Raw genomic sequence first — 55,542 nt, forward strand, 5'->3', positions numbered from 1 at the left:
ACCGCTTCTTCCCGGCCGCAGCATTTCTTATACTTCTTCCCGCTCCCACACGGACACGGGTCATTTCGTCCGACCATGTCATCCCCTCGATTCATCAGCTTTTCTTCCATCGTAGCGGGGTTTGGCGAGGGTGGCAAGAGGGCGTGTTGCTTTCCCCAGAGAATTGGGCATTCCTTTTCCAGCAGTTCCTAGATTGTCCTGTATCGCGAGCAATTATGAATACTTAACTTCTCAGATAAACATACGAAAGCCGAATTCGTTAACCCTTGAGGTGAATGAATTCGGCTTTTTCATCATGCAATTGTAGTTAATAAATTGAATTGGGTTTGGCACAGGGAGACGACACTTATTTTTTTGATACAATTGTAGTTGATAAACTGGATTGAATTTGACAAAGGTAGGCAATGCCATATAATTTTTATTTTTCTTTTGGTAGCGCTTTAGATAATATATTTTATTAAAGAGTAGAAAAATTGATTTCTTCAATAAATTTCGGTACGCCTGTATACTCCCGAAAATCTTCTACCGTGAAATATTCTTTAATTAAAGATTTATTTTCACTAGTTAATCGATCCCATTCATTTCTCCAAACTTGAAAGGCCTCCCAAGAATAGCCTATATATTTTTCTTCGCTCATTTTCGAAAATGAATAGTGCACTAGTTTAAGATAGTCTTCTTTAAAATCCTTTCTAGACATTGAAATACTAGCTCCAAATTCTACTAACCAATGAGCTAAACTAGTGTACTGATTCCAAGCGTTGTCTTCTTTAGTAAAACCTTTTTTTCGCTCCAATGTTTCTAAAAGAAATCTCTGCACTTCTTCATCATTAAAACTCAACCCAGTTAAAGTTATTCTTGATAAAATTATATTTAAAGAACTATTTAACTTAAGAAATTCATCCTTGTATTTACTCTGACCATAAATAATATCATTTATCTTTGCCGCACTCTTAACAATTTTATTAGCATCTATATATTTTATATTTAATTCATTGAAAAAGTAATTCAAATCTACATTATCAATAACTGTGATACCAAAAGTGCTAAAATAATAAATCTTTAATTTGTCGTCTACTTTTTCACGAGATACATAATATATATCGCTACTTCTTAAGTTAGTATGTTTAGAATACTTTGATTCGTTTAAAATTCTATTTAAATTAAAATCATTCAATGAATAACCAATTATTACCGTAGTAGTTTCTTGCAATAGTGTATAAAACTTCCTTGATATATAAGTTTCTTTATGTTGGAATTTAAAATAATCATCTTGTGTAACTACTAAAGATTCAGGAAATAATATTGAGCCGTGAATATGATACAAATTTCTAGTTTCAAGTAACTTTGAAATTGGCGCACCCTCTACATACACTCTACTTTTGTTAGGTAATATAAACTTATTTAGTAGTTGATCATAATTAGTTGTTACTATATTAATGTTTGGGGTATTCTCTAGAAAAAATTGTTGCACAGTTTCTAAATTTTCTTGATTAATTGTATTTTCATTTACACTACTTTCTATTATATTACATATTTCTTCTCTAAAATTTAATCCTCTTTTTTTATATTCTTCTTGAATAATTTGCGCTGTAACAGTCAAGTCAAAATGACTTTCCAAAGTTTTTTCATCTTTCGTTGTGTAGAAAAGAGTGTTAAATAAACTTTCATCATCTTTTATATCTACAGTTTTCTTCAATAATTCAATCCAACTTGGAGCATTTCCATCGGTTAGATATTTACTAAATCCAGAACCTATAAAAAAAGTTAGAGAGCCACTAACCATTGAAGTAGCAATATCTAAGAAGTGTCTATCTTCTTCTAATTTTTTATTCATCTCATTCTCTACTCCCGTTTTTTATATTTATATAATATTTGCGTTATTGAAAATCACAACGAAATAATAGCCCCAATATTTATGCACCGTTTGTAGTATAAATTATTTTTTTATAGTCAGAATTGTTTTTTTGAGATGTAGTCTCTATTTCATCACAACTGACTATCAAGCTAAAATGATTTTATGAGTCAGTTCGTCTAAAAAACTCTCTTGGGGCGTGTTTGTTCTTTCAAAAAGATTTTCTTTCATTTTTGACAAAATAAAAATAAAATCTTTGTCCTGCATTGGAAGTATTAAGTTCTTATTATCCCTGTAATAGTCTGCACATCTCTGAAAGAGTACCTCTTCGTTATTACAAGTACGAAATACCATGAAACCTACTTTTCCTCGATTTGGAGAAAATCTTCCATTCAATTGATCTAGTTCAGGATTCGCCACATCTTTAGTATAATTTTTACATTCAACAAAAATATAAGCTGAGGGAATATCCTTTACCGTCTGTAAATTAAAGAAAAACCCTCCTTCTGCTGCATTATTGTAAGCTAGGTCTATTCTCTTTCTTCCTTGGTTTATTTCTTGCTCTTTTACAGGATTTGTAAGACTCGGATAAAACAAAAAATTCATACAAGCAATAATATGATCATGAAATCTATTTGCATCCGATGTTCCAGTTCTAATTTTAGAAAAACCTTGAATAAGTTCATTTATTATACCCAAGTAGAATTCATCACTGTGATTCTCAAGTATTTCTTCATTTGATAATGAGGCTAATTTAATTTTTGCTGAAGCTTTGAATGCATCAAAGTAATCCGGGTGTCTTCTGGTAAATGTTCTTAAAAAACTTTTACTATAAGCATTATACTTATCAGCAACTTCTTCTTTAACAACAGTAGTTTTTATTTCTCCACTTTTCAAAGTTCTTCTTTTTACTAAACTAGTGTTTAATCGTAATTCTTCACTCACCAAAAAATGTAAAACAAAATGACGTGCATAATGGTCAGAGTCGTAATAAAAGCCCCTTTTTCTACATACAATAGACTTGGGTACTAGAAGTATTGGTTTTTCATCTATAACCAACATTTCTTCATAACTCGCTTTCCATTCCAGATTTTCTGAATCCCAATACTCTCTTGTAGCAATCTCTTTTTCTAATTTTATGCCATATAAGTCACACTGGCTTTTAGTATATTCGATAAGGTGTTTCCGGATTACATTTGTACATAGATCTGATATTTTGTCATGAGAGATATTTTCAACAAAAATTTTTATTTCATTTACACTAGAAATCAAACCATCCTCTAATGCATTGCTATCTAGAATATACTGAAATAACTTTGTAGCATCATCGTCCCCAATACTCTTCCCTTGCACACCTTCCTTTGATAATCCTAAACACGTTTCATAAGGCTCTGTAAATTTAAAATTCTTTTGTACTTCATCGATTTCTCCATTTCTGAATTGCGCTAAAATATATTGAAAGAAACTTTCAAGCGTAGAATTTGCTTGTTGCGACCACCTGTCCTCTCTAATAGATAGAAAATACGGATCTAAAAAAAGTGGCATATCATTATTAAAATCAATATCTACAAAATCTAATTCATTTTGTTTTCTGTTTAAATTGAAATATTCGCTTATTTTCATCTATTCCACCCCTAAATCATTAAAATTACAAAAAACCCTTTAATGCCAAAGCAAATTTTGCTATATTCTTCTCTTATAACTCTAAAAGCCGTTCCCTCAATCCCTCATCACTCGCATAAATATAAAGCCCCTTTATCCCCCTCTTCATCAACACATTTATAGAATTCAATATAATCTGTTCTTTCGCTCTTTCAACATTCTCAATGCCATCTTTACCTCTGAAAGCTTCGGTGTCGCTATATCTTTCAGTAAGGATCTTCAAGCAATCATTTTGGTCATCGTATGTAACGGATGGTCCCAATATCACTCCTACATAATTCAGATCGAAGCCCTGAATCGTATAAATGGATCCCGCTTCTTTGATTGTCTCCGGCTTTTCGGCCCAGGTGTTTTTGGTGTCGGTTGAGTTCCAGGGGATTTCCAGACTGTCTTCTCTGATGTAGTACTGCTCGCCGTCTTTTTTATGTTCATAGTCGAATGTCGAAACCACTCTGGAGAGGCCGTGTTCTTTATTCTTTTCCACTATGGCGTCATGCATTTCCTTGGCAGAGTCGAATATTTTAAAGTCATACAGCTCATCTTTTGGTAACTCCAGAATCCGCTTCTCTACAAAATTATCGATCCAGTCGATCACATCATCTCCAGCATTCATGCGGAACTGTTCTCTTAAAACGTAGGGCTCTTCTCTTTGATAGCCTGACACTATTTTCTTGAGCCGCTCCTTGTCCCAACAGCTTTTCAGTTTTAAGACCTGTTTTTCATCGTAGACGACGATGACGACTTTGCTGTGCTTGATGATTTCTTCCAGTTGATTGTTTTCATTGAATCCATTAAAAGCATCCGCTCTGCTCAGCAATAAATGCGCTTCATCGACCAGGACAACATCTGCTTTTTTAGCAGCATTCTTCTGCTTGTTAATGAAGCTTGTAGGCTTGTCAAAGTTATTCTTTTTAAGAAACTTCACATTGGCAGCGATGTTTTTATAGGTTTTCAGCATCTCTGAATGATTGACTAGCAGATAATTCTTCGTATTATGAAGGTTAGAGTTTTTATCAGCTGCCAGCTCTTGGATGCTGTTGAACACGGAACTCAGGACTACGCTCTTCCCTACACCGGCTTCGCCCTGGACCATGAAGACAAATGTCTCATCGTCATCGATATGCTCTTCGCATACTTCCAGAATCTTCGTTTTGAGCTCAAGTTGTGTCATCGTCAGCTCTTTAAAAGGAGAAAGCTTAAAGAGGTCCCTGTTTTCAATAACGTGGGCAGGGTTATCTACCATCTTTCTTTTCAGGAGTTCTTTCCATATATCATTGAATATCTCTTTGTCGTAAAATTCCTTGTTGTGATAGTTGTGCGTAACGCTTTGCGCAGTCTGGCTCTTGTTCTGCAGCTTGTAGCGATCATCGCCCAGGAAATAATTTATGAGTTTGGTTTCGATATTATAAGTAGCGGACCGGTGGAATTCTTCATGGATGATGAGCGTCATCTTCTCTAACTTCTTCCGCTCTATATTATTCAAATGAGATTTCATGCGGTTTTTAAACGCCACAGTCTCTCCTATATATACCGTCGTATTGTTGTTCAGAAAATAAACGACCGGATAGTCGAAGTAAGTATCGTTCTTGATACTTTCCAATGAGTTTTTAGAAAAATCCCAGGTTTTTAATTGGATCATCCCCATATGAATTCAGCCTCTCTGGAGCGAAAAATTTAAATTTGAAATTTAATATATGTAAAAGCGCTATCAATATTCAATAAAAAATAAATTAAAAAGCACACACAAGTGTCAATGTCTTAATATTAGCATTATTTAACTTTGAATTGGCTACTTTTGGAAAGTTTAGCGTCACATAATTATCAGGCTATTCTCTTGGAGGAAAGCTCTTAAGTACTTACAACTACCGGTCATTTATTTAAAAACAAAAACAAGCTCACATGGGCGTGCGCTTGTTTACGTATACTCTTATCCTACACTTCATTAATGTGCTATTTATAAAGCAGAGCCAATTTCATCCCCAACAAACCACTCATAAGCCATCCTCGAAATCTCCGCAATCGGCTCATCCCCCTTATAATCCAAAGAACCGCCTATCGAATACACCGTAATGACAAACGCGCCTTTGTCATCCGGCAGTTGAACAATCCCCGTATCGTTGAATAAGGTCCCTAGACTTCCCGTCTTATTCGCTACTGTTGTGTTTCTCGGCAATGAACCGCCAATGCGCTGCTGGTAGTGCTGTTTCAACAGGATTTCATAAATGGCTGAAGAACATTCTTTGGAAACAAACTCACCCATCGCAATTTTCTCCATCAGCAGCGTCATGTCCTTCGCTGTGCTGGTATTGCTTTCGGGGCTTTCCTGGAAAACAATGCTTTCCCAATCATATTTCCCTTCTTCCAAATCGCGGATGATCTCGTCTGCCATTTCTTCTGTATGCGGCAGTCCCGTTTTGCCGGCGCTCCAGCTCAGCAAATCCCAAATGGAATGCTTGATATGTATATTGTTCAGCCCGGTGCTCTTCATTTTCTCTTCGACTGCTTCTGCTCCGCCGACCAGATCCAATAGTTTATCCGTCGCCTGATTGTCGCTGACGATGATCATCATCGTTGCGAGGTCTTTGATGGTCGGCTGGATGCCGCTGTCCATCGCCTTGAATACGCCGGACCCCGGCACATGATCTTCGTCCAGCATCTCAATCCGCTCGTTCAAATCGATTTCGCCCTTCTCCGCTAGGTCATACAATATTACGATAATCGGCACTTTCACGACGCTGGCCATTTGGAACAGACGGTCTCCTTCTATATTTACTTCTTCCTGCGTTTTCAGGTGTTTGATCGAGATGCCGAATTTCGCATCGATTCCGCTTATGTATTGTTCGATCCTTTGCTGCAGCTGCATAGTAGCCTCTCCCTTTGTGTAGTTGTTCCGCTGAATATGCTTCACTCCATCATATTACCAAATATTTTTTAATTTCGGACAACTTATCGCCTTTATTCGCGTCTAATGGGTACATAGTAAGTAATAGGATGATTTCGGATTACATATAGAAAGGGGTGTAGTTATGAAACATTTACTGGGCACAGGAAGTCTGGCGTTGGCGCTGCTGTTGGGTGGCTGTGGCGGACAGGAGCCGGAAGTGCAGATTCCTCCGGGGTCCGATACGAATGTGACGGCAGAAGATCCGGAAGATGTGGAGCAGGCGGAACAGCCGGAAGAACCGGTTAGTGAAGAAATGGATCCGCTGGCATTTTTCATGGAAGATGGCACGGTTGCGCATTTCAAAGGAGACGGCAATGAGTTTGCTGAGCTTACGGTACGGACGGAGCATTTGGACGAGGATCATATCGCGCTTTACGAAGATAATGGCGGTACGGTCATCTTGAAGGTGTATCGCCTGTCGGATGACCGCGTGGATCTGGTCAAAGAAGAGCCTGAGTTTTACGACGAGTACAACCCAACTCCGGAAGAGCTGGAAGCATTGGAGACCATCTCCACTTACCTGGAGTTCCCGCTCGAAGAAGGCAATACGTTGGATGACCGGACGGTAGTCCAAACCGGCGCAACAGTGGAAACGCCTTATGAAACGTTTGAAGACGCCATCGTCCTTGAAAGCGAAAGCTCTGAGAATGCGATCAACCGATGGTATTTCGTTGAAGGCTACGGCGAAGTGAAACGGGAGTACATTGCGCAGGAAGATGGAGAGGAATTTAAGGTGACTTCTTCTTTGGAATCGATTGAGTGAGCGAGACCCGCGCGTGTTGCGCGGGTTTTCTTTTTAAAGACGCAATATTCGACTTCATGAGCAGCACGCAGCCGCTTTATCCAAATCCCTTTCCCTGATCCAGATTTGTCCATCTCTGATGTCATATTTTATATTCGCTTCATCCATGCGCTGAATCTGATCTTCTGATGTATCAGACCAGTCAATATAATAGGTTGCTGAAGGATTACAACCTGATAACAGCGTCAGTGAAACAAAGCCGGTGACCAATAGTCTCTTCATTTAAAAACCTCCCTTTAATAAATTCCATTTGAATCTGCTATGTACGACTGATTGTCTTCTGAATTGTTTCATTCGTTTTGTGGTACACGGAATCCTTTATTATCTCTATCCCTTCTATATATCAACATTTATTTATTGATAAACAATAAATACCGTGCTATATTCAACTTAAATAAAAACCAGAACGGAGTGGCTACGATGACAATTAGACGTGCTTCGACGATCTTTTTGAAAGCCGTGCTGTTGTTTGTGGCCGGTGTGGCGCTTGCCTTGTGCGTATTCGGCTTGCCGGGGATGGCTGCAATGGATGCCAAACTGCATCCGGAGACAGCGTACCTGCAGTATCCGTTTCTGATTGCGGCCTATATTTTCTTCACGCCATTTTTCATCGCGCTGTACCAAATGTTCAAATTGCTGACGCTGATCGACCGGGGCCAGGCGTTTTCGGATGCAGCCGTGAAAGCATTGAAGGCGATCCGGCATTGTGCGTTTGCGATCATCGCGTTTATCGCACTCGGTGAACTGGCGACAATCGTGCTGATACGAGGTGAGGACATCACACATATCATCACGATCGGCGGCATCATCACAATCGGCTCAGCGGCGGTGGCGCTCTTTGCCAGCCTGCTGCAGAAGCTCGTGCGTGATGCCATCCGGATGAAAGCGGAGAATGAATTGATTGTTTAATGGATATGGTTTGGAGACTCCTTCTGTTGAGGGAGTTTTTTTATTCGTGGGGTGACGATAAATTTAAAGGCTTCCAATTACGGAAGCCTTTTTAATTCCTTTAATTGTTAATAAAACTCTATAAGCTATATGGCCTGATTACGCAAAATTCGCCCCGAACCAAAGAAAGAAAGCGATGACGGAACTGTTCAAAACGGTTAAGATCAAGGCGAAAACAGCGATGCCTTTCTTCTCGTATTTATTGGAAAAAGTTATTACCGCAAGAATGATGGAAGCGATTAAAGTTATAAACATAAAGATGATAATGAAATCACCGATCTGTTCCGAAGTATTAGCAGCGATTGGGTCTAAAAGAACCATGGAAAGAGACGTCAGTAAACTGAAAACCAAAAAGGCAAAACTTCTCCACGAATATTTTTTATGCAATTGATCTCCTCCTGTATAGTATTGAAAGAATTGAATATTTTTGTAAATTTATATATTTTCAGTTTATCATGATTTTACATATAGAGGAATTACGTTCTACTTGTCGAACTAATTCAGTGACAGAAAATTGTTCGAAAATGGGAGGGGAAATAGTGAAGCCGAAGATGAATAGGAAAGATTTGATGGGTGACGACGACATCTGGAACGCGGTTAATATGATGCTCAGTGAACAGGATTACCAAACAGAAGACGCTAAAGTGTATGAGGCTTTTATAGTACATCAATATTATTCGGAGCTGGAAAGCGGCGGGCACGAAGCGCTGCTCAATTGGGCGCAGGACTGGATCAAAGATGTAGGCATAGAGAAATACAGGAATGACTTGGTAAGCAGTCTCCAAAAGATCGGCGCGCATGAGTATGCGGCAATCGAACGGAGTCACTTGGAGGAATTATGGAAGCTGCACCTGGCGCTGGAAGATGATGAGTCGGTTGAGGAAGATTATTATAAAAAGATCGAACTCATGGATGGCGCGTATTACGGGTTGGACGGAAAGCTGCAGGGTTTGTTGGAGAAGTACTTTGTTGAGATACATACGGAATTAATTGATGTGGTGGAGGGATAAATTTTGTCGCAAGGAGGCTAAAGATATGGATTTGTTATTACCCATCCTATATATAGCAGGAGTCAGTTACGGAATCATCACTTTCATTACGGAAATGAAAAAGAGGCCCGATGCGAAGAAGCATTACCTAGGGCTTTCAGCCGCAATTGCGGTTTGCTGCGGGGCTGCGTTTTTGATGATGATGTTATGAGAAAGAAACCGTTTTGAATTGACGGAACAATATTTATACCCCAGTCCAAATTGGACCGGGGTATTTTGGTACGCGGTTTAATGCTTGTGGGGACGATTCGTTCCTATTGCTAAAATTTCTTAGTTGTTGGATTTTGTCTCCCAGATAGCTGAGTTTATCTCACAGATAGCTTGTTTTGTTTAACGGATAGCCGCTTTTATCTAACACATAGCCCAGTTTATCTCACATTTGCCCTCGCAAACGCCATTCCTCACTTTCTACTAACCCCTTACAAAAAGGACAAGGGCTGATTGCTCGCAGTCCGCCGGAGCGGACTGCTGGGGGCGGGGCTGCAGCCCCCGCCCGTTAAAATCCGACCAGGTTTTATCTCTCGCCCTTTTGTTTAACGGATAGCTGAGTTTATCTCACAGATAGCATGTTTTATTTAACGGATAGCCGCTTTTATCTAACAGATAGCCCAGTTTATCTCACATTCCCTCCTCGTTAACGCCAGTCCCCACTTTCTACTAACCCCCTCCAAAAAGGATAAGAGCTTGATTGCTCGCAGTCCGCCGGAGCGGACTGCTGGGGCGGGGCTGCAGCCCCCGCCCGTTAAAATCCGACCAGGTTTTATCCCTCGCCCTTTTGTTTAACAGATAGCTGAGTTTATCTCACAGATAGCATGTTTTATTTAACGGATAGCCGCTTTTATCTAACAGATAGCCCAGTTTATTTCACATTCCCTCCTCGCAAACGCCAGTCCCCACTTTCTACTAACCCCTTACAAAAAGGACAAGGGCTGATTGCTCGCAGTCCGCCGGAGCGGACTGCTGGGGCGGAGTTTAAATCTCGTTTCTTTAATTTATTTCACCTGTTCTTCTTATCAAATAGCCCCATTCATCTCACATTNTTCACATTCCCTCCTCGCAAACGCCAGTCCCCACTTTCTACTAACCCCTTACAAAAGGGACAAGGGCTGATTGCTCGCAGTCCGCCGGAGCGGACTGCTGGGGCGGAGTTTAAATCTCGTTTCTTTAATTTATTTCACCTGTTCTTCTTATCAAATAGCCCCATTCATCTCACATTCCCCGCCTCCCAAGCTCTCGGTTTGGCATTCCCCCACCCTCTTTTGCTACACTGATGAATGGAATGAAACTGTTTTAGATAGAAGGAGCGATTCATATGCAGAACTTAACAGGAAAAAACGCGCTGATCACAGGCGCCGGAAAAGGTATCGGACGCGCAACAGCGATCGCATTTGCTGCGGAAGGCATCAATGTTGGACTGGTTGGGCGCACGCCTGAGAATTTGGAGAAAGTGGCTGCGGAACTCGAGCAGTACGGCGTGAAAACGGTATTTGCCGCAGCGGACGTTGCGGACATGGACGCAGTCAATGCAGCAGTTGAACACATTACGGCCGAATTCGGGCCGATCGATATTCTGATCAACAACGCCGGCATCGGCAAATTCGGCAAGTTCCTGGAACTGTCGCCTGAACAATGGAAAGGCATCATCGACACGAACCTGATGGGCGTTTACTACGTAACACGCGCAGTCCTGCCGCAGATGATCGAACGCGAATCCGGCGACATCATCAACATCTCATCGACTGCCGGTCAAAAAGGCGCGCCGGTGACAAGTGCTTACAGCGCTTCAAAATTCGGTGTGCTGGGTCTGACGGAATCGTTGATGCTGGAAGTGAGAAAGCACAACATCCGCGTCAGCGCATTGACGCCGAGCACGGTTGCGACGGACCTGGCGTTTTCCGAGAACCTGACAGACGGCAATCCGGACAAAGTCATGCAGCCGGAAGATCTGGCTGAAATCATGGTGGCCCAGTTGAAATTGCACCCGCGTGTGTTATTGAAATCAGCTGGCCTATGGTCAACAAACCCTTAATCCCAATCAAACAGGAAATGCCTCCCCAACTCAATTGTCGGGGAGGCATTTTTGATTTGATTTGCATAAATTTTACATAAACGTCCCGAACCACAGACCTAGCGTCGTGCCGATATAGTTGCCGATGACGTAGCCGATGGTGCCGACGACGAGAATCGGACCGATGAGATCCTTCCAGCCTTTGGCGATGGCCATGGCGGCAGCTGTCGTCGGGCCGCCGACGTTGGCGTTGACGACGAGCAGGATTTCCTCCAGGTCGTATTTGAGAAGCTTGCCGGCCGTCAGCGACACCAGCAGGTTGACGGTGACGATGATGGCGACGAAGACCAGGAGCAGCGGCGCGTTCTGGATGATCAGCGGAATCGACGCCGGAATCCCGATGACGACGAAGAACAGGTAGATCAGGAATGTGCCGAGCTCCTGGCTGCCGTTGATGCTGTCGAAAAAGCGCGGGAAAAAGGCCAGCGCCAGGAACGTCAGCGTCGTCAGGATCAGATAGAGGTCACCGAACAAGCCGTTCAGCAAATTCCAGCCGAAATTCACATCGTCTCCGGACGGAATGACGCCTGCGAAGAATTCGGAGATTTTCGTTGCCAGGACGAACAGCAGGAATGCCGTCCCGAGCGATAAGGCGATGTCTTTCAATGAGATGTCCTGTCGTTTCCAGAAGCTTTCGGCATTCGTTTTGCTGCCGTCTGTCGCCATATCCTTCTCCACTTGCAGCACATGCGGATGCGGATAGCGTTTTCTGAAAAACCCGAATGTCGGGATTGCCATGAGTGTGACGATGACAAGCGCCATCATCAGGTTATCGGCTACGACCGTCGCGGATACGAGATCTTCCGGTGCATCGAATTTCGCCGTCATTGCGGCAAAGTTGACGCCGCCCCCGACGTACGAAGCACTCATCATCCCGCCGATGCGGTCGAGAAATGGAATGGTGTCTTTCAATAAGAAGAAACTGATGATCGTTCCGGCAATCGTCCCGATGGAACTGATCAGGAAGATGAGCAGCATGCGGCCGCTTTCCTGCCAGATTTTCTTGAAATTCACATGGAATAGCAGCAGCGGGATCGCCAGCGGAATGATGAACGCCCAGATGGCGTCGTAAACGGGCGATGCCGTCGGAATGATGCCTGTGTTGGACAGGATGATCGCGGAAACGAGTGCGATGATTGCGCCGGACAATTTTCCGGCCCAGCTGTATTTCTGCTCCAGTACGATACTCATAGCGGCGACTATGACAATGATGCCCCAAAGTGTGACGAGGTCATCCGGTTTGATCAGTGAATTTTCCATATCAACTTCCCCCTTGTCTAAGCAGCGATTATTTTCGTTTGATGACCCGCATCGCATTGCTGTAACTGATGGCTTCGATTTCATCGTCCGTAAAACCGCGTTTCGCCATCCGCTCCAGCAGCGCCGGAATCATGGTGACATCTTCAAGCCCTCTGGTCGTGCCGACCGAGCCGTCCCCGAAATCATAAGGTGCGAGATAATCCAAAAAATCAAAGCCGAACCCCAGGGAGTCGATGCCGATACGATCTGCGATGTAGATGGCGTGGTCGATGAACCGGTCCACAGTCGGATTTTTCGGATCAATGAATTCCCAGTAGGCGTTCAGTCCGACGATGCCTCTTTTCGAAGCGATCGCCTCTAATTGCTCATCCGTCAGATTCCGCTCATGATCGCAGATGGCGCGGGCATTGCTGTGGGAGGCGATGAGGGGTTCTTCGCTATGGTAATAAAGGTCCCAAAACGATTTCTCATCAAGATGTGACACATCGACCAACCAGTTCAGCCGCTCCGCTTCACGCACAGCTTCTTTCCCCCATTTCGTCAGCCCCGGCGTCCGCGGCGGAACCGGTGCTCCCGTGCCGCTCGCAAAAGCGTTCGTCTCATTCCATACGAGAATCATATGGTCGATGCCTTTTTCCTCCATTTCATCGAACCGCTCCATCAACTGCATCTTGTCCGTTTCCAGAAAAGTGATGCCTTCCAGCCCTATGATGATATTGATCTTATCGGCCAGACGGGCTTCGATGAAGTCTGTGTCGGCCTTGCATAGATTGACATGCTTCGACTGCGCAAAATCATCCATGACGTATTTGTAGATTTCCCGCACGCGCTCAAGCGGCTGCTCCCTGAACTGGGGCTCCACCCAAAGCACGCATATCATCGTATCGATTCCCCCCGCTTTCAGCCGGGGATAATGCAGCCGGTCGAATACATGCATTTCGCCGTGCTTCTTCCGCCAGGCAATATCCGTAAACAGGTCGGAATGTAGGTCCACTACTTTCATGATGCTCCCCCTCCTCTTATGTACCAGACTTCTATTCTTTATAAATGGAAATTATATCAGCACGATTATAGCATTAAAGGAGAGAGAAGGCAGGGTTCGAGTCTGAATATTTCGTGATATGAATAAATAGAAAGAGCCGCAGGAACGCCCCCGCAGCTCTTTCAATAATTTTATGATCCCATCTCCAGCAATTCGATCAACCGGATCACCTCTTCGTCTTCACCGACTTCGATGGTGACCACTTCCGTGTCGGTGATCAGCCCTCTGTAGAAATCTTTGCCTGCCGGATTCTCACCGTCCCAGCGGAGCGGGACATTATACACGTTGATCGTGCCGTCGCCGTTGCCGCTGTAAGTGACCGAACCATCAACAAGGCGTGAGCCGGCCAATTGGATGACCTCTTCCGGATACTCGGCGCTCGTTTCATCGTCCGGATTCAGCGGCGTGCCCAGCGGAATCTTCTTCACATACAAGCCGTCGATTTCCTGGTTCGCCCCTAATTGCAGCCAGACGCGGGCATATTCGATTTCTTCACTTGAATAGGCGTCGAGTGCGGAGCCGGCAGTTTCGGTTGAATCTGTGGAATCAGCGCTTCCATCCGTTTCTTCCTCTTCTTCAATGTCTATGGTCGCTCCGTCTTGTTCCTCTGTTTCAGTTTCTTCGGCAGGAGTGGTTTCTGCCGGTAATGTTTCAGAATCCGAGTCATCCCCGCAGCCCGCGAGCAATGCGACAGCCGCACTGAAATAAAATATCTTCATTATTTTTTTCATCATCTTTCCTCCTTTTTCCGTAAGTCTGGCTGTTCAATCAAACAGTATGTCTTCTTCCAATTTTATCCTATTAACAGCGGATTTCAAGGTGAAAATACGGTGGTACTTTCCATCTTACGGTTTTCCCTTTGCATCTCATGCTTTGCGGTTTCTATCCAATGATTTGACGAGGCTGTCTCCCGTTTAGTTTCACTTATCTTAAGGTTTTGCTTTTTTAGCTAATGCTTCTATATAAAGAGCGATGTTAAGATCGGAAACATCGGTTAGTCGCAGTCCGCCGGCAGCGGACTGCCGGGGCGGGACGCGCTGCCCCGCCCGCTCTGGGGCAATAAGGGGTTTTCGTCTTCTGATTTCAGTTATCTCACGGTTAGCCCGTTTTATTTAACGGATAGGCTCAATTGTTTAACAGATAACCAGATTTATTTAACAGATAGCCTCCTTTACCTCACCGATAGCCGATTTTATTTAACAAAGCCCTCACCGTACCAGGATTGCCCCCTCCAGATTCGGGTATAGAACAACAAAGCCAGGCAAGTGAATTTATTCCCGGAGGAGGAAATCGGATGCATTATCAGCTGAATCTGCATATGGCAAGCGCGAAGAAGGATTATTATTGGCTGTTCAACAGCCAGGAAAATACAATGACCGTTTTCAATGAAGTGGTGGCGATGTTCCGGCAGTATGAACCGCGCGATGCGGAGGCGTTTGCGAAGGAACAGCGGCAGGAGATGGACGAGACGGGCAAGAGCGATTCGGTCCAGATCGAAGTCGTGAAAGTCGATAAGAAAGCGATCATCCGCTCGGCAGCGTATAACGAGATGTTTTATGAGGCCCGGCATTTCGAGGATATTTATGATAAATTGACCGAACGTCTAGGCAGGCCGGAGGAAGAGACCTTGGATATTGTTTGATGATGTGAAGCATTCCCTTTTATAGAAAAGCTAAATACCCCCAGACGGCTGTCTGGGGGTATTTTTCATCCTTCCGATTGTCTCAACACTGCATCCAATTCCTGCGTCAATTGTTCTTTCCGCTCAGGAGACCAGCTGAAGAATTCAGCCATATAATCGATGATTTCCTTTTTCCATTGATAGACCCAATTGATATCGAATAGGATCGCCCCTGTTCTTCTCATGAAATAATCGACCGGTGTGAGGACCATTTCATGCGTCAGCGAGTAATGGAGAATCAGTTTGATCGACTTCGGAAGATCGCCACCAGGCAATAGCTCGTTTTCAAGCTGGAGCATCTTTTCCGCATTGGTGCCGAAAGTGGAGACGATGTCCTGTGCGTCTTTCGGTGAAATGCCGAGTTTCTCGATATCCCGTGACCTTTTGGCAATATAGGTTTTGTATTCTTCCGGCTGATTGAACTCCCCGCCGGACAGGCGCAGGTTTTTCGTAATTGATTGCTTGAACGTTTTGCCTTCTTTGCTGAATTCCCTGCTCAGCATATCCGTGACGGTTTCGGCCATCTTCCGGTATCCTGTCAGCTTACCGCCGGCAATGGTGATCAAACCGGTTTCGGAAGTCCAGATTTCATCTTTCCGGGAAATTTCAGATGGCCCTTTCCCTTCCTGGCGGATGAGCGGGCGTACGCCTGCCCAGGAGGATTCGATATCCGTCTTCGTGACATTCACTCCCGGGAACATGAATTTGATGCTTTTCAGGATATAGTCCTTATCCTCTTCTGTTGCGACGGGATGCACAAGATCTTCCCCGAATACGGTATCGGTGGTTCCGACGTAGACTTTTCCGCTTCTCGGGATGGCGAATACCATACGGCCATCCGGTGTATCGAAGTAAACCGGCTGGACCAGCGGAAAATCGGCGCCATCGATGACGATATGGACGCCTTTCGTATGCTGCAGGCTCTTATTGCGGATTTCACGGTCCATGCCGATCACTTTCTCAACCCAGGGACCGGCTGCGTTCACAATTTTTTTGCCGCGTGCCGAATAATCATCCCCTGTTATCTGGTCAGCCAAGCGGACTCCCGACACTTTACCCTGCGGGCCGTAATGGAAGCCGGCCACTTTCACGTAAGTCAGCAGGTCCGCACCTTTTTCAAATGCTTTCTTGGCGACTTCGATCGTCAGCCTTGCGTCATCCGTCCGGTATTCGACGTAATAGCCTCCGCCGAGCAGCCCTTCTTTATTCAACAGCGGCTCTTTCGCAAGCGTCTCTTTTGCCGACAGCATCGTCCGGCGTTCGCTGCGGCGGACACCTGCCAGGTAATCGTAGACTTTCAAGCCGAGTGACGTGGAGTATTTGCCGAATGTCCCGTTCTTATAAATCGGCAGCAGCATCCATTCCGGTGTCGTGACATGAGGTGCATTCACATAGACCACTTCCCGCTCCTTGCCGACTTCCGCCACCATGCGCACTTCGAATTGCTTCAGATAGCGAAGCCCCCCGTGCACCAGTTTCGTCGATCGGCTGGAAGTACCGGCAGCAAAATCCTGCATCTCCACAAGCAGCGTCTTCATGCCCCTGGTCACCGCATCGAGTGCGACGCCCGTCCCCGTGATGCCACCGCCGATGACGATGACGTCATACTCGTTTTGCCCCAGTCCCTCTATTGTTTTCGCGCGTTCTGCATATGAAAATTTTCTCATTGTCGTTCTCCTTTCACGAAAAAAGGCCATTACAATAAACCTGCCTAAGCAAGTATTGTAATGGCCCTGTCTCCTGATCTCTGACCTTATAAAATTTTATTACTTGGAATTTTTCGTCTATGGTAAACTTAACTAGCATTGGTATTTATCGAAAGGGTTGATCGTGTGAATTTAGTGGATATGGTAGAATCTCAAATTATTGCAGCAGTAAAAAATGAAGACGATCTGGAACTCGCAATAGCAAGCAACGTCAATATCGTTTTTCTGCTGACGGGAAATCTGATGACCGCAAGCGGCTACATCGACAAGCTGAAAGGGACCGGCAAACACGTTTTCATCCATATGGATTTTATAGACGGTTTGTCCAATTCCCGCAATGCGATCAATTATGTCGCTGAGAATTGGAAACCGACCGGCATCATCACCACCAAAAGCCAGATTGTGAAAATGGCCAATGAAGCCGGATTGAAAACCATCCAGCGGATTTTCCTGCTGGATCGTGCAGCCGTCACCAAGGGGATTGAAATGGTGAAATCGTGCAGGCCCGATGCCGTTGAAATCATGCCGGCCGTCATCCCGAAAATCATCGACCAGCTGGCAAGCGCCATTCCCTATCCGATCATTGCCGGCGGTTTGATCGACAGCATTTCGGAAGTCCATGACGCGCTGGAGGCCGGTGCTTTGGCCGTTTCGACAGGTGACCACGAAATGTGGAATTTCAACCTATAGAGTGGCGATCGAACTGACACTGTCGAGCACGTGTTTCGGCAATTCCAGACTCATTTCAAGCATCTGCGCGGTCGTGATCCCGGTCATGACCAGCACTGATTGAATCCCGGCATCATTCGCCATCTTGATGTCCGTCTCCAGGCGGTCTCCCACCATGAAGCAATCCGCTGCCGCCATGTCCAGCACTTCAGTCAGGACATATTCGGCCATCAGCTGCGACGGTTTTCCTGTAATCATCGTTACAGGTTCCCCGGTCGCTCCTTCAATCGCTCCGATCAATGCGCCACAATCCGGGATTTCTCCGCCCTCGACCGGACAGGTCCGGTCAGGATTGGTGGCGATGATCTTCGCTCCGTTTTTCCACGCCTGAAACGCATGATTCAATTTGTCATAGGTGAATTGGCGGTCCCATCCAAGAACGACGTAATCCGCTTCGGACGGCACCTCCGCCAATGGGATCTCTTCTTCAGCCAGCTCATCGAAGAGCGGCTGCTCTCCGATCACATAAGCTGTATCTCCCTTTTTCATATTCGCCTTCAAATAATGGGCGGTGATGTAATTCGAATTGATCACTTCACCCAATTCCACATCGATCCCCAGGCTGTTTAACTTCACTACATAATCCGTACGTTTCGCAATTGATTTATTGGTCAGGAAAACGACTTTATCTCCCCGCGCCTTCAATTCTTTTATCGCATCTGCGACACCGTCGATGATGTTCTCGCCGACGTAAATGGTGCCGTCCAAGTCAAAGATGAAACCTTTCATAAACCTTCACTCCAATTAATTACGATGAATTAAAATAGTATTTTATATCGCTTCGGCGCTATGGACAAAGGTCCGAGCAAGCCACCAGAAAAAACCATTGTGCTCCTGCATCGCTGCGCTGCTTCGTCGCAAAGACTTAGCCTCGCTGGCGTCGGCTAATGTCTTCGAAGCTGATTTGCGGAATATCGATTTCTGTATAATTTCTATAATTTACAACTGCTGCTTGCGCGTAAACAAACCGGCTACATATTGCAGCACGAGTACAATGACGATCATGACGATTGACATCGCTGCTGCTGTGTAGAATTCACCGCGCAGGATATTCTGGAAAATCGCGAGACTCATCGGTGCCCATTCAGGCGGCGCCAACAGGATCGAAACGCTGGCTTCCTTGATGACGGTGATGAATACAAGAACCGAACCGGCAGCGATACCCGGCAATAATAGGGGTCCGATGATGGTGATTGCAGCAGTAAGCGGTGTGGCGCCCAAGTTAACCGCCGCTTCTTCAATATCCTGTTTGATGGCGCGCATCGAGCCCATCGTCGACCGGACCATATACGGCAGCCGTCGGATGGTGTAGGCGATGATCAATAGGACTGCAGTTCCCGTTAATTGAAGCGGAGCCGCGTTGAATGTCTGGATCAATGCGATACCGAACGCGATGCCCGGCACGACCAATGGAATCGACGTCATGAAATCCAGTGAAGAAGAATTCTGACGGACGACGAAATACGAAACGAACGTCGCAATGATGACACTCAGTACAAGCGCACCGGTTGCCAGCACAAGACTATTCGTGATGTTCCCGAGCGATCCGTTGAAAATCGTCTTGTAATGATCCAGCGTATAGCCGTTCGGCAAGAGCGATCTGCCCCATGTTGTAGCAACAGATTGAAGCGCTACTGACAGCATCGCGAATAATGGAACCAGTACGATGATGAACGAGTAGATGGAAAGAACTGTGTTCAAGCCTTTGTGCTCGACCAATTTCTGCTGTTTCGGTTTACCGGAAACAGAACCGTAATTCTTTCCTTTCGTGAACAGGTGCTGCAGCCAGAAAAAGAATCCGGCCACGATCACCATGACCACAGTCAGGATGGCAGCGCCGCCCCAGTTGAAGAATCCGGCGATTTCACGATAAGCTTCGACAACCAGCAGGTTAAGGTTTTGCGGTGCCAGGATGATCGGCGTACCGAAATCCGAGAAGCTGACAGTGAAAATCAGGAGGGCACTTGAAATGACCCCCGGAATCGCAAGCGGGAAGGTAACGAAAATGAAGGTGAACCAGCTTTTCGCTCCCAGGTTCTGCGAAGCTTCCTCCAGGCTGACGTCACTGATTTTAAAGGCAGCCACCAGTGGCCACAGCGCATACGGGAAGAAGAAGAACACTTGAACCATGACGATTCCGACCATGGAATAAGGATCGATCAGCATACCTTCGCCGCCGAGGAAATTATAGATTTGTGTAACCCATCCTGCACGTCCGAACATGATGATGAACGCATAGGCAGAGATGAATGTCGGTACGATCAGCGGTACTGTACAAAGCGCCGAAATCGTTTTCTTGAATGGCATTTTCGTACGGGCAATACCGTAAGCCAGTGGAATACAGATCAAAATAACAAGGATCGTCACCGTGAATGCCAGGAAAAGACTGTTTTTCAGGGCATCGGCATAGCCGGAATTACTGAAGATCTGCTTGTAATTATCAAGTGATGCATTCTGGAACTTTTCGACGGTCGAACTGAAAATAGCCGGATCGACGAGCGAGCCGAGCAAGTTGATCGGTTCACCTGTAAAGCTGACCAGAAAAACGGAGATTAGCGGCAAAATCATAAAAAGGGCAAAAAAAGCAATAATCAGCCATTTAATCAGCGTTAATCCGCTGAATGCGTTTTTCATCTTCTTCATATCAACAGCACCCTTTCATGGGCGACGGTCAATTTCACTTCTTTGCCGGCTTCATAGATGCTTTCGCCTGAAGAGTATGTCGTATCAATCACCAATTGATATACACCGACCTGGACGTCGTATCGAACGATCGAGCCCAAATATGTAGACATTAAAACGGTTCCTTGAATGACATTCGTATCAGCAGTGTCAATGATGCTGTCTGAAGCGACCACTTGGACATGCTCCGGACGAATGATGACGTCCACTTCTTTTTTCGTTGATTTCTTAGTGGATTTAAGGCTGAATCCTTCACCTTCAACGTGGTACAGCCCATTTTCTTCGCCCACAACTGTCCCTTTCAGGATATTGGATGTGCCGACAAAATTGGCGATAAATGGAGTGGCGGGATTACTGTAGAGATCAGTAGGGGTTCCAATCTGAATGATATTTCCGGCATCCATGACTGCTACCCGGTCTGCCATACTCATCGCTTCTTCCTGATCGTGCGTTACGAAAATCGTAGTGATGCCAAGTTCCTGCTGGATTCTCCGGATGGTATTGCGCATGGAATGGCGAAGCTTTTGATCCAGGTTCGACAACGGCTCATCCATCAATAGCACAGCCGGTTCCATCACCAGGGCACGCGCCAGGGCAACACGCTGCTGCTGTCCGCCGGATAATTCACTCGTCAATCGGTGTGCATGCTGATCAAGTTCAACATACTTCAAAATTTCCATCACTTTTGTTTCGATATCTTTCGGTGTCTTACCAAGTCGTTTGTTCAAAAGGCGCGCATAAATCGAAGCCTGTTTGAAAGGGTTGCTTTTATTCAATTGCTTGATGTTCAGGCTGTAAGCCACGTTTTCAAATACGTTCATATGAGGAAACAATGCATAACTTTGGAACACCATTCCCGTATTCCGTTTATTGGCGGGAACATCTTCCACTTCCTGGTCTCCGATGAAAATCTTGCCCGAAGTCGGCTTTTCAAAACCTGCGATACAGCGCATCATGGTCGTTTTTCCACAACCAGATGGACCCAGAAGGGCGAAAAATTCGCCCTCCTTGATATCCAGGTCAATATTTTTCAAAGCAGTAAAATCTCCAAAACTCTTGATCAGATTATTTACTTTTACTGAACCCATATCTATCCATCCTTTTTCTATATAACTTGAATTACTGATTCTTACCAATCGATCTTGTGCAAAATTGCTCCGCTCTCCTGACGATGTGAGCTGCGCTGTCTGGGGCTGAACGCCCGAGTGGATCCGAGACTTCTTTCTTTTCAAAGGAGTCTCGGCTGCTCTAAAATCAACTCCAGCGAAGGAGCGTGCCTATCTGCATTGATAATTTACTTATTGGAATCTCTCTTTCCATTCATTGCGCACGCGGTCATAGTTTTCGTTTACCCAGTCGATGTCCAGGTCCACAGCGTTCGCTTTTACTTCATCCAATGAAAGATCTGATTTCGACTCAACATCCGGGTTGATCGGAATGTGGTAGGAATCAGCCATGATCTGCTGTGCTTCTTCACCTAACAGGTAATCGATGAACGCTTTCCCGCCTTCAGGGTTCGGGCCGCCTTCAATAAGGGATGCCGGGTTTACAAGAACCGGTGTTTTGTCCGGTAAGATGAAATCTACACTTTCGCCGGCTGCTTTCTGTTCGAATGCCATGAAATCAAAACCGATTCCGATATGGGCTTCACCCATCGAAACGCCTTTTGTCGGTGCTGAACCTGAGTCAGGCATTGAGTTTGCCTGAGCTACCAATTTCTCGAAATAAGCCCAGCCTTCTTCTTCACCGCGCTGCATCAACTGATCCATAACCATCAGAGTTGCCGTACCTGAAGCTGCCGGGTTAGGAAATTGGATTTTGCCTTCCCATTTCGGGTCCAATAGATCATCCCAAGTTTTCGGAGCTTCTTCTTCTGTCACCATTTCTGTGTTATATGAGAACCCAAGTACGAAAACTTCAACGCCGACATATTTACCGTCACCGTGTTTCATCTTGATGCCATCTTCCACTTCTTCCCAATCTTCAGCTGCTTCCGGAATATAAGAAGCCAGGATTCCGCGGTCAACTGCCGCTTCGAAAGGAAGGATCCCTCCGCCGCCGTACCACACATCCGCTTTCGGATTGTCTTTTTCAGCAAGCATCTGGTTGACCAATACGTTCGTTCCTGCGTATTGTACGTCAACGTTGCCGCCGTTCAATTCCATGTATTTGCTGGCAAGTTCTTTCGTGAACTCAGGCGTTTCCGGTGAATACACCGTGATGCGTTCGCCATCCTCGCTCGCGCCGCCTGAATCTCCTCCAGCACATCCTGCCAAAATCCCTGCAGCGAGCATCATACTTGCTGCCAATCCGGTCATCTTCTTCATAACTGTTAATCCCCCTTTGAATAATTAGTTGGTGGCAAAAAAACAGAGATGAATGCCGAAGCAAACCCCTCACGTAAGTAGGGATCTGCATTCAGGCTTTCATCTCATGGTCTCTGCCTAATATTCAACTAATTTCCAGTATACAATATAGTCTGATTATTGCAACCGCTTTCTTAAAATTAGTTGAAAATAAATAATTGGCTTTATCTGTTTTTCATTACATCATTCAAAATGTCGGGAAAATTCGTGAACATCCCTGTTACGCCCCAGTCCAGCAACCTTTCCATATCTTCACGGTTGTTCACTGTATATGGATGCATCAACAGGCCATGCCCGCGCACTTTTTCTACATACGCCTGATCGATTCGCGTATAGCTTGCGCCGATGCCGATCGCGTATTCTTTGATGGCTTCAACTTCCGCATCCGTGATTACGGCCGGAGAAGAATAGGAAATCAGCTGAACCAGCGGGATACGCGGATCCAATGCATGCATTTTCAATAAGCTATCCGGACTGAACGACTGGATCAGCACTTTGCTTGAAGGCGCGTTGGGTCCGGTCATTTTGTATTTCTCGAGAACTCTTACCAATTCCTCTTCCATTCCCGGATAGACATTCGGCGCTTTTGTCTCGATATAATACCGGGCCCCTCTGCCGAATTCTTCAAAAACTTCTTCCAGCGTCGGCACTGTCAATCCGGCATATTCCGCTTTCGCTCTGTCGGGATAGGCTTCGTTGAACCATGTCCCAGCATCCAGCTGTTTAATCTCAGCCAGCGTCATATCTTTCACGAATCCTGTGCCATCTGTCGTTCTGTCGACTTTCTCATCGTGCATGGCGATCAGAACACCGTCTTTCGTCATTTGCAGATCAATCTCTATATAATCGCCTTTCATCGCTTCTCCCAGTTCATAAGCCGGCACCGTATGTTCCGGAGCATGTCCGGATGCCCCGCGATGCGCCACGTTTAAAATCTTATTCGGATTCAAAGAAGGTCCCTCCACTTTTGCAGATGCCAATGTCGGATTGAATGAAAACACCATGCTTAACACCAATAAAACTGCCGAAATGTACGAAATCTTTTTCAAAAATTCCATCTCCTCGTTTTTATTTGTGGACTGCTTTTCCATTACCTGTGTTGCTGACTCACTTCCCCCTTTCAATTATCAGAATAAATAAACAATATCATTAGTCAATTGGATTTGTAAATTTTAAACATAATTATGTAAGAAAAATCCTTTTGAGTGAATGGGAAACGCCTGGACAGTTTTGTCCAGGCGTTTCCAGTTGCTGCGAATATTTCATCTCCGGTTCCCCAGTCCTCTTCCCAGCAGATCGGCGGATACAGGCTCCCGTCCGAGTTCCCTCGACCATACCGACAACTGGCCGATGTGATGGATTTCGTGTCCAATGACATGGCGCATCACTTCCCCCCAGCTGTCGGTGAATTCGGTGCCGTCTGAGCCGGTGGAAACGAGCAGCCGATGTTCCAGGCCATCATTCCAGTTCGCAACAAATGCCTCCACTTCAGGGCGGAACCGGGCATCCAATTCGCGCACTTTTTCAAGGCTGCTGTATTCAGCGAAATCCTCCTTGAAATCTTCTTCCCCCCTCAACACGCGGAGCCAGCTCCATTCCGTGTCGATGATATGGAACAATGTCTCCAGGATGCTGCCGACGCCGCCTGTCCGCTTTTTCAGCAACTCTTCCCCGCTAACCTCTTCACACCACCTATACCATTCTTCCCGGACTTGCCAATTATAATGAAACAGCATTTTCATGAGTGCCCTCCAGTAAAATTTGATGTTAGTCTTTATTCTTTCCGGAAAGGGTGAAATCCTTTATTTCATCAAAAGAGGAATCTCGGGCAGATACAGCGAAATAGGTTGAATCTGAATTTTTTCCAGGAGGTTGCCATGCAGGAAGAAAAGAACAACGGCATTACGGTACATATGGTTTTGGGAATGGGCGGCCTGCTGTTGGTCATGGCCGGCGTCTTCAAGCTGCTCCTCCTCGTGATGGATCCGATCAGCTATGCCCTGTCCGGTGTGGGCCTCGCTTTTGTGATCCAATATATTTATACGCTGGAGAAGAAGAATGGTGTCAGCAGTGCGTTCCAGTGGATTCGCTCAGCTGTGATGATCGGACTTTTCCTGCTTTTCCTCACTATGTATTTTGTAGCGAATTGAATTAGGGATGGCAGCCGGGACAGGAACTTTGTCCCGGCTGTTTTTTGGTCCGTGCCGGTTATGCCCAACTCGGGACCGGATATGCCCAAGTTCCGTAGTTTTATGCCCAACTATTGCCCGGATATGCCCAACTTCACCCGATTTATGCCCAACTCCAAAAAAACCGCAAAAAAAGAGGCAGCCGCAGCCGCCTCTCATCCTTATTTATGCTTCGCCAGCACACCTGCAACTTTCCCCGCGACATAATCGCTGCCATTTGATTCGTCTTCAATTCCTTCGATCATCATCGCGATGATGACGCCCGGATCCTCCGAATCGTAGCCTACGAAATAGCCGTCTTCGCTGCCGCGCTCACCAGTGCGCATCTTGTATTCGGCGGTGCCCGTCTTGCCCGCGACCGCCACTTCACCGATATTGGCGGATTTCGCGTAACCGTCCGTCACTACGCTGCGCATCGCCGCACGGAGCAGCTCTGCATCCTCGTCGCTCACAAGACCTTCTTTCCAAATTGCCGGCTCGTCTTCATCCAGCAGCAATGGCTCATACATCGTGCCGCCGTTCACGAACGGCTGGTACATCGAAGCCAGATGGAGGATATTGATGAGCATCTGCCCCTGGCCATAAGCGGTGTCCGCTGTTTGGCCGTCAGAACCGAGTGAGCCCTCATTGCTGACTTGTGACGGCTGCAGATTCAGCAGGAACGGAATTTCATCCGTAAAACCGAAATCCCCAAAGCCGGCAACCAACTCTTCGCGTCCGATTTCAAGCCCCTTTTGCGCAAAATATATATTGTCGGAGTAGACGATCGCTTTATGCAAGTCGATCGGATTTTCGACATCGTCATGAAGCCGCGTGATGTGGAAACCGCCCCAGGAGCCGTTCAGCTGCCACTGCTTGCCTTCGATCGTGACGCCTTCTTCCGGATCGATCGCACCGCCTGCCAATCCGATCGCCGCGGTCACCGGTTTTATTGCGGAGCCGGGCGGATAGGAAGCCGCAAAACGAATGAACAGCGGATTGCCCGCAGCATTCGTCAATTCGTTGTAGCGGGAGCCCGTGATGCCTTTCACGAATTCGTTCGGGTTATAGGAGGGCGAGCTGACGAGTGCCAGCGTTTCGCCAGTTTCCGGATCGACCGCTGCACTTGCGCCGGGTTCCCCGCCCATCGATTCATAGAGCGATTTCTGCAGTTCGGCGTCGATCGTCAATTTGATGACCTGGCTTTCACCCGCGTTATTTTCAAAAAGTGTCACCGGCTCAGCGCTTCCCGCTTTGTGGGCAATGACCCGCATGCCCGGTTTGCCGCGCAGCTGATTTTCCAGCGCGCGTTCCAGCCCCTGGCGGCCAATCATATCATTCGGCCCATAGCCTTCGTCTTCCAATTCCCCCAATTGCTCCGCCGTGATCGGTCCGATATAGCCGACCAGATGCGCCAGCGCTTCACCATATGGATATTCACGGAAATCCGACGGCTCCTGTTTCGTGCCCGGCACTGAAAATACGCGGTCAAGCGTCAGCTGATCGCTTCTCGGCACTTGCTTGATCGGCACAAAATAATGCGGCTGCACCCAGCTTTTATTCATGGCCGCGTTAATCTCTTCCACATCGATTCCGAGAGCCCGCGCCAATTTTTGTTTCTGCTCGGCCGTATTGAAATTCTGCGGCACGACGCCCACCATCATCGCCTCGCTGTTCATGGCGACCGGTCTGTCATGGCGGTCGACGAGCTCCCCGCGCTTCGGTTCGGTCATCCGGACTTCGACCTCATCCCCCAGTTCAAGTTTCGGCAAAATCAAACCGGGGTTCCACTCCACAAACCAGTCTTCCATTTCCGCATGCGTTTCATATACCAGCGTCAATGTCTGCTCAAACTCGATCGGCCCAGCCAACGTTTCCATCCCGACCTGGACATTAAAATCCGCCGGCATGTCTTTCGGATATTCCCCGCCATTTTCCGGCGGCGTATACGACACATTGACATCACTGACGCCGAGCTGCTCGAATATGTTTTCCTGCCAAGTCACAAAATTGAGCGAACCATAAATGTCTTTCGCCCCCTGACTCAGGAACGACCCGAACATCTTCGAAAACTCCTGACCGCTCCACAATTCAACATACTGCTGCGCACGCAGCTCAGCTTCCGAAGCCACTTCCGCTTTCGCTTCGTCCGGCACGCTCTCTTCTTCCGGATCTTCCTGACAGCCTGCAAGGAGAATGATCAAAACAATAAATGCAAGAACCCCGAGAAGCCTCTTGTCCATCCGTTTCCCTCCATTCTATTCAGCTGGGGCGTCCAATAATTCCATATACAGTTAAATTCTCTGCAAATTCTGATAATCCTCTATTTTGGCATGTGAAAGTGGGTGATTGGGGTTGCTTATTTCACGGATAACGGTGGTTGTTTAACGGATAATCGGTATTGTTTAACGGATAAGCTGGTTTATCTCACGGATAGCCTGGTTTATCTCACGGATAGCCCCGTTTATCTCACGAATAAGCGCTTTTATTTAATTCCCCCTATTTGGAAAGCCTTCTCCCGCTTGGAGGTCCCGGTTTGATTGCAGTCCGCCGCTGCGGACTGCCAGGGCGGGCTGGGCCCGCCCGTCTTTCGGCCGATATCGGAGTTAAGCTCACTGGATGGCGGTACCTCGCAGACGGCTGAGGTTGTTTAACGGATAGCGTGATTTGTTTAACGGATACGATGGTTTGTCTCACGGATAACCCGGTTTATCTCACTGATCCGCCCGTTTATCTCCCACCTTCCCGCAACTTCACGTTTCACCTCTCCAGCCCACAGGGTATTCCACTTAAATATGCATTTATTTGTTTAGGAGTGAAAATTTGATGCCCTATGCCAAAATCGACGATTCGCTGACGCTTTATTATCAAAAGAAAGGCACTGGGCTGCCGATTGTGTTCATCCATCCGTTCGTGATGGCGCACAGCGTCTTCATGCACCAGGAAGCGCTTGCCGGCCGCTACCAGACGATCTTTTTCGACATGGCGGGCCACGGCAACAGCACTTCCGGCGACTTGCCGCTGACCATCGACCTGCTCGCCGATCATCTGAAAAAGCTGCTCGACCGGATCGGCGTCGATAAAGTGGTCGTCTGCAGCTATTCGCACGGCGGCCTCGTCGCCCAGGAATTCGCGCTGAAATACCCGGAACGGACCATCGCCATCATCCTCTCTGGCGGCTATTCGGAATTAAATAATTTTTCGCCGAAATTCTTCATCAAGACGGTCATGTACCTGTCGAAATTCCGGATGCTGCCGGTTGCGGCAAAACTGCAGGCCAAGTTGAATAAATACTATGAGGCAGACGAAGATAAAATCTACCGGCTCGCACGCAAGACCGATCCGCAGCGTGCCTATGAATTCTGCCGCACCGGCTTGGATTATAGATCGACCTATTCGCTGCACCGCTTGAAAATGCCGATCCTTCTCGTCTATGGGTCGCTTGAAAAGCCGATGCACCATTACCGGTTCCCGTTTCTGAGAGCGGCGCCGCAGACAAGAGTCGTATTCATCGAAGGCGGTGACCATCAGGTGCCGACGCGTTCGTTCGGACAATTCAACACTGCGGTCGACCGCTTTTTGCAGCCGATTGCCGCCCACTATCCTGCTGACACAATGGAGTGAAGACAATGAAATTGAAAATGATTCTACTGCTCATCGGTCCGACCATTATGATGTTCATCGGTCTGCAGCTGTTTGAGAGTGTTGCTGTGACTTTTCTTTTGTTTTACGGCTGGCTGCTCGGGGTTCCGCTGCTGGGGAAAGCTTTTCCGAAAGAACGGATGAACGTGTCGAAGGAAGGGATCCTTCTCGGGGTGGCCAGTGGCCTAGTCTTTTTCATCTTCATATTCGGCGGCATGCTCTTCTTTCATGAGTATTTGCTGGATGTCGAAGAGCTGCGGGCGCTGCTCGTTGCCTGGGGATTTATCGGACCGGCTGAGATCTGGCTCATCCTCGTGCTGCTTTTATTGAACCCGGTGCTGGAAGAAGTGTACTGGCGGGGCTATATGTTTGAGAAGGTCCGCAACACCGGCAATGCGGCCAAAGCCATTGCGGTGACGGGCGTGTTCTATACACTGTATCATGTGCTGACGATCATGCAGCTTTTCGAAGTGACGTATACACTTGTCGCCGTCATTCCCGTTTTGATCGCCGGCTTGTTCTGGGGCTATGTCCGTGAACGCACAGGTTCGATCACGGCGACGATCATCGGGCATGCTCTTGGAGATATTGGCATTGTCTGCGTTTATTGGTTTATGGTGCGTTGATAAACAAAAAGACATTCCAGCCGCAGATTCTGTATAAACAGATTTTCTCACGGAATGGAATGTCCTATTGGCCTTGACTCGTTAATTTCCGAAAAAATTAAAGTTCTGGAAAAGTGAAACGGTCAAGATTAAGGTTAATAATGTCCCTGAAGAAGTTAATGTAATGATTTTTCGGTTGCTCTGATTTTTCTCAGGTTTGGATAACTCTTTTACAGCCATATACCAGACAATGATTGAAAGCAAACCAATAATTCCAATAGTCATAGATACCTCTCCTTGTAAGTTCAGTATTTTTGTACGTCAAAACCGTCTTGAAAAAAGCTTCTTGTCTGTAATACGGATGAATAGGGAAAAAGTTACAATTTTTATTATCCATTTTTATTTCCATCTACAATTATGCCCCCGGCTTGGAGCGCCAGGGGCATTCTTTTTATATAGAGTTGATGAATTTTATGCCTTTATTCCATTTCCTCAATGTGGACATCCCGGCACACCAGCGTCATTTCCGTCATCGGCCGGTCGAACAGTACGTGCAATTCGAAATCGCTGCCGTTCAGGTAGATTTCGTTATAGAGCCAGACCGCGTCCGTCAGGTTCTCAGGAATCGTCGCTTCCTTGACCCCGGTGAATGTTACGCGGATGTCTTTGAAATAATGGAAGCCGCCGCTGCAGTCGATGAGAAATATCAGTTCATCTTCTGCGCCGCGATCGATGCTTTTGATGACACAGTCATGAAGGCTTTTCTCTGTCAGCTGCACAACACCGGCCGGCAGGGAATCTTTGATGGATTCGTAATGTCTGCTGTAATCATCCAGCAGCGCATCAACGCGTGCTTCATAATCCGCTTCCCATTTGGCCGTCATCTCACGCAGTTCAGGCGTCGGGTATGTGGAGTTTATCGTACCGTCATAGATATAGGGATGAAATGATTCAGGCAGGAATTTCAATAGGTCTTCTTTCTTTTCCGCCAAGTCCCGGCGTTGTATTTCGCCCGCGTCAATTCCTTCTTCACGGCGCCATGCCAGATTCTTTTCCCATTCTTCTTCTGTCTCAGGGAAAGCCAGAAAACCTGACACTTGCATCTCGTCATACCATTCTTTCGTAAAGTATTTCATCCTCTTCCCCCTAAACTCTTCTTAAAAGAGATTATACCCTCTCTTGTTTAAGAAATGAATTTTTATCTGATATATTTCATCTCAACTTCATTGTATATCGCGGTTTACTTCCATGAATAAAGTCTTGCCGATCACAAAACAGGTTATCCCGATCACAAATGGCCGTATGCCGATCACAAACGCTTGTATCCCGATCACAAATCCCGAATCGCACTATATTCAGCTCTCATTTGCACGATTTCGTCTCCGGCGCACCGGCTTTCTCCCAGCTCAGGCTTCAAAATGATGAATTTGGGCGCTAAAAAGCAAAAACTGTTCCGCAATGAAGCGGAACAGCAGCTATTATTGTTCCTGTTTCAGTTCTTGCACAATTTGCCACAATGCGCGGTCCAAATGATCGAATTGGAAACGGAAGCCCTCTTTTTCAAGGCGCTCGGGCAGTACCCAGCGGCTTTTCAGGATCAATTCCGTTTCGGTGCCGAGGACCATGGCGCCGAGTTCCAGCATCCATTTCTGTGCCGGCAAGCCCGCACGCCGCCCCATTGCCTGGCGCATATGGGCCATCAATTCTTTATTGGTGACAGGATTCGGCGCTGAAACGTTGAAGATTCCCTGCAGGTCTTTTCGCTGTTTCAGGAATTCGATGATGCGACAGACGTCTTCGATATGGACCCAGCTGAACATCTGCTTGCCTTCACCTTGTTTGCCGCCGAGCCCGAAACGGACCATATTCACATAGGGCTCCATCACCCCGCCGTCTGCCCCGAGGACAATGGCCATACGCAGCGCGGCCTGACGGGTTTTCGGCAATTTGAAGCGGAAAAAGACGTCTTCCCAGGCTTTACCGACATCCACTGAAAAACCGGTGCCGAGTTCGCCTGTCGATTCTGTCATCGGGCGGTCTTCTGCGTGGCGGTAAATTGTGGCGGTGCTCGAGTTGATCCACAATTTGGGCGGAGTCTTGCATTTCAGGATTGCTGTTCCGAGCGCTTCGGTCGTACGCGTGCGCGATTCATAAATTTCACGTTTATTCTTTTCCGTGTACCGGCAATTCACCGATTTCCCTGCCAGATTGACAAGCATCTCCGCACCTTCCAGTGCATCGACGATCGCCCTTTCATCATTCCATGAAACCTGGCCCGGCTGCCGCGAAATAATATGTACGATATACCCATCATTTGTATACGCCCGCTCCAGATATTGTCCGATAAACCCTGTACCGCCCGCCAACACAATCTTTTTCAGCATGTCAAAACCCCTTCTGTTTTATTTCTGTATCTCTTAGACGTTTGAACAACTGGAAAAGATTCACTTTTTCTCAAATTTATCTGATTTCATTCATTCTTTAGAATTTCCGCTGAACGGATCCCTGTAGTATGTTAATCTTTTACTATACCAATAAAATTTATAAGCTCATCAGATGGGAGTGACACCATGAAAAAGCCAGAGAACAAATGGAAAATGCCGATTTTATTGCTCAGCGGCTGTCTGCTCTTATTCGCCATCGTTTTCGCAGTCCAGTCCTATTTCAGCTACCAGCAAGTGAAGGCTTCATCCGATCAATGCTACGATCAGGGCGGCTTCCCGAAAGTCGTGAAATCCGGTTTTGACATTAAACTGTTCGAATGTAATTTCCATGACGAAAACTAAACGACCCATAGCCTGCGCCCATTCGATCTTCCTAAGATCGGGTGGGCGTTTGCCGTCTCCTGAAACCTTTCCATGAATCAGGAGTCATACTCCTTAACCAATTAATGAAGGAGTGGCCCATCTATGATCAAAACCATCGTCAGTACTTATTCTTTCCTCTTATCGCTCGGCGCATTCTATCTTGGGATAACAATGTTATCCGGCCAAGGGATGTTCGCCGAATTCCCGCCCGAATGGAGCGGCGTGATGCCGTTCGGCAGCTGGGCGGCACTCGCTCTTTTCGGAATGATCGTGTTCGGCGGAGGAAACGCCGCTGCCGCCGCTATCGGCTGGTTCAAGGACCATCGAGCTGTTTTCGGAATCGCCGCTTTTCTGGGCGCTTTTTGCTTAGCCTGTACACTCATGCCGGTGTTTTTGATCGGCGAATGGTATTTGCCGACCGTCTATTTGTTTTTGGCCGGTATGCTTCAACTATTGCTCGGCGCTCTCGGCTTCATTTCCTTAAAATCAAAAAAAGAGGTGTTGCACTAACGTTTTGACGTTAGGCAGCACCTCTTTTCCCTTAGCTAAAAATACATGATGACAATCAATACCGCTGCGAGCACCATGCGGTAAACCGCAAACGGCATCAGCTTGATCTTCGAAATCAGTTTCAGGAAGAAACGGATCGAAATCAACGCGAAGATGAACGAGCTGACAAAACCGACGGCGTAGAACGGGAAATAGTCCATCGACATGTATTCCCAGTTTTTCAGGACGGACACGAGACTCGCACCAAACATGATCGGCACGGCCATGATGAATGTGAAATCCGCTGCCGTACGATGATTCAGTCCGAACAGCACCCCTCCGGAAATCGTTGCGCCGGAACGTGAGAACCCTGGCCAAAGCGACAGCGTCTGCACCATTCCGACTTTCAATGCCTGGAGATAGGTAATCTCATCGAGGCTGTTGACGGTCGGCGTTTTCGGGCCGAATTTATCAGCAATGATCATCAGGATCGAACCGGCGATCAATGCGTAGATGACCGTCTCGACGCCGAACAGGTGGTCATCGATCAACTCTTTGAACGCAAAGCCAAGAATGACTGCCGGCATCATGCCGACGATGACGTGCAATAAGTTGAAGCTGGTATTGGCCGTTTGCCCTTCGATTTTATACAGGCCGACCAAACTGAACAGCCGCTTCCAGAACACGACGACCACGGCCAGAATCGATCCCAATTGGATGACGATCTTAAACGTATTTGCCGGGTATTTGCCGAGAAACTCCTGTGATTTCAGCCACATATCATCCACGATGATCAAATGTCCCGTCGATGACACAGGCGCAAATTCTGTCATGCCTTCCACAAATCCCAAGATCAGGGCCTTCAGTAAATCTAACCATTCCATGTCTCATCCTGCTTTCTATTCTCGACTCTTTCTAAATAAACGCATTTTTACAACGGAAGTTGCTTGATTTACTGCTGTTTTGAAAATATATATCTGTAAGATTCCCTTGAAACTTCCAATTGTTTCATTCGTATAAATACTATGGCATGATATGAATATGATAAAAATCCGGAAGGGTGATGGATATGGCAGAACGTGTTGAGATGAGTTTCAGGAACAAAGAAGTGAGGATGTGGTTCTGGATCATGGTGCCGGCCTTTATCATCGGTGCTATCGGCCTTTTTCTCAATGACGGGCAGGTTCCTTTCCTTAACCTCATCGTACTCGGCGGCGGCTTAGTGGTTTACTACACCTGGCGCTTCCTATACCGGAAAAAGAAACGCAGCACCGCAAACTGACATCGAAGTCTTTCGCTGAATACAGCAGCTTTGGAATAGAAGAAATACAGATTTTAGAAGGGAGGACCTCAGATGCCGCACTGTCAGCACTGCAAACATCAATGGTCATGGGGAACGACTTTGCGCAAATCGTTTACGTTAGGGGAAGGCATGGAATGTCCGGAATGCGGGCACACCCAATATCTGACGAAGAAATCAAGGAAACGGATGGCCGTGCTGAATTTTTTCCCGGCTCCGATTTTAATCCTGTCAGGCATGTTCTTTGATATTCAGATCGCTGCAATCCTGCCGTTTGCGCTGGCGCTGTTCGCCGCGTTCATGGTGACCTACCCGTATCTGGTGGAATTGTCGGATGACAACGAACCGTTATGGTGAAGGAGATTAGAAAAACGGCCCATGAAACGCAATGCCTCGGCTGCACACTCGCCAATATGGAAATGGACGCGCATGTCGTCTATGAAGATAATTTTGTCACCTGCATCCTCGACCACGATCCGTTCAATGAAGGACACGTCTTGATCCTGCCGAAGGGGCATTTCCGCTTTATCGACGAATTCGATGCGGACGCGGCCGCTGCTTTGATGGCCGCGGCGCAATTACTGTCGCGTGCGGTCCGTGCTGAATTCGCGCCAGACGGCATTTCCATCTGCCAGAATGGCGGCTCGTTTGACGACCTCACGCATTTCCACATGCATGTCGTGCCGCGTATGCAGGATCAGGACTTCTCCAGTTTTTATACGGATGAGGTCTGGGATAACGGAGATTTGAAAGCGAAATTGCCGGAGACGCGGGAGCGCCTGGCGAAGCTTGTTGAAGAAATGACTGCAGTTTAAAACGCCGTTCCGGTTGGAATGGCGTTTTTTTGTACACGAACTTTTAAAAAGCCGAAGTTCAATCAATTGATGGGTGGTTGCTTTTCGCCTGCAGCCCGCCGAAAAGCGGAAGCCCCAGGCCCATCCCGCAGCGGACGTTTTTCGCATGGCGAAAAACTCCTTCTTTCCGGAAATCTTCGCAGCTGCGAAGATTTTTTCAATATGGGGTTTGACTGGAGATGCAAATTGCAGGTGGCTGATGCCTTTTTTTAGGGGAATTTCTGGAGTTGGGCGTATTCCTTTGAAAGTTGGGCATATCCGGACCCAAGTTGGGCATAACCTTGTCGAACTTGGGCATATCCAGACCCAAGTTGGGCATAACTGAAAAATGGGCCCTATCATATTAATGAAAAAGCCTGCACCTGCGGAATATCAGGTGCAAGCTTTCACTTTTTGAATTCCAATCCTTTTGAAGCGAGCTCTTTCTTCAGCACCTGAATCGCCTTCGGGCCGACGCCGTGCAGATCCAGGATTTCTTTTTCCGTGACGTCCTTCAATTGTTCGACTTTGGTGTATCCCGCTCCAATCAGCGCCCTGGTGGCCGGTTTTCCGACGCCTTTTGGAAAATCATTTTCGCCCATCGATTGATCCGCCTTTTTATTTTTGGATTTTAACTCGCCGTACTTGTTCTGATGCTTCCGCTTGCGCCGGTTGTAATCTTCGTCTTCCCTGATTTCATCCCAGCGCTTCTTGAAAATCGCCGCCGACTCCGCTTTCACCGGGTCGATCTGCCGCTCTTTGATGGTGCGGTCTTCATTGTATTTACGGCCGCCTTTGTAATTCGTATAACGCCGCGCCCGCGTATAGCCCATCTGGATGAATTTCCGCGCCATATCCATGCCGACGAAATCATCCTGTTCGCGGTATTCCTCGAACATTTCCGAAATCTTGTCGCACGATTCCTGCGCAATTTCCGGCGTCTTGAACCGCCAATGCGGCAAAATCTCGCTCTTATACGGCTCGACCAGCAGCACACCCTGCTCGCCTTTTCCCACCCGGTACAGCTCGGGATGTTTCCGCAAGTCCAGCTTTTCATAATCCAAGTCGTAGTCAAACGCCATCCGCCATCACTCCTTATGGAATCCATACCCCCTTTTCTCAGAAAAATGCAGGGCCATCCGGCAATAAATCCTTTTGTTCAATAAAATTGGAAATCCGTAAGCTGGCAATTGAATAAATCCTTCATTCCATCAGATCCTGCCGGCTGGAATGGAAAAGCCGGCCGTTTTTATTCGTGAAATAACTGCTATAATAGCGATAATGAGTTTCATGAAGGGGTGGAGCGAATGAAGACGGAAAAAGAGAAAATGCTGGCCGGGGAATTGTATGACCCACGGGATAAGACGCTTGTGAATGACCGGCTGAATGCGCGGCGGCTGAGCCGCCTGTTCAATAAATTATCCGAGATGGACGGAATGGACCGCAAGCTGCGGCTGCAGGAATTGCTCGGGTCGACCGGCGATTCGTTTTATGTAGAGCCGAATATCCGCTGCGATTATGGTTATAACATTCACATCGGCGATAATTTCTATGCCAATTTTGACACGTGCCTGCTGGATGTTTGTGAAATCCGTTTTGGCGACAATTGCCTGCTCGGGCCGGGTGTCCACATCTACACGGCCACTCATCCGCTCCATCCGAAAGACCGCGCCGCCGGCAAGGAATACGGCAAGCCGGTGACGATCGGCAATAATGTCTGGATCGGCGGCCGCGCCGTCATCAATCCGGGCGTGACGATCGGCGACAACGCCGTCATCGCTTCCGGTGCCGTCGTTGTGAAAGACGTCCCGCCGAACACGGTGGTCGGCGGCAACCCGGCTGTTGTAATCAACGAAATCAACATGTGAAGGGATGCATTTCGAATATGAAATGCGCCCTTTTTTCTGCTCTGATCAGGGCTTTTCGCCGAGGGTGGCGTCGTTTTTGGATATATCCGTCGATGGGAGAATATATCCGTCATTGAAAAATTATATCCGCCGATGAGAGAATATATCCGTCGATGAGAATTTATATCCGCCGTTAAAAAATTATGTCCGCCGTTACGCTTTTTCCGCCTTCAATTTCGCCAGCGTATATAATTCGAGCAGATCCTGCTTCCCGAGCGTCGCTGTTATGGACGACAACCCCTCCAGATAATCCGCCCGCGTCATCTCCGCCACCACCTTTTCTTCTGAGGTCACATCGCCTTTTTCCGCCACATCGCTCATCATGTCATCCCATTCCTGGTCGCTGTGATGAATAATTTCCTCTTTCGGCGTGGTGAGCAATACATCCACCGGCACTTCCAGCACGCTGCTGAGCGCCACAATCCATTTTGCGGACGGCACGGAATCGCCGTTTTCCCAACTTTTGATCCGACTCGCCGACGTCCCCAGTTTCTTCCCCAGCGACAGCATCGACAAACCGTCATGTTCCCGCAGAAACCTCAAAATTCCCCCAAAATTTTTCGCGTTAAAATCCATTTTCTTCAACACTCCCGATTTTATTTATAAATAAAACATAACACCTTTTTACTTATAAATAAAACCAATCTGTCAGATTTTATTTTAATGAAGAATTCTGAAAACAGCCCTTCTTCCCCCCATTACCGTTATAATGGAAAAAAGGGGGCGGCAGCATGCAAAGCAAACTGGATCCGCAAGTGGACGATTTCATCGATGGCCTGGGCGAACCGGTGCAGGACCTTGTGAAGCATTTGAGAAGCGTAGTATTTGAGGCATATCCCGAAATCGAAGAACAGATTAAATGGTCGAAGCCGAGCTATTCGAAAGATGGTCTCGTGTGTTATATGCAGACCGCCAAAACTCATGTCAATTTCGGCTTTTACCGCGGAACGGAACTCGAAGACCGTAATCATCTGCTTGAAGGCGACGGCAAGAAGATGCGCCATGTACGCATCCGGAAAGCAGCTGATATCAACGAAGAGCAGCTGAAATTCCTGATTTGGGATGCGGTCGATTTGAACAGGAAGTGAGGTGATTCCATGAAAGGATTGCAAGGATTATACATATGCCTAACTTTGATCATGTTCATCAACTTGATCAATTTCACATGGCTCGCGGATGATTACGCCGGCATCACCATGTTTGCGAACGTCATTCTTTTCCTCGTCGCAACATTCTTTTACATCAATGCCCGACACCAGTTGAAAGATGCTGGACAATAGATGCAAAGTGAACACCGGCGGAGAAAAGCTTCAAACTTCTCTTGCCGGTTTTTCTACATTCAATAATTATTTATTGATATTCGATAAACTTTATGGTATCTTAAAGTTAAGAAATCTTAAAGAGGTGCTGGATATGAAACGGGAAACAATTTTTTTGAAAATCGTCATCGTACTGATGGCGTTACCGGTGCTGGCAATCTGCATCTTTGTCGTGCCGCCGATGAGCGCTTTCATGGGCGACATGCTGCCGGAATGGCCATTGCTGCAATACATCTTGATGATCGCCCTCTATATCACGGCGATTGCCTATTTCATTGCGCTGTACCAGTCCCTGAAATTGCTCAGCTACATCGACAAAGGCACGGCTTTTTCCGAGCTGTCTGTCAAAGCGATTAAGAACATCAAGTATTGTGCGCTGACGATCACCGGCATCTACATTCTCTGCCTGCCTGCCATTCTTTACACGGCACAGGTCGATGATGCGCCTGGACTCGGCGGACTCGGCATGGTCATCACATTCGGTGCCTTTGTCATTGCCGTCTTTGCGGCAGTGCTCCAGAAGCTGTTGGAAAACGCGATAGAAATAAAATCTGAAAACGATTTAACGGTCTGAGGTGGCGGAAATGGCGATTATTATCAATATTGATGTGATGCTGGCAAAACGGAAAATGAGTGTGACCGAATTGACGGAAAAAGTTGGCATTACGATGGCCAATCTGTCGATTTTGAAGAACGGCAAAGCGAAAGCGATCCGCTTTTCGACTCTTGAAGCGATCTGCAAAGCTCTCGACTGCCAACCAGGCGACATTCTGGAATACCGGGATGATACACAATTAGATGCAAAATAAAAAGAGCCGGGAAATTTCCTGGCTCTTTTTTATATCTCCGGTTTCATTTCCGCGCAACCGCTTCAAATGTAATGCTTTGCTGGCGGTTTTCCGGGTATTTACCGTGCTCGTAATCTGCGGAAATGACGATGTCGCCGAAACCGTGGTCTTCGAGTATCGTCCGGAATTCTTCGACGCCATACCAGCGCATCGCAAAAGGTTCCAGCTCTGTCCCCAAAAGTTTCCCACATTTCCAATGTTCATAATGATTATGCGCAATACTGAACTGATTGATAAAGTCAATTTCTTTGAGTGTAGTTTCAAGCGTGATGACTGCCCCGTCGTCCAGTTCCCATGAACGCAGCGTGGAATGCCCGATCTCATCGTCCGTCGGCAGATAGAGATCCACAATCAGTTTTCCGCCCGGCTTCAAATGTGCATGGAAATTCTTCAGTGCGCGGAGCGATGCCTCGCGTTCGTGGAGCAACAGGAACGTGCCGGCCGGAATGATGATTGCCTCGTATTCCCTGTCAAGCGAAAAAGTCTCCATATCCGCCTCAAACAATTCGGGCTTCAATCCGCGTACTTTGCAGTTCTTCCTGCACATTTCCAACATTTCCTCTGAGCTGTCAAAACCGTCCACATCCAAACCGTTCTCAAGCAAAGGCACAAGCATTCGTCCTGTTCCGGTAGCCGGTTCAAGAATTTTCCCCGCTATTCCTTTGAGCCTTTCCAAATAGAATTCCACATCACCGAATGATGTGCCGATCGGCTTATCGACGCCATAGACTTCTGTAGACAGCTTGCTATAATAGCCCAACATCCGGATGCCCTCCTTTGCTTATTTTTCATTCCGGAAGTATTCCCTTTTTTCTGAAAATGAAAACCTTTTGGCCTATTTTCTTCTACTTGAAAACTTTTGGGACAATATACAAAAGAAAATTTCCAGTTTCTGAATATTTTACAGGAATATTAAGTTAAAATAAACATAACAGAAAAAATTTGGCAGGAGGTGATTTACATGGAATTCGACCTTGGAAATGGCGTTAGCCTTATGCTCCCATCCATACCTTTTATAATTATTGCAGCTATCGCTATTTTTCTGCTTTCAAGATGGAGCAAAGAAATGGAAACGAGGCGGTTCACCTTGATCTTTTATTTCCTGATCAGCGCCTGGATCCTCCCGATTTACACCCGCACATCGTCCGAAGGTACTTTCGAATTGATGTTTCCGCTTGGATTTATCGGGATGTGCTTCTATCTGTACGGCAATGAAAGATATCATCCGGCAAAATTGAAAGCAAGCCTTCTCGGATTTGCCGTCGCTGTGTATCAATTGGTCATGCATTATCTTTTTTGATCTTCCTGAAGACGTCCGGCATTCAGCCGGCGTCTTCTTTATCTTTCTTCTTACTTTTATTCCAGTCATATGGAATATCGGTCCATTCCTTCAGCGCAATCGCCGCCAGTGCAACGACTGCAAAAATCGTGATTTCTTCCCAGTGGATCCCTTCGCCGCCCCGAACGATTTTGATGATGAAACCGATGAACAGGATGGCAGCACCCAATAAAATTTTCTTAAGCATATATGCACCTCCTGATTTTTGAATAGGGAAAATGGCCATCAAATCCTTTTCGAGATTCGATGGCCATTTTTTATTGTCTATCAGAAAATCCACATGGCTGCGATGGCAGCGAGTAAATTCGGCAGCGCGAACAGGAAACCGTTTCTCATTCTGCCTGAGCGTCTTGCGCTTTCCTTGCGGCGCTCCGAACTCGTCATGCGCTCCATGCCGCCCGACCCTTTAAGGACACCTGAAAACAGCAGCGCCCACAGCACTCCGATGATGCCAAGTGCGCCTGCGATATAAAACGCCAGATTCCAGTCTTCCAGGAAATAGCCAAGCAGCAAACTGATTGCCGCAGTGACAATTCCGATTCCGAAAAATTTCATGTATGTTTCCTCCATGCTGTAATTTATTGTTTCTTCTATTATCCATGATATACGAGATGACACGGTAAAATAAACTATAATTTTCGGTGACGCTTCAGCGCCAGGATATTCAAGACGATGAACACCAAGGCGAAAAGTGCCAGTATGCTGAGATTCCCGGCGACATCGCCCAGTCCTTCCCCTCTGTACATCACCGATTTAAGCGCATCAGCCCCGTAATACAGCGGCATGATGCGGCCGAGGTTCTGCAGCCAATCAGCCATCCCCTCAACCGGGAAGATGCCGGAGAAAAAGATCTGCGGTACGATGACCAGCGGGATGAACTGCACCATCTGGAATTCAGATCCTGCAAACGTGGACAATAAAATCCCGAGCGACAGCGCAACAAGCGACAGCAGCAGATTGATGACGATGACATGCCAGATCGAACCTTCCATCACCATATCCAGGACGTAAATGGAAAAGAACACGACAATCGTTGTCTGGATCACCGCAAATATGCCGAACCCCATCAAATACGCCGCCACAATTTCCCATCGTTTGACGGGAGTCGCAAGCACCCGTTCCAGCGTACCGGAAACCCGTTCCTTCAATAAACCGATACCCGAAATCAGGAAGACGAAAAAGAATACGAAGAAACCGACCAGAATCGGACCGATCACATCAAACAGTTCCGTTTCTTCATTGCCATAAAGGTAATCGGTTTCAAGAACCGTTCCGTCCGTGTTGGTGCTTGAAGAGCCGTCAGTTTGTGACAGCGCTTGGGATACCTGCGCCTGGAGCCCCCGCGCTTGGGCAGGATCGCTGTTTTCAAGCGTCAGATCCGCGCCGGCACCGGTGATTTCGAGCAATCCGTTCAGCTCATCCACAGCAATCGCTTCGTCGTCTGCCGTGTCAATCGCCACCAATTCGATACCGCGGCTCTCTAAAACTTCAGCGAGCCTTTCATCGCCGCCGATGATTCCGAGGCGCAATTCACTGTCATTGCCGTCAAAGATCAGATACATCAGTGTCAGCACCAGAAGTGGTGCCAGAAACAGCAGCGCCAGCGTCCTTTTGTCACGGAACATCTGCAGCATGATGCGTTTCACAAGAGCCTGAATCCTCACTTCGCATCCCTCCCCGCTGCCAAAAAGACGCCTTCGAGATCTGAGGCACCGAATTTCCTCTTCAGTTCATCCGGTGACCCTGTGGCCAGAATGCCCCCGTCCCGCACAAGTGCGATGACTTCACATTTTGCCGCTTCGTCCATGACATGGGTCGTCAGAACAATCGTCTTGCCCTGCCCCATCAAATCGAGCAACTCATGCCAGACCGATTGACGAAGTTCAGGGTCGATGCCGACCGTCGGCTCATCCAAGATCAGCAATTGCGGGTCATGGACCAGCGCAATCGCGAGCGACAGACGCCGCTTCATGCCCCCTGAATAAGCAGAGACTTTCTTATCCATGGCTTCCTGAAGCTGCACAAGATCCGCAACATATTCAATCCGTTCTTTTAAAAACGCCTTCTTCAAACCGAACAGCGAAGCAAAAAAAACCAGATTCTCTTTGCCCGTCAATTCCGGATACAAGGCATCCGACTGCGCCATATAGCCGATATCCTGAAGCAGTCCAAGGTTCGGCACTTGTCTGTCCATGACCGTCACCATGCCCGAATCAGGTGAATCGATGCCGACGATCATTTTGACGAGCGTCGTCTTGCCGGAACCGGATGGACCGATAAAACCAAAAATCTGTCCTTGGCCAACCGACAGATTGATATCGGTCAATACCTGCTGTCTGCCGTACTTCTTGCTTAAGCCTTCAATCCGGATCACGTGATCCATATCAGCACCCCGCTCGCCCTACTTTTTCCACTCCGATGCAAGCATTCCGTAAACGACGTGATCCACGTAATGGTCGTACAGCCATTCCACCTGGCGCAACGTGCCCTCTTCCGTATACCCTAGCCGTTCCGGAATTCCGCGGCTCTTCACATTGCCCGTCGCCACCCGGATCTCCGTCCGGTTCATGCCGAAATGCCCGAACGAAATATCCGTCAGTGCTTCCGCCACCCGCGTCATGATCCCGTTCCCCTGATACTCCTGCCCGAGCCAATAGCCGATCTTCGCCGTCTTATTCACCCAGCCAAGTTCATTGAAGCCGGCCATCCCGACAATCTCATCCTGATAAACAATCACCGTATTCAAGGTTTTATTGTCCGCATAATTCTTGCGGCTCATGCGAATAAAATCGCGCGAATCCTCCACCGTTTTCGTATAATCGAGCCACGGCAGCCATTCCTTCAAATAATCACGCGATGTATCCGTCAACTCAAATATCCGCTCCGAGTCCCTTACTTCAACCAACTTCAGCGACAGCTCTTCATCGATCTTATAACTGAACATCTATATCCCCTCCACTTATACATTCAGCGTAGCATAATCCGCCAGCTGTGAGAATATGGAATATTAGGCATCTTTGCAATCCAGAGATTTTCTTGCTGCCAGCAATTATGGTATTTTAATAAATACATTGAATTTCACCGAAGTTATTTGGCTATTCCAGAATCTGCGGATTTTCCCGAGCTTCTTTTCTGCTTTCGGATAACAGTACATCATCGTTTGATAAACGAATTTTTGAGGAGGATTGGCATGCCGCAAAATATCTTAGTGATAGGCGCCGGCATCGGCGGACTGACTGCCGGTGCGCTGCTGGCGAAAAGCGGGGAACGCGTAACAGTTCTTGAAGCATCCTCGGAACTTGGCGGCTCCGCCGGAAAATTCAAACGCCATAAATTCCTGTTTCCTGCCGGCGCAACGCTCGGCATGGGCTTAGAGGACGGGGGCATCCATGAGCGGGTTTTCCGTTTCCTCGGAAAGCCCTTGCAGCTTGAACCGCTCGAAACCGTTATGGAAATGATCCATCCCGATCATTCATTTGTCTTTATGAAAGACCGGAATCAGCACGTGGACAACATCATCAGTCATTTTCCTCCTGCTTACGAATCGAAAATCCGTTCCTTTTACCGGGAAATCTATACTACTGCATCGATTGTCCGAACATTGATGGGCCCGCTTCCTGCACTGCCACCAGCGACAGCGAAGGAATGGACATCACTCGCTTTCGCCATACGGCCGGTCCATGTGAAACTGCTGCCGCATTTCAATAAGACGCTCGGCAATCGCCTGGAGCACCACGGCCTCGGCCCGCTCACAGCGTTCCGCCATATGCTGGATGGACTTCTGATCGACAGCATGCAGACCGGCTCCGACGATGTCTCTTATTTATTGGCTGCAGTGGCACTGGACATCTACCATGAAGGCGCATATTATGTGCCCGGTGGATTGTATCGCTTTGCCGGACTCATGGGCGAAAGCATAACGGAAAATGGCGGGGTGGTGAAAAAGCGCCGCAGGATCACCCAATTGGCGCAAACCGGAAAGGGCTGGATGGCAACCGATCACCGCGGCAATAAATACGAAGCCGATGCAGTCATCGTCAACGCGCCGATCCACCTGTTGCCGGACATGCTGCCGCCTGAACTCGTAAGCCAATTGAAAAAGCCCTTGCTTGAGGGCGCTGGGAGTGAAACGTGGACCACCCTGACTTTGTATATGGCTGTCGATTCCAGCAAATTGTCTCATCCGCTGCCTCCGTTCCGGCAAATTTCAACTGGAGACGGAATGGCCGAAGGCGCCCACTTTTTCATGTCCGCCTCGCTTCCCGGCGACACGTTGCGTGCGCCTGATGGCTATCAGACCGTGACGGTTTCCACGCATTCCAAAGCCGGCCATTGGGATACAAAAGAAAAATACGAAGCAGCCAGAGAAACGTTAAGTGAGCGGATGCTCCAGGCAATCGAACAGCAAATCCCCGGATTCCGCGAGTCGATCGTCCATTTCGAAACAGGCGCGCCAAAAGCATGGGAGCGTTACACAGGCAGGCCGAATGGCTACGTCGGCGGATTTCCCCAAACGCTGGATTCAGCACTGTTCAACTCCATCTCCCATCATTCCGGCATCCCTGGCCTTTATGTCTGCGGAGATCACATCTTCCCGGGCGGCGGCACAATCGGCGCAGCCACAAGCGGCATCCATGCAGCACGTTCCATCACTTCGAAGCGGTTGATCTAAAGATTTTTGATGATGCGGCTTTATGTATAGGGGGATAGAAATTCACGAATATAAGATAGGATAGCGAAACCGTAAAGTAGAAACAAAAACTATAAGATACCTTCCCTAAATCATAAGTAAACAATGTATCCCATTAATAGAAGGTGCAGAGGCTAAATGCTCAAGAGCAAAATCAATAATAGAAATCGTCTACACTTCGTTTTCTCCTCCTCTACACCCGCCCCCCCAGTAGTGGCGCCTGTGCGGCTATCACTTTCTTTCTTTAGAAGTGACCACCATCCAATGGAATTCATTTGTATCCACCATTTCCAAAACTCTTCCTTCCTCTGCAAAAAGTATGCTGGACGCTGAAATCCTCTGTGACAAGAACAATATCGGCGTCTTTGCCATTGGCGAGGCTGCCTTTCCGGTGCCAGACACCAAGGCGTTTCGCCGCATTTGCGGACGAGAGGGCAATGGCGTCCAACCATGAAATCGCTGCAATCTGCTGAAGATTGCGCAGGGCTTCATTCATCTTCAGCACACTGCCCGCCAGTCTACCGTCCGGCAGCACCGCTTCCTTTCCGGCTACCGCCACTTGCTGATCGCCGAGCCTATAGGAACCGGCCGGCAACCCTTTGGCACGCATCGAATCTGTGATCAACAACAATCGTTCTGTGCCGATCAACCGCAGCGCAACTTCCAGCATATCCGGATTCAGATGGATTTTATCTGCAATGATCTCGCAATACAATTTACGCTCCAGCAATCCGGCTCCCACTACTCCAATTTCGCGGTGGTGAAGGCCGCGCATCGCGTTGCCAAAGTGCGTGAGATGGCTCATACCGGCCGCACTGGCTTCTTTGATGGTTCGATAATCTGCGTTCGTATGACCAGCGGAGACGATAACGCCGCGTTCCGCAAGTTCCCGGATCACTCTATGACCCGCGTCCTGTTCCGGTGCCATCGTAATAACTTTCAAATCCTCCAGCGTTTCACCGAACCAGTCCTGCAGCTGGCGAATCGACGGTTCCAGGATATAAGCGCTGGACTGTGCCCCCGCCTGATCCGGATGGATGAACGGCCCTTCGAGATGAAAACCGAGCATTTCCGCTCCGGCAACACCGCTTTTATTCATGAACTTCCTGCCATGGCGAATGGCGGCTGCGATTTGCTCTCCGGAAGCCGTCATCGTCGTCGCGAGAAACGAAGTCGTCCCTTCCGCCGGCAATGCCTCGGCTATCGTCCCAACCGCAGCAATATCGCCGTCCATGAAATCTGCACCTTGCGCACCGTGGATATGGATATCAATAAAACCGGGAAGCGCAACCGTGCCGTCACCGTCAAAACGGGGACCGCTGAATCCGGCAGGTGCGTCAGACCGAACAGCGGCAATTTTATCATCTTCAATCAGCAGCATCCCTTCCGCCAAATTCCCGTCATCCTGGACGAGCCGGATATTTTCGATTAGCAGTCTGGCCATCAGAGCCACCCCCTTTTATAAATGGATTTTTACATAAGCATTGTTGAATTCAGGTTAGCATCCGGCAAATAGGGAAGTAAAGGAATGACGAATATTATACGTAAGGAGAGTGAAAGCAATGGATATCATCCTGCTGTCAGCGTTTCCGTTCCCTATTCCGCTCCGCCTGCTGATCGGCCTTCTGATCCTGCTTGCCGGCGTCTTGACGCTCTATTGGTTTTTCATGGCGAAAAATAATCCGAAATCCCAAAAGATCGATGAATTACCGGCGAATAATGATGCACATAAACTGCAGGACCAATACGACCGCGGCGAAATCACCGAAGACGAATATCATCAGAAACTGAGGGGACTGGATGAAAGGTCGAAGCCTGGCAAATAGATCAACAGGATTTATACGTTTAAGCTTTTTCAAACAGGTTAAATAACTAAATAGGAACAAAACTTAAACTGGAGGTTTTATCATGGCACACCAGCAACATGCAGAATTATTGAAGGTTTTGCACGAGTGCATGACCGAATGCAACCATTGTTTTGACGCCTGCCTGAAAGAGGACGATGTAAAAATGATGGCGGAATGTATCCGGCTCGACCGCGAATGCGCGGATATGTGCGGCTATCTCGAACAGGCCATTTCCCGTAATTCACCGTTTGTAAAACAGCTTGCACAGGTTTGTGCGGAAATTTGCGAAGCCTGCGGCAATGAATGCAAACACCATGACCATGACCACTGCCAGCGCTGTGCAGAAGCCTGCTTCAAGTGCGCGGAAGCCTGCAGAAATGTGGCTTGATTGCAGATTGAACTTAAAATGTCTTTCCCTTGATTGGGAAAGACATTTTTTCATCCTATTTTATAGTTCTTTTGTTTTATCTAAAAGTAAATGGGGAAGAGACTAAATGATCAATCATTCTTACAAGGAGGATTCTTATGGGCAGATTAGATGGAAAAGTTGCCATAATTACAGGTGCAGGAAGTGGCCAAGGTGCAGTAGAAGCTCGCTTATTTGCAGAAGAGGGCGCAAAAGTTATCGCAACGGATATCCAGACGGATAAAGTAAACGCAATTGTTGAAGCAATCACGTCAAACGGCGGTGAAGCACTGTCCTTCAATCATGACGTAACGAAAGAGGAAGATTGGGAAATGGTCGTGAAGGAAACGGTCAGCCAGTTTGGAAAAATCGATATTCTGGTCAATAATGCCGGTATTGGCGGTGCTGAAGGGTTTGGTCTGATCGATGCAGTCGACCTGAATGCATGGAATAAGTTCATGACCGTGAATGCTACGAGCAATTTCTTAGGAATCAAAGCAGTCGTTCCGGAAATGCGGAAAAATGGCAAAGGTTCCATCGTTAATATTTCCTCAATGGCTGGTATGATCGGGGGCGCAGCCGGCGTTCATTATACCGCTTCCAAAGGGGCCACACGCTTGCTGACAAAAGGGGCTGCGGTCGAACTTGGACCTGATAATATTCGGGTCAACTCGATTCATCCCGGTTTCATCAATACCCCGATGACTTCTGTTGTCCTTGATGACGAAGAAATGAAAGCCGGTGCCTTGAAAGATATTCCGCTCGGCATCGTCGGCGAACCGGAAGATGTCGCCTATCTGGCATTATTCCTGGCGTCAGATGAAGCCCGTTTCATCACTGGCGCTGAACATCTGATCGACGGCGGCCAGACGGCCAAATAAAACTATCCATTCAAATCCGCATCCTTTCATCAAAAGGATGCGGATTTTCCCTTTTATTTCCCGGGCAATAAACAAGGGCCGGCCATCGAAGAACATGTGTGGGAGGAAGACTACCCGGAAAAGGACGATTTCGATTCCGAACCATTGAACCTTCATTTCCAGAGCCTGCGGATTCCGCTCGGTGAAGAAATTGCGTCTTTGAAAGAAAAGCCGGGCCATCTTCGTCTGCACGGCCGTGAATCGCTGACCTCGAAATTCACGCAGGCTTTCATCGCGCGCCGCTGGCAGCATTTCAACTTCACCGCTGAAACGAAAGTCGCATTCGATCCGACGACTTTCCAGCAGGCCGCCGGACTCGTCAATTACTATAATACCGAAAACTGGACGGCGCTTCAGATTTCATGGAATGAAGAAAAAGGCCGCATCCTCGAATTGACGACGTGCGATAATACTTCATTCGACCAGCCGCTTCAAGGCGAAGAGATCCCGGTTCCGGATGAAGTGGAATATGTGCATATGCGCGTCGAGGTGCAAACGGGCTTCTACCGGTATTCTTACTCCTTCAACGGTTCCGAATGGCATGTGATCCCGGTTCGATTGGAGTCGCATAAATTGTCCGATGACTATATCCAGGGCGGCGGCTTCTTCACCGGCGCATTCGTCGGCATGCAATGCCAAGATACGTCAGGAGCTGGGTTAGCGGCTGATTTTGATTACTTCATCTATAAAGAAAATGAATAAGAAAAAGCACAGCCCCGATCACCGGGCTGTGCTTTTTTCGATTGTCTGCGTTTTTAAAGTGCCGCCTGAAGCCAGTTTCTTTTTCATGAAGCCGAAGAAGAAGGTCATGAAGACCATCCCGAGCACCATGATGGAGATGCTGCCGAGGAGGTAAGCGGAATCCATATTGAACAGGACGGCGTTTCTGAACCAGGACTGGAACGGCAGGCCCAGGCCAAGCAGCACCGTAAAGAAGGCCACTTTCACTTTCCAGTTTTTGCCCTTCATTTTCTTGATGGAATTATTGACGAACAGGCGCAACAGGGCAAGTCCATTGCCGATTGCAAAAAAGACGAGCAGATACATTCTGATTTCTTCTCCCATGACGAAGGCTTTACCCAACAGGACCAGCACAGCGGCTAGTGACACGATCATTGCTATGGTTGATTTTTTCATGATTTCACTCTTTCATCCGATTTCCACTCAACACAGTGTTGATTGGTATATCTCCAGTATAAATCGCTGATATAATGAAAGCACTAGGCAAAAATCCGGCGACTGTTGAGCGCTTTGGAGGGATTCCTGTGGCGGAAATCTATGATCAGATGAATGAAAAAACGAAGGAGAAGATACAGTCTGTTTTTCTCCATTTACTGAAGGAACGGCATTTCAATAAAATTTCTGTCCAACACATTGCACAGGCTGCCGGAGTCAACCGCGGCACTTTCTATCTTCATTATCTGGATAAATTCGATTTACTGGACCGCATGGAAGCGAGCCTGTTGGAGGGCCTGGAAAATCATCTGCATCAGCTGGAACCCGGTCCCCTGTTGGAGGAAGCCGAAAAAGGGGCGGTTTCGTTCCAGGCCGTCGAAGTGTTCCGATACATCAGGCAGCACGAAGAATGGTTCCGTGTATTTCTGGGAAAGCACAATCATTCCGGTTTCCACCGGCGGCTGAAAGATTTTTTTGTGCGGCATTTCACCGATAAGATGCTGGCGAATCCAGATTTTTTCAAAGCTGTGACGGTGCCGAAAGATTATTTATCAGCTTTCGCCACTTCCGCTTTTCTCGGATTGATCGAGCAGTGGCTGGCGAATGATCTGGCTGAATCGCCTGCTGATATGGCCGATATGTATATCCGGATCATTTTCTTTATCCGGAACCTGGATGGCCGGCAGCAATAACTGCCCATAAAAAACGGCGGAAGAGCTGATTGGCTCTTCCGCCGTTTGCTGTTTACCCATTCAGTCTGAACGCTTCCGCCAGCAGCCGGATCCCTTTCATGCGCTTTTCGGCGCCCGCCACATTCGGAATGACCAAAATTTCATCAGTCTGAAAAATTTCAGCGATCTCTTCGATCTGGCGTTTCACTTCTGCTGCTGTTCCGACGAGCATCCGTTTCCGGTTGCGTTCCACTTTTTCCATTTCACTCGCGCTGAACCCCCGCTGCTTCGCCGTTTCCACAGACGGATAATACGGCGGCGGTGTGTCCGATTCGATGAACAGCAGCCACAGATCAAATGCATTGGCCAGTTCTGCCGCTTCTTCTTCGGTTTCACCGATGACTGCAAAGATCGAGACCATCGTTTTCGGCGCATTCTGCAGCTTCGACGGCTGGAACGTGTCTTCATACGAACGGAACAGCCGGGCACTCGACTGGAGCGGTTTCGCGAAATGTGCATAAACGTAACCCGCTCCCGTTTCTGCCGCCACTTTGGCGCTGCCTTCCCCTGTGCCGAGCACCCACATTTCAGGTGCCGTTTCGCTGACCGGAGTGGCGCGCAGTTTTTGGAAACGATGTTCCGATTCGGTATCATCCGTAAAATATTTCTGGATATCGGCGATTTGCTGCTCGTAGGACACCGGGATCCCCTTTGATTCATTCAATGCTTTATTGACGAGGCGGTAGCTGCGTGAACGGCCGATGCCAAGATCGATGCGGCCAGGATGCAGCGCTTCGAGCACCCGGAAATTCTCCGCCACTTTATAGGAACTGTAATGCGGCAGCATGACGCCGCCCGAACCGATACGGATCCGCTTCGTCGCACCCGCCAGATGCATCATCAGCATCTCGGGTGAACTGCCGGCTACCGAAAAGACCTGATGATGTTCGGCTACCCAATACCGCTTGAAGCCGAGCCCATCCGCCAGCTGCGCGAGTGCGGTCGTCTGGCGGAGCGCTTCTCCTGCTGCCGCTCCTTCATCTATTGGTGAATAATCAAGAATACTGAGTGAAATCATGTGGTTCCCGCCTTTATTTCCTGGATATTCCCAGTGTAGCACGGGGATGCGGATGGGCAGGAGTGGTTTGTTTGCGGAAAGCATCAATCAACAATCAGCATACGAAAAAGCCCCGGCATCCGCCGAGGCTCCCGTTCACCGCACAATCCTATCTTTCCCTTTCTCTAAAAGCAGCATTTCCCCGTCATGCATAATCTCCAGGTCATCCCCCGACACCACCGTATACACGGTGAACTCACGGGTCTTCTGGAATTTCAGCCTCCTTCCCTGATAGCGCAGCTGGAATTCAAGCAAATTCCATTCAGCCGGGAGCATCGGTGAAAATGACAAGCCGTTTTCCTTCAGACGCAGGCCGGCAAAGCCGTAAACGATGGCGAGCCACGTACCGCCCATGTTCGCCATGTGGAGGCCATCTTTCGTATTGCCGTGTGTATTGTCGAGGTCGAGGCGGGCAGTTTCATTGAAATAATTATAGGATTTGTCCGTATAGCCGAGCTTTGACGCCATGATGCTGTAGACACAGGAAGACAGCGACGAATCATGCGTTGTGATGGCTTCGTAATAATCATAGGAATTGCGGATGGTGCCGAGTTCCTGCTCATCTTCCAGCAGAAAATGGGCAAGTACCGTATCCGCCTGCTTCAATACCTGATAGCGGTACAGCGTCAGCGGGTGGTAATGGAGCAATAAAGGGAATTTATCCGATGGCGTATTTTTCAGGTCCCATTTCGCTTTCTGCAGGAAACTGTCGTCCTGCGCATTGATCTGCAAGGTTTCATCGTACGGCAGATACATGCTTTCCCCTGCCATCTGCCAATTATCCACTTCCGTTTCGGTCAGGTCCAGGCGGCCCGCAAGCGCCCGGAGCCGATCAGCGTCCGTCCTGCTCAATAACCGGTAAATCTTCACCGCCCATAATAGATTATGCTTCGCCATGACATTCGTATAATAATTATTATTGACGATGCACGTATATTCATCGGGCCCGGTCACATTGTCGATTCGGTATTTCCCGTTGTGCAAATGTCCGGTATCCGCCCATAGCCTCGCTGTTTCAAACAGCACTTCAGCGCCGTATCCCTTCATGAACTCTTCATCTTTCGTCGCCAGGTAATACTGGATATAACTGTAGGCGATATCCGCACTGATGTGGTATTGCGCGGTGCCGGCAGGGAAAAATGCAGAGCTCTCTTTACCGGCAATTGTGCGCCACGGAAATAACGCGCCTTTTTCATGTCCCATTTCAAGGGCCCTGGCTTTTGCATGCTCCAAAATCGAATAGCGATGCAGCAATAGATTCTTCGCTATTTCAGGATGGGTCATCAGGAATACCGGAAAAATGTAAATTTCCGTATCCCAGAAATAATGCCCTTCATATCCTTCTCCCGACAAGCCTTTTGCCGCAATATTGCTGGCGGGATCTTTGCCGACCGATTGGAGCAGGTGATACAGATTGAAACGGATGCCTTCCTGTACAAGCTGATCGCCTTCGATCATGATATCCGACACTTCCCAGAAATCATCCAGGTACCGTTTCTGCTCCTCCGCCAATTCACCGAAACTTTTTCCCTTCACCTGATGGAGAATCTTCATCCCTTCTTGGATCACATCATCGCCGTGGCGGATCGTATCCGTATAAACGGCGTATTTCGTGAAATGAACCTCTCCGGCTCCCGCGAAAATATACGTTTCTTCCATTGTATGCTCCCCCGGCATGCCGGAAACTTCCCTCAATCCGCCTTCTTCCGGGCTCCCGGCAATCCGTGATACCGATACAGCAGCAGCGACCTTGCTGCTTCAGGCTTAGAATAGATGAACACCGGCAGTATGAATATTTCCGTATCCCAGAACGAGTGCCCTTTATATCCCTCCCCGCTCAGCGCTTTTGCTCCGATGCCCATGCGCTCATCATGTGCCGGAGCCATCGCCGCCAAATGATAGATGGCTGAACGGAGCGCCAGCTGGTCTTCCGGATGTTCACTATCGATTTCGACATCCCCCGTATCCCACACCTGTTCCTGCCAGACCGCCCGGTGTTCTTCCATTGAAAGCTGATAGCCCTTTTGTTCGAGTTCCTCCAATTCCGTAAGCGCTTTCATTTGAAGGGACTCGAGACTGTATGTTTCGGCAGCAAGTTCTTTGTCCCTGCTTGTATGCACGGTTGACAGCTTCTCCATTTCAAACCTGTCGTTCGGACCCAGCTCAATACCGAAGACCATCCATACCCTTCGGCGCTCCATATTCCGCTCCGCCTCTGCGGTGATTTCCTCATCATTGAGCCTGAAACTATGGACGGCAGTATGGACGAAATCAATCCCGCTCTGCGCAGTTGTCTGCGTCAGCTGAATAAATCGATTTTCTGCAATCCGCTGATGACCTTCCTGGAAATGCTGCACACCTGAATTTGTCATCTGCGCATTGATGCCGCTGCCGATCGATAAATCGACCGCTGCTCCCAAATTTGTGATTTCCAGTTGCATGCCGATCAAATGCAGGTTCTTCAATGAAACAAATCGCCTGAAGCAGAATTGAAGCTTTTTCCCTTTCGGGGACGTCCATTTGAACGAACGCATGAGTTCGGCTTCATTGAGATTCAGCTGTTTTGAATATTGCTCGACCTCCCCAAACTCGAGACTGAAACGTTCCCCGTCAATCCGGATATCAAGCTGCGTCGTATCAGCTGCATTCGGCAGTTCAGTCACTTCATTCGGGTCTGCCTGATTAAATGTCCCGTTGATGAAGAGATTCCGCCGCTCACCTAAATAAGGCTCCTCGTTTGCAGAACGCAGCCCCATGTATCCATTGCCCAAGACCATGACGGCTTCGCTCTTCCCGAGATGATCAGGGGAAAAAGCAGTATCCGCCACTATCCACTTTCCTGATTTCCCCTGACTAAACGAAAGATCCAGCATCACAGATTTCCCCCTTATTGGAGTTGCCTGAGTTTCCGAAAACGTTTTAGTTTTTCCATAAAAAAGAGAGACGGTCCACTGAGGTTTTTCTTCGACTTTTCGCGCGTCTGTAAACCTTGCCATCTCGCCGTTCTCTTAGTTGATTTTATATTCAGTATTTTCCGTCTATTATAAGTTGTTTCTAGTACAAATTCTTCGTTTTTATTAGTCAATCCTTAATTCCATTTAATGACTACCCGGACAAAAAAAGAAAAGTTGCCGACATTCCCGGCAGCCCTTCTTCCTTCTGGATCCAATCACCAGTCCAGACTTTTCAAGCGCGCCACTTCTGCGGCATATCCCAGGCTCTCCAGCTCCGATAAAATGACCCCTTTCAGCGGCGTCTGATTATCGATCAATCCTGCGTACTGCGCATCCCGGATGAACGCGAGTTTGCTTACAAGCGGGGCTGATGCCAGAAATCCTTGCGCTTCAGCCACTCCGATATCTGCATTTTCATCTACGGGATACACCGGCAGCTCCTCACCGCTTTCGATTTCTCCCGCAATCCCGATACTGTCTTTTGTCGGCAGGACGATTTGCTTTCGGCGCGCTTCTTCCGCCGATTCCACAAACTCATAGATACTCCCGACTTTTTTACAGCCCATATATTCCTTCATTTTCGTCAGCACCAAATTTTGCGCTTCCGCGAACTCCGCGGATTCTTCGAAATCGGTTTCCCCTTCTTCCACCATCGATCGATACTGTTCTTCCGACTCGATCATCATGAAATTAAAGAACATCGTCAAATTCCGGTCACTGTACAGATAGTCGACGAATTCCTTCGGATTGCGCGCCAATATCTTAAGTGAAGCCGGTGCGTTCATCGGATGCACACAAACGACGAACGCTTCCTCCAAGTCCGTCACCTTCCCAAAATCCGTCAGCAGCCCCACATGGATCCCGTCCACACCCGCATCCATAAATGGCAGCACATCATATGGAGTCTGGTCATAAGCCATCGATTCATCCGTCCAGCGCAGGCCGATGCCTTCATCCAACGACAGGCCTTCTTTCCCTAAATATCCATCAAACTCTTTCAGCTTCTGTAACGTCGGCGGCAAAAACCCCATCATTCTCATCCCCTTTTTTCTATCATATCTCTTCAAGCCAATAATAAATACAGCGCTGAAAAATATTTTCCCCATAACAAAAACCGCACCAAAAGATGCGGTCCGAGTCATTTATTTTCTGTATTTGACGGCAAGGCCTTTCAGGAAATTGCGCGCATAGCGATCGCCGCATAAACTGTAGTTTTTATGGCCCTGCTTACGCAGTATTCCGCTCAGCTCGCCTTTCGAAACTGTCACGCCCGCAAGCTTGAGAATCTCGAGCATATCTTCACTCGTCAATTGCAGCGCAATCTTCACTTTTTTCAACAGCAGGTTCTTCGACGGCTCATTCGTCAGCGGCGGCGTTCCCGTCTGGCCTTCCTGACGTCCGCGTTTATGAATGATAAAACCGTTCAGAAACGATTCCAGCATCGCATTGTCCACCGGAATATAATCGTCGTTTGCGCTTTCTGTGAAAATGCTGTCATCTTCCTCTTCATCGCGCTCCGGGGTCTTGGTCAGCACCTTCTGCACATCTTCCTTCGCCAGCTCGATGCCCCCGAGCTTGAAAATCTCAACCATATCGCTGTTCTTGATATCCAGGGCGTAGCGCAGCCGGATCAAAATATCGTTATTATCCATTTCATACCCTCCATTATCCAAACGGAATTCCATTTATTCCATCATAACATAAGCAGTCACC

61 protein-coding genes and 3 pseudogenes are annotated in these 55,542 nt (G+C 47.7%); 27 read left to right on the top strand and 37 right to left on the bottom strand.

Annotation, left to right across the window (positions count from 1 at the left end):
- The 5 genes from IQ294_RS16465 to IQ294_RS14380 all read right to left on the bottom strand — a co-directional run.
- The coding region (locus IQ294_RS16465) for an SEC-C metal-binding domain-containing protein (RefSeq protein ID WP_349291374.1) at window positions 1–110 on the bottom strand (110 nt) is incomplete at its 3' end.
- A 347-nt stretch (window positions 111–457) separates the two neighbouring features.
- Entirely contained in the window at window positions 458–1,834 is a 1,377-nt protein-coding gene (locus IQ294_RS14365) for an SIR2 family NAD-dependent protein deacylase (protein ID WP_203334753.1), read from the bottom strand.
- A gap of 165 nt (window positions 1,835–1,999) precedes the next feature.
- Window positions 2,000–3,475 (bottom strand): DUF8370 family protein, encoded by a 1,476-nt coding sequence (locus tag IQ294_RS14370; protein WP_203334754.1) that lies wholly within the window; start codon window positions 3,473–3,475, stop codon window positions 2,000–2,002.
- Between the two features lie 73 nt (window positions 3,476–3,548).
- Entirely contained in the window at window positions 3,549–5,159 is a 1,611-nt protein-coding gene (locus IQ294_RS14375) for a DUF2075 domain-containing protein (protein ID WP_203334755.1), read from the bottom strand.
- A gap of 309 nt (window positions 5,160–5,468) precedes the next feature.
- On the bottom strand, window positions 5,469–6,377 hold the full coding sequence (locus tag IQ294_RS14380) for a serine hydrolase (RefSeq protein ID WP_203334756.1): 909 nt from the start codon (window positions 6,375–6,377) through the stop codon (window positions 5,469–5,471).
- A gap of 163 nt (window positions 6,378–6,540) precedes the next feature.
- Here IQ294_RS14380 and IQ294_RS14385 point away from each other — a divergent pair, with 163 nt between their 5' ends.
- A complete protein-coding gene (locus tag IQ294_RS14385; protein WP_203334757.1) occupies window positions 6,541–7,221 on the top strand; it encodes a hypothetical protein in 681 nt (226 codons plus the stop codon).
- A 54-nt stretch (window positions 7,222–7,275) separates the two neighbouring features.
- On the opposite strand, the gene IQ294_RS14390 is transcribed toward IQ294_RS14385, so the two are convergent.
- Window positions 7,276–7,482, bottom strand: a complete 207-nt coding sequence (locus IQ294_RS14390) for a hypothetical protein (RefSeq protein ID WP_203334758.1) — start codon at window positions 7,480–7,482, stop codon at window positions 7,276–7,278.
- A gap of 198 nt (window positions 7,483–7,680) precedes the next feature.
- Between IQ294_RS14390 and IQ294_RS14395 the strand changes: the two genes are divergently transcribed.
- On the top strand, window positions 7,681–8,169 hold the full coding sequence (locus tag IQ294_RS14395; RefSeq protein ID WP_238942858.1) for a DUF2975 domain-containing protein: 489 nt from the start codon (window positions 7,681–7,683) through the stop codon (window positions 8,167–8,169).
- A 138-nt stretch (window positions 8,170–8,307) separates the two neighbouring features.
- Here IQ294_RS14395 and IQ294_RS14400 read toward each other — a convergent pair whose 3' ends face one another.
- The gene (locus IQ294_RS14400; protein WP_203334759.1) at window positions 8,308–8,595 is read right to left on the bottom strand and encodes a hypothetical protein; all 288 of its coding nucleotides are present in this window, start codon (window positions 8,593–8,595) and stop codon (window positions 8,308–8,310) included.
- A 152-nt stretch (window positions 8,596–8,747) separates the two neighbouring features.
- Between IQ294_RS14400 and IQ294_RS14405 the strand changes: the two genes are divergently transcribed.
- From IQ294_RS14405 to IQ294_RS14415, 3 genes are all read left to right on the top strand, one after another.
- Entirely contained in the window at window positions 8,748–9,218 is a 471-nt protein-coding gene (locus IQ294_RS14405; RefSeq protein ID WP_203334760.1) for a DMP19 family protein, read from the top strand.
- A gap of 25 nt (window positions 9,219–9,243) precedes the next feature.
- Window positions 9,244–9,408 carry a hypothetical protein gene (locus tag IQ294_RS14410; RefSeq protein WP_203334761.1) on the top strand — a complete coding sequence of 55 codons (165 nt, stop codon included), beginning with the start codon at window positions 9,244–9,246 and terminating at the stop codon, window positions 9,406–9,408.
- Window positions 9,409–10,569: 1,161 nt separating this feature from the next.
- On the top strand, window positions 10,570–11,286 hold the full coding sequence (locus IQ294_RS14415; RefSeq protein ID WP_203334762.1) for a 3-ketoacyl-ACP reductase: 717 nt from the start codon (window positions 10,570–10,572) through the stop codon (window positions 11,284–11,286).
- A 72-nt stretch (window positions 11,287–11,358) separates the two neighbouring features.
- Here the strand turns inward: IQ294_RS14415 and IQ294_RS14420 are convergent, their stop codons facing one another.
- The 3 genes from IQ294_RS14420 to IQ294_RS14430 form a co-directional block, all read right to left on the bottom strand.
- Window positions 11,359–12,585 (bottom strand): DUF819 family protein, encoded by a 1,227-nt coding sequence (locus IQ294_RS14420; RefSeq protein ID WP_203334763.1) that lies wholly within the window; start codon window positions 12,583–12,585, stop codon window positions 11,359–11,361.
- Between the two features lie 28 nt (window positions 12,586–12,613).
- Complete coding sequence (locus IQ294_RS14425; RefSeq protein ID WP_203334764.1) at window positions 12,614–13,588, bottom strand: dipeptidase; 975 nt, start codon at window positions 13,586–13,588, stop codon at window positions 12,614–12,616.
- Window positions 13,589–13,758: 170 nt separating this feature from the next.
- A complete protein-coding gene (locus IQ294_RS14430) occupies window positions 13,759–14,358 on the bottom strand; it encodes a hypothetical protein (RefSeq protein ID WP_203334765.1) in 600 nt (199 codons plus the stop codon).
- A gap of 563 nt (window positions 14,359–14,921) precedes the next feature.
- Here IQ294_RS14430 and IQ294_RS14435 point away from each other — a divergent pair.
- Complete coding sequence (locus IQ294_RS14435) at window positions 14,922–15,269, top strand: hypothetical protein (RefSeq protein WP_203334766.1); 348 nt, start codon at window positions 14,922–14,924, stop codon at window positions 15,267–15,269.
- A gap of 65 nt (window positions 15,270–15,334) precedes the next feature.
- On the opposite strand, the gene IQ294_RS14440 is transcribed toward IQ294_RS14435, so the two are convergent.
- The gene (locus IQ294_RS14440; protein WP_203334767.1) at window positions 15,335–16,975 is read right to left on the bottom strand and encodes a glycerol-3-phosphate dehydrogenase/oxidase; all 1,641 of its coding nucleotides are present in this window, start codon (window positions 16,973–16,975) and stop codon (window positions 15,335–15,337) included.
- A gap of 165 nt (window positions 16,976–17,140) precedes the next feature.
- Between IQ294_RS14440 and IQ294_RS14445 the strand changes: the two genes are divergently transcribed.
- Window positions 17,141–17,704 (top strand): glycerol-3-phosphate responsive antiterminator, encoded by a 564-nt coding sequence (locus IQ294_RS14445; RefSeq protein WP_349291371.1) that lies wholly within the window; start codon window positions 17,141–17,143, stop codon window positions 17,702–17,704.
- Here the strand turns inward: IQ294_RS14445 and IQ294_RS14450 are convergent.
- The 6 genes from IQ294_RS14450 to IQ294_RS14475 form a co-directional block, all read right to left on the bottom strand.
- The gene (locus IQ294_RS14450) at window positions 17,699–18,472 is read right to left on the bottom strand and encodes an HAD-IIA family hydrolase (protein WP_203334768.1); all 774 of its coding nucleotides are present in this window, start codon (window positions 18,470–18,472) and stop codon (window positions 17,699–17,701) included. The genes IQ294_RS14445 and IQ294_RS14450 overlap by 6 nt on opposite strands.
- A 210-nt stretch (window positions 18,473–18,682) precedes the next feature.
- Window positions 18,683–20,386 (bottom strand): ABC transporter permease, encoded by a 1,704-nt coding sequence (locus tag IQ294_RS14455; RefSeq protein WP_203334769.1) that lies wholly within the window; start codon window positions 20,384–20,386, stop codon window positions 18,683–18,685.
- Window positions 20,383–21,513 carry an ABC transporter ATP-binding protein gene (locus IQ294_RS14460; RefSeq protein WP_203334770.1) on the bottom strand — a complete coding sequence of 377 codons (1,131 nt, stop codon included), beginning with the start codon at window positions 21,511–21,513 and terminating at the stop codon, window positions 20,383–20,385. Before IQ294_RS14460 ends, IQ294_RS14455 begins: the two co-directional genes overlap by 4 nt.
- A gap of 210 nt (window positions 21,514–21,723) precedes the next feature.
- Complete coding sequence (locus IQ294_RS14465; protein WP_203334771.1) at window positions 21,724–22,752, bottom strand: extracellular solute-binding protein; 1,029 nt, start codon at window positions 22,750–22,752, stop codon at window positions 21,724–21,726.
- A gap of 203 nt (window positions 22,753–22,955) precedes the next feature.
- The gene (locus tag IQ294_RS14470; protein ID WP_203334772.1) at window positions 22,956–23,849 is read right to left on the bottom strand and encodes a glycerophosphodiester phosphodiesterase; all 894 of its coding nucleotides are present in this window, start codon (window positions 23,847–23,849) and stop codon (window positions 22,956–22,958) included.
- Window positions 23,850–24,053: 204 nt separating this feature from the next.
- A complete protein-coding gene (locus IQ294_RS14475) occupies window positions 24,054–24,533 on the bottom strand; it encodes a DinB family protein (RefSeq protein WP_203334773.1) in 480 nt (159 codons plus the stop codon).
- A 135-nt stretch (window positions 24,534–24,668) separates the two neighbouring features.
- Here IQ294_RS14475 and IQ294_RS14480 point away from each other — a divergent pair, with 135 nt between their 5' ends.
- A complete protein-coding gene (locus tag IQ294_RS14480; RefSeq protein ID WP_203334774.1) occupies window positions 24,669–24,941 on the top strand; it encodes a hypothetical protein in 273 nt (90 codons plus the stop codon).
- 200 nt (window positions 24,942–25,141) lie between these two features.
- On the opposite strand, the gene IQ294_RS14485 is transcribed toward IQ294_RS14480, so the two are convergent.
- Window positions 25,142–27,202, bottom strand: coding sequence for a penicillin-binding transpeptidase domain-containing protein (locus IQ294_RS14485; protein ID WP_203334775.1), 2,061 nt, complete (start codon window positions 27,200–27,202; stop codon window positions 25,142–25,144).
- A 583-nt stretch (window positions 27,203–27,785) separates the two neighbouring features.
- On the opposite strand from IQ294_RS14485, the gene IQ294_RS14490 reads away from it, so the two are divergent.
- Both IQ294_RS14490 and IQ294_RS14495 read left to right on the top strand, forming a co-directional pair.
- Complete coding sequence (locus IQ294_RS14490) at window positions 27,786–28,583, top strand: alpha/beta fold hydrolase (RefSeq protein ID WP_203334776.1); 798 nt, start codon at window positions 27,786–27,788, stop codon at window positions 28,581–28,583.
- A 5-nt stretch (window positions 28,584–28,588) separates the two neighbouring features.
- The gene (locus IQ294_RS14495; protein ID WP_203334777.1) at window positions 28,589–29,227 is read left to right on the top strand and encodes a CPBP family intramembrane glutamic endopeptidase; all 639 of its coding nucleotides are present in this window, start codon (window positions 28,589–28,591) and stop codon (window positions 29,225–29,227) included.
- Between the two features lie 81 nt (window positions 29,228–29,308).
- Here the strand turns inward: IQ294_RS14495 and IQ294_RS14500 are convergent, their stop codons facing one another.
- From IQ294_RS14500 to IQ294_RS14510, 3 genes are all read right to left on the bottom strand, one after another.
- Window positions 29,309–29,491 (bottom strand): hypothetical protein, encoded by a 183-nt coding sequence (locus IQ294_RS14500; RefSeq protein WP_203334778.1) that lies wholly within the window; start codon window positions 29,489–29,491, stop codon window positions 29,309–29,311.
- A 194-nt stretch (window positions 29,492–29,685) separates the two neighbouring features.
- Window positions 29,686–30,342: a DUF4085 family protein gene (locus IQ294_RS14505; RefSeq protein ID WP_203334779.1), complete on the bottom strand. Its 657-nt coding sequence runs from the start codon at window positions 30,340–30,342 to the stop codon at window positions 29,686–29,688.
- A gap of 342 nt (window positions 30,343–30,684) precedes the next feature.
- Window positions 30,685–31,590 (bottom strand): TIGR01777 family oxidoreductase, encoded by a 906-nt coding sequence (locus tag IQ294_RS14510; RefSeq protein ID WP_203334780.1) that lies wholly within the window; start codon window positions 31,588–31,590, stop codon window positions 30,685–30,687.
- A gap of 186 nt (window positions 31,591–31,776) precedes the next feature.
- On the opposite strand from IQ294_RS14510, the gene IQ294_RS14515 reads away from it, so the two are divergent.
- Both IQ294_RS14515 and IQ294_RS14520 read left to right on the top strand, forming a co-directional pair.
- Entirely contained in the window at window positions 31,777–31,992 is a 216-nt protein-coding gene (locus tag IQ294_RS14515) for a hypothetical protein (RefSeq protein WP_203334781.1), read from the top strand.
- Between the two features lie 123 nt (window positions 31,993–32,115).
- Entirely contained in the window at window positions 32,116–32,523 is a 408-nt protein-coding gene (locus IQ294_RS14520; protein ID WP_203334782.1) for a hypothetical protein, read from the top strand.
- Between the two features lie 35 nt (window positions 32,524–32,558).
- Here IQ294_RS14520 and IQ294_RS14525 read toward each other — a convergent pair whose 3' ends face one another.
- Window positions 32,559–33,386, bottom strand: coding sequence for an undecaprenyl-diphosphate phosphatase (locus IQ294_RS14525; protein WP_203334783.1), 828 nt, complete (start codon window positions 33,384–33,386; stop codon window positions 32,559–32,561).
- 185 nt (window positions 33,387–33,571) lie between these two features.
- Here IQ294_RS14525 and IQ294_RS14530 point away from each other — a divergent pair, with 185 nt between their 5' ends.
- The 3 genes from IQ294_RS14530 to IQ294_RS14540 all read left to right on the top strand — a co-directional run bounded on the left by IQ294_RS14530 (window position 33,572) and on the right by IQ294_RS14540 (window position 34,617).
- The gene (locus IQ294_RS14530) at window positions 33,572–33,784 is read left to right on the top strand and encodes a hypothetical protein (protein ID WP_203334784.1); all 213 of its coding nucleotides are present in this window, start codon (window positions 33,572–33,574) and stop codon (window positions 33,782–33,784) included.
- 72 nt (window positions 33,785–33,856) lie between these two features.
- Entirely contained in the window at window positions 33,857–34,159 is a 303-nt protein-coding gene (locus IQ294_RS14535) for a TIGR04104 family putative zinc finger protein (protein ID WP_203334785.1), read from the top strand.
- A complete protein-coding gene (locus tag IQ294_RS14540; protein WP_349291373.1) occupies window positions 34,156–34,617 on the top strand; it encodes an HIT family protein in 462 nt (153 codons plus the stop codon). The genes IQ294_RS14535 and IQ294_RS14540 overlap by 4 nt, the downstream gene beginning before the upstream one ends.
- A 656-nt stretch (window positions 34,618–35,273) precedes the next feature.
- Here the strand turns inward: IQ294_RS14540 and IQ294_RS14550 are convergent.
- A pseudogene (locus tag IQ294_RS14550) lies at window positions 35,274–35,717 on the bottom strand (DUF4385 domain-containing protein); the annotation flags it as partial.
- A 225-nt stretch (window positions 35,718–35,942) separates the two neighbouring features.
- On the opposite strand from IQ294_RS14550, the gene IQ294_RS14555 reads away from it, so the two are divergent.
- Entirely contained in the window at window positions 35,943–36,503 is a 561-nt protein-coding gene (locus tag IQ294_RS14555) for a maltose acetyltransferase domain-containing protein (protein WP_203334787.1), read from the top strand.
- Between the two features lie 192 nt (window positions 36,504–36,695).
- On the opposite strand, the gene IQ294_RS14560 is transcribed toward IQ294_RS14555, so the two are convergent.
- Window positions 36,696–37,118 carry a helix-turn-helix domain-containing protein gene (locus IQ294_RS14560; RefSeq protein WP_203334788.1) on the bottom strand — a complete coding sequence of 141 codons (423 nt, stop codon included), beginning with the start codon at window positions 37,116–37,118 and terminating at the stop codon, window positions 36,696–36,698.
- A gap of 155 nt (window positions 37,119–37,273) precedes the next feature.
- On the opposite strand from IQ294_RS14560, the gene IQ294_RS14565 reads away from it, so the two are divergent.
- From IQ294_RS14565 to IQ294_RS14580, 4 genes are all read left to right on the top strand, one after another.
- Window positions 37,274–37,630 carry a DUF1801 domain-containing protein gene (locus IQ294_RS14565; protein WP_203334789.1) on the top strand — a complete coding sequence of 119 codons (357 nt, stop codon included), beginning with the start codon at window positions 37,274–37,276 and terminating at the stop codon, window positions 37,628–37,630.
- 9 nt (window positions 37,631–37,639) lie between these two features.
- Entirely contained in the window at window positions 37,640–37,822 is a 183-nt protein-coding gene (locus tag IQ294_RS14570) for a hypothetical protein (RefSeq protein WP_203334790.1), read from the top strand.
- 133 nt (window positions 37,823–37,955) lie between these two features.
- A complete protein-coding gene (locus IQ294_RS14575; protein ID WP_203334791.1) occupies window positions 37,956–38,435 on the top strand; it encodes a DUF2975 domain-containing protein in 480 nt (159 codons plus the stop codon).
- A 10-nt stretch (window positions 38,436–38,445) separates the two neighbouring features.
- Window positions 38,446–38,670 (top strand): helix-turn-helix domain-containing protein, encoded by a 225-nt coding sequence (locus IQ294_RS14580; RefSeq protein WP_203334792.1) that lies wholly within the window; start codon window positions 38,446–38,448, stop codon window positions 38,668–38,670.
- A 43-nt stretch (window positions 38,671–38,713) separates the two neighbouring features.
- Here IQ294_RS14580 and IQ294_RS14585 read toward each other — a convergent pair whose 3' ends face one another.
- Complete coding sequence (locus IQ294_RS14585; RefSeq protein WP_203334793.1) at window positions 38,714–39,472, bottom strand: class I SAM-dependent methyltransferase; 759 nt, start codon at window positions 39,470–39,472, stop codon at window positions 38,714–38,716.
- 303 nt (window positions 39,473–39,775) lie between these two features.
- Between IQ294_RS14585 and IQ294_RS14590 the strand changes: the two genes are divergently transcribed.
- The gene (locus IQ294_RS14590) at window positions 39,776–40,009 is read left to right on the top strand and encodes a hypothetical protein (RefSeq protein WP_238942859.1); all 234 of its coding nucleotides are present in this window, start codon (window positions 39,776–39,778) and stop codon (window positions 40,007–40,009) included.
- Between the two features lie 22 nt (window positions 40,010–40,031).
- On the opposite strand, the gene IQ294_RS14595 is transcribed toward IQ294_RS14590, so the two are convergent.
- The 5 genes from IQ294_RS14595 to IQ294_RS14615 form a co-directional block, all read right to left on the bottom strand.
- Window positions 40,032–40,235: a hypothetical protein gene (locus IQ294_RS14595; RefSeq protein ID WP_203334795.1), complete on the bottom strand. Its 204-nt coding sequence runs from the start codon at window positions 40,233–40,235 to the stop codon at window positions 40,032–40,034.
- A gap of 80 nt (window positions 40,236–40,315) precedes the next feature.
- The gene (locus IQ294_RS14600) at window positions 40,316–40,603 is read right to left on the bottom strand and encodes a DUF5316 family protein (RefSeq protein ID WP_203334796.1); all 288 of its coding nucleotides are present in this window, start codon (window positions 40,601–40,603) and stop codon (window positions 40,316–40,318) included.
- Between the two features lie 74 nt (window positions 40,604–40,677).
- Complete coding sequence (locus IQ294_RS14605; protein ID WP_203334797.1) at window positions 40,678–41,712, bottom strand: ABC transporter permease; 1,035 nt, start codon at window positions 41,710–41,712, stop codon at window positions 40,678–40,680.
- Window positions 41,709–42,431, bottom strand: a complete 723-nt coding sequence (locus IQ294_RS14610; RefSeq protein ID WP_203334798.1) for an ABC transporter ATP-binding protein — start codon at window positions 42,429–42,431, stop codon at window positions 41,709–41,711. The genes IQ294_RS14605 and IQ294_RS14610 overlap by 4 nt, the downstream gene beginning before the upstream one ends.
- A gap of 18 nt (window positions 42,432–42,449) precedes the next feature.
- Window positions 42,450–42,992 carry a GNAT family N-acetyltransferase gene (locus tag IQ294_RS14615; protein ID WP_203334799.1) on the bottom strand — a complete coding sequence of 181 codons (543 nt, stop codon included), beginning with the start codon at window positions 42,990–42,992 and terminating at the stop codon, window positions 42,450–42,452.
- Window positions 42,993–43,238: 246 nt separating this feature from the next.
- Here IQ294_RS14615 and IQ294_RS14620 point away from each other — a divergent pair, with 246 nt between their 5' ends.
- Window positions 43,239–44,720 carry a phytoene desaturase family protein gene (locus tag IQ294_RS14620; RefSeq protein WP_203334800.1) on the top strand — a complete coding sequence of 494 codons (1,482 nt, stop codon included), beginning with the start codon at window positions 43,239–43,241 and terminating at the stop codon, window positions 44,718–44,720.
- Between the two features lie 289 nt (window positions 44,721–45,009).
- On the opposite strand, the gene nagA is transcribed toward IQ294_RS14620, so the two are convergent.
- Window positions 45,010–46,182, bottom strand: a complete 1,173-nt coding sequence (nagA, locus tag IQ294_RS14625; protein WP_203334801.1) for an N-acetylglucosamine-6-phosphate deacetylase — start codon at window positions 46,180–46,182, stop codon at window positions 45,010–45,012.
- Window positions 46,183–46,300: 118 nt separating this feature from the next.
- On the opposite strand from nagA, the gene IQ294_RS14630 reads away from it, so the two are divergent.
- The 4 genes and pseudogenes from IQ294_RS14630 to IQ294_RS14645 all read left to right on the top strand — a co-directional run.
- Complete coding sequence (locus tag IQ294_RS14630; protein ID WP_203334802.1) at window positions 46,301–46,564, top strand: SHOCT domain-containing protein; 264 nt, start codon at window positions 46,301–46,303, stop codon at window positions 46,562–46,564.
- Window positions 46,565–46,646: 82 nt separating this feature from the next.
- Window positions 46,647–46,973, top strand: a complete 327-nt coding sequence (locus tag IQ294_RS14635; protein WP_203334803.1) for a four-helix bundle copper-binding protein — start codon at window positions 46,647–46,649, stop codon at window positions 46,971–46,973.
- Between the two features lie 137 nt (window positions 46,974–47,110).
- Window positions 47,111–47,872 (top strand): SDR family NAD(P)-dependent oxidoreductase, encoded by a 762-nt coding sequence (locus tag IQ294_RS14640; protein WP_203334804.1) that lies wholly within the window; start codon window positions 47,111–47,113, stop codon window positions 47,870–47,872.
- A gap of 75 nt (window positions 47,873–47,947) precedes the next feature.
- A pseudogene (locus tag IQ294_RS14645) lies at window positions 47,948–48,613 on the top strand (beta-xylosidase family glycoside hydrolase); the annotation flags it as partial.
- Between the two features lie 18 nt (window positions 48,614–48,631).
- Here the strand turns inward: IQ294_RS14645 and IQ294_RS14650 are convergent.
- Window positions 48,632–49,048 carry an MFS transporter permease gene (locus IQ294_RS14650; protein WP_203334805.1) on the bottom strand — a complete coding sequence of 139 codons (417 nt, stop codon included), beginning with the start codon at window positions 49,046–49,048 and terminating at the stop codon, window positions 48,632–48,634.
- Between the two features lie 128 nt (window positions 49,049–49,176).
- Here IQ294_RS14650 and IQ294_RS14655 point away from each other — a divergent pair, with 128 nt between their 5' ends.
- On the top strand, window positions 49,177–49,779 hold the full coding sequence (locus tag IQ294_RS14655) for a TetR/AcrR family transcriptional regulator C-terminal domain-containing protein (protein WP_203334806.1): 603 nt from the start codon (window positions 49,177–49,179) through the stop codon (window positions 49,777–49,779).
- A gap of 52 nt (window positions 49,780–49,831) precedes the next feature.
- On the opposite strand, the gene IQ294_RS14660 is transcribed toward IQ294_RS14655, so the two are convergent.
- The 5 genes and pseudogenes from IQ294_RS14660 to IQ294_RS14680 form a co-directional block, all read right to left on the bottom strand.
- Window positions 49,832–50,836, bottom strand: a complete 1,005-nt coding sequence (locus IQ294_RS14660; RefSeq protein ID WP_203334807.1) for an LLM class flavin-dependent oxidoreductase — start codon at window positions 50,834–50,836, stop codon at window positions 49,832–49,834.
- Between the two features lie 135 nt (window positions 50,837–50,971).
- Window positions 50,972–52,525, bottom strand: a pseudogene (locus tag IQ294_RS14665) (glycoside hydrolase family 65 protein); the annotation flags it as partial.
- Window positions 52,526–52,566: 41 nt separating this feature from the next.
- Window positions 52,567–53,748 (bottom strand): glycoside hydrolase family 65 protein, encoded by a 1,182-nt coding sequence (locus IQ294_RS14670; protein ID WP_238942866.1) that lies wholly within the window; start codon window positions 53,746–53,748, stop codon window positions 52,567–52,569.
- Between the two features lie 296 nt (window positions 53,749–54,044).
- Window positions 54,045–54,863: a hypothetical protein gene (locus IQ294_RS14675; RefSeq protein WP_203334810.1), complete on the bottom strand. Its 819-nt coding sequence runs from the start codon at window positions 54,861–54,863 to the stop codon at window positions 54,045–54,047.
- A 108-nt stretch (window positions 54,864–54,971) separates the two neighbouring features.
- The gene (locus tag IQ294_RS14680) at window positions 54,972–55,481 is read right to left on the bottom strand and encodes a YehS family protein (RefSeq protein WP_203334811.1); all 510 of its coding nucleotides are present in this window, start codon (window positions 55,479–55,481) and stop codon (window positions 54,972–54,974) included.
- Between the last annotated feature and the right edge of the window lie 61 nt (window positions 55,482–55,542).

The sequence above is a fragment of the Planococcus beigongshangi genome (assembly GCF_016820495.1).
Taxonomy (GTDB): domain Bacteria; phylum Bacillota; class Bacilli; order Bacillales_A; family Planococcaceae; genus Planococcus; species Planococcus beigongshangi.

Coding starts and splice junctions, on each gene's coding strand:
- IQ294_RS14420 (WP_203334763.1), bottom strand. CDS start 12,585: ATGGAAAATTCACTGATCAAACCGGATGACCTCGTCACACTTTGGGGC.
- IQ294_RS14485 (WP_203334775.1), bottom strand. CDS start 27,202: ATGGACAAGAGGCTTCTCGGGGTTCTTGCATTTATTGTTTTGATCATT.
- IQ294_RS14425 (WP_203334764.1), bottom strand. CDS start 13,588: ATGAAAGTAGTGGACCTACATTCCGACCTGTTTACGGATATTGCCTGG.
- IQ294_RS14380 (WP_203334756.1), bottom strand. CDS start 6,377: ATGCAGCTGCAGCAAAGGATCGAACAATACATAAGCGGAATCGATGCG.
- IQ294_RS14500 (WP_203334778.1), bottom strand. CDS start 29,491: ATGACTATTGGAATTATTGGTTTGCTTTCAATCATTGTCTGGTATATG.
- IQ294_RS14560 (WP_203334788.1), bottom strand. CDS start 37,118: ATGGATTTTAACGCGAAAAATTTTGGGGGAATTTTGAGGTTTCTGCGG.
- IQ294_RS14475 (WP_203334773.1), bottom strand. CDS start 24,533: ATGAAAATGCTGTTTCATTATAATTGGCAAGTCCGGGAAGAATGGTAT.
- IQ294_RS14640 (WP_203334804.1), top strand. CDS start 47,111: ATGGGCAGATTAGATGGAAAAGTTGCCATAATTACAGGTGCAGGAAGT.
- IQ294_RS14635 (WP_203334803.1), top strand. CDS start 46,647: ATGGCACACCAGCAACATGCAGAATTATTGAAGGTTTTGCACGAGTGC.
- IQ294_RS14555 (WP_203334787.1), top strand. CDS start 35,943: ATGAAGACGGAAAAAGAGAAAATGCTGGCCGGGGAATTGTATGACCCA.
- IQ294_RS14440 (WP_203334767.1), bottom strand. CDS start 16,975: ATGAGAAAATTTTCATATGCAGAACGCGCGAAAACAATAGAGGGACTG.
- IQ294_RS14455 (WP_203334769.1), bottom strand. CDS start 20,386: ATGAAGAAGATGAAAAACGCATTCAGCGGATTAACGCTGATTAAATGG.
- IQ294_RS14610 (WP_203334798.1), bottom strand. CDS start 42,431: ATGGATCACGTGATCCGGATTGAAGGCTTAAGCAAGAAGTACGGCAGA.
- IQ294_RS14460 (WP_203334770.1), bottom strand. CDS start 21,513: ATGGGTTCAGTAAAAGTAAATAATCTGATCAAGAGTTTTGGAGATTTT.
- IQ294_RS14490 (WP_203334776.1), top strand. CDS start 27,786: ATGCCCTATGCCAAAATCGACGATTCGCTGACGCTTTATTATCAAAAG.
- IQ294_RS14615 (WP_203334799.1), bottom strand. CDS start 42,992: ATGTTCAGTTATAAGATCGATGAAGAGCTGTCGCTGAAGTTGGTTGAA.
- IQ294_RS14570 (WP_203334790.1), top strand. CDS start 37,640: ATGAAAGGATTGCAAGGATTATACATATGCCTAACTTTGATCATGTTC.
- IQ294_RS14415 (WP_203334762.1), top strand. CDS start 10,570: ATGCAGAACTTAACAGGAAAAAACGCGCTGATCACAGGCGCCGGAAAA.
- IQ294_RS14585 (WP_203334793.1), bottom strand. CDS start 39,472: ATGTTGGGCTATTATAGCAAGCTGTCTACAGAAGTCTATGGCGTCGAT.
- IQ294_RS14375 (WP_203334755.1), bottom strand. CDS start 5,159: ATGGGGATGATCCAATTAAAAACCTGGGATTTTTCTAAAAACTCATTG.
- IQ294_RS14595 (WP_203334795.1), bottom strand. CDS start 40,235: ATGCTTAAGAAAATTTTATTGGGTGCTGCCATCCTGTTCATCGGTTTC.
- IQ294_RS14525 (WP_203334783.1), bottom strand. CDS start 33,386: ATGGAATGGTTAGATTTACTGAAGGCCCTGATCTTGGGATTTGTGGAA.
- nagA (WP_203334801.1), bottom strand. CDS start 46,182: ATGGCCAGACTGCTAATCGAAAATATCCGGCTCGTCCAGGATGACGGG.
- IQ294_RS14390 (WP_203334758.1), bottom strand. CDS start 7,482: ATGAAGAGACTATTGGTCACCGGCTTTGTTTCACTGACGCTGTTATCA.
- IQ294_RS14590 (WP_238942859.1), top strand. CDS start 39,776: ATGGAAACGAGGCGGTTCACCTTGATCTTTTATTTCCTGATCAGCGCC.
- IQ294_RS14620 (WP_203334800.1), top strand. CDS start 43,239: ATGCCGCAAAATATCTTAGTGATAGGCGCCGGCATCGGCGGACTGACT.
- IQ294_RS14660 (WP_203334807.1), bottom strand. CDS start 50,836: ATGATTTCACTCAGTATTCTTGATTATTCACCAATAGATGAAGGAGCG.
- IQ294_RS14630 (WP_203334802.1), top strand. CDS start 46,301: ATGGATATCATCCTGCTGTCAGCGTTTCCGTTCCCTATTCCGCTCCGC.
- IQ294_RS14515 (WP_203334781.1), top strand. CDS start 31,777: ATGAAAAAGCCAGAGAACAAATGGAAAATGCCGATTTTATTGCTCAGC.
- IQ294_RS14675 (WP_203334810.1), bottom strand. CDS start 54,863: ATGATGGGGTTTTTGCCGCCGACGTTACAGAAGCTGAAAGAGTTTGAT.
- IQ294_RS14370 (WP_203334754.1), bottom strand. CDS start 3,475: ATGAAAATAAGCGAATATTTCAATTTAAACAGAAAACAAAATGAATTA.
- IQ294_RS14365 (WP_203334753.1), bottom strand. CDS start 1,834: ATGAATAAAAAATTAGAAGAAGATAGACACTTCTTAGATATTGCTACT.
- IQ294_RS14480 (WP_203334774.1), top strand. CDS start 24,669: ATGCAGGAAGAAAAGAACAACGGCATTACGGTACATATGGTTTTGGGA.
- IQ294_RS14535 (WP_203334785.1), top strand. CDS start 33,857: ATGCCGCACTGTCAGCACTGCAAACATCAATGGTCATGGGGAACGACT.
- IQ294_RS14575 (WP_203334791.1), top strand. CDS start 37,956: ATGAAACGGGAAACAATTTTTTTGAAAATCGTCATCGTACTGATGGCG.
- IQ294_RS14435 (WP_203334766.1), top strand. CDS start 14,922: ATGCATTATCAGCTGAATCTGCATATGGCAAGCGCGAAGAAGGATTAT.
- IQ294_RS14450 (WP_203334768.1), bottom strand. CDS start 18,472: ATGAAAGGTTTCATCTTTGACTTGGACGGCACCATTTACGTCGGCGAG.
- IQ294_RS14520 (WP_203334782.1), top strand. CDS start 32,116: ATGATCAAAACCATCGTCAGTACTTATTCTTTCCTCTTATCGCTCGGC.
- IQ294_RS14600 (WP_203334796.1), bottom strand. CDS start 40,603: ATGAAATTTTTCGGAATCGGAATTGTCACTGCGGCAATCAGTTTGCTG.
- IQ294_RS14505 (WP_203334779.1), bottom strand. CDS start 30,342: ATGAAATACTTTACGAAAGAATGGTATGACGAGATGCAAGTGTCAGGT.
- IQ294_RS14580 (WP_203334792.1), top strand. CDS start 38,446: ATGGCGATTATTATCAATATTGATGTGATGCTGGCAAAACGGAAAATG.
- IQ294_RS14470 (WP_203334772.1), bottom strand. CDS start 23,849: ATGGAATTTTTGAAAAAGATTTCGTACATTTCGGCAGTTTTATTGGTG.
- IQ294_RS14385 (WP_203334757.1), top strand. CDS start 6,541: ATGAAACATTTACTGGGCACAGGAAGTCTGGCGTTGGCGCTGCTGTTG.
- IQ294_RS14395 (WP_238942858.1), top strand. CDS start 7,681: ATGACAATTAGACGTGCTTCGACGATCTTTTTGAAAGCCGTGCTGTTG.
- IQ294_RS14495 (WP_203334777.1), top strand. CDS start 28,589: ATGAAATTGAAAATGATTCTACTGCTCATCGGTCCGACCATTATGATG.
- IQ294_RS14530 (WP_203334784.1), top strand. CDS start 33,572: ATGGCAGAACGTGTTGAGATGAGTTTCAGGAACAAAGAAGTGAGGATG.
- IQ294_RS14680 (WP_203334811.1), bottom strand. CDS start 55,481: ATGGATAATAACGATATTTTGATCCGGCTGCGCTACGCCCTGGATATC.
- IQ294_RS14465 (WP_203334771.1), bottom strand. CDS start 22,752: ATGAAGAAGATGACCGGATTGGCAGCAAGTATGATGCTCGCTGCAGGG.
- IQ294_RS14565 (WP_203334789.1), top strand. CDS start 37,274: ATGCAAAGCAAACTGGATCCGCAAGTGGACGATTTCATCGATGGCCTG.
- IQ294_RS14670 (WP_238942866.1), bottom strand. CDS start 53,748: ATGCTGGATCTTTCGTTTAGTCAGGGGAAATCAGGAAAGTGGATAGTG.
- IQ294_RS14430 (WP_203334765.1), bottom strand. CDS start 14,358: ATGAAAAAAATAATGAAGATATTTTATTTCAGTGCGGCTGTCGCATTG.
- IQ294_RS14410 (WP_203334761.1), top strand. CDS start 9,244: ATGGATTTGTTATTACCCATCCTATATATAGCAGGAGTCAGTTACGGA.
- IQ294_RS14510 (WP_203334780.1), bottom strand. CDS start 31,590: ATGCTGAAAAAGATTGTGTTGGCGGGCGGTACAGGGTTTATCGGACAA.
- IQ294_RS14650 (WP_203334805.1), bottom strand. CDS start 49,048: ATGAAAAAATCAACCATAGCAATGATCGTGTCACTAGCCGCTGTGCTG.